Genomic DNA, 55,751 nt, shown 5'->3' with positions numbered 1-55,751 from the left:
AGCCAAGTACGGCGAGAAGAGCGATAACAAGCTCAAGGAAGGCCAGGCTGACCTCGACCTCGGCTGGCGTGCCGCGCTGGATGCGCGCAACTTCGTCGACGTGATCGTGGGTGGTGGTTACACCTGGACCCGCTACGAGCCGGACACCAATGGCTACGACATGAAGCTCACCAACAAGTCGCCGTTTGCCAAGGCCGCGCTGGGCTACAACCACCAGTTCGATGACATGACCCTGCGCGTTGAAGCCGGCGCCCGTCGCACCATCGACGGTCGCGCCAAGCTCAAGGTGGACGGCGTTGGCAGCGACAGCGTGGACCTCAAGGACCGCACCAACCCTTATGCCGAAGTCAGCCTGCTGATGAACCAGAAGGGCGACCTGCCGGTGATGGCGGGCTTGTACTACACGCGTACCGAGTACAAGCTCGACGACGACTCCTATGTGGCCGATAACACCAAGCTCAAGCGTGATGAGTATGGTTTCAAGGTGGGTATTGCGTTCTAAGGTTGCGGCCTTGACCAATCCCAGGTTTGAATAAAAAACGCCCCGCTATAAGTCGGGGCGTTTTTTTGTCTACCCTGTATTGGGCCAGACAGTTCTGGGGTGTTTGGTCTGGCGCCTTCGCGGGCAAGCCCGCTCCCACAATGGGAACGTGTTCCCCTGTGGGAGCGGGCTTGCCCGCGAAGGCGACGGTGAATGCACCGCCTCTCTAATACCTCGCCCCTGAAACGCAAAACGGCGCCCAAAGGCGCCGTTCTGTTTACTGCATCAATCTAAGCGATCAAACGCCCAGCACCGCGTGCTGCACCAGTGTGAGCAACGGTTGTGGGTACACGCCCAGGAAGAACGCGAGCAGGGCGATGGCCAGCAGCATGACGCCACCGGCTTTCTGTTCCCAGTGCAGCTCGGCATCCACACGGCGCAGGTTTGGCTCGATCAGGTACAGGGTGACCATCACGCGCAGGTAGTAGAACACGCCGATGGCGCTGCCCAGTACCAGGGACGCTACCAACCACCACTCGTGGGCTTCAACACCGGTCGCGACGATGTAGAACTTGCCGATAAAGCCCGCCGTCAGCGGAATACCGGCCAGGGACAGCATCATTACGGTGAGTACGGCGGTCAGGTACGGACGGCGCCAGAACAGGCCGCGGTATTCGTACAGGGCGTCGGCGTCACGGCCTTTGTACGGCGACGACATCAAGGTGATGACGCCGAACGCACCCAGGCTGGTGATCACGTAGGTGACCAGGTACACGCCAATGGCTTCCACGGCCAGGCCTTTGCTCGCCACCAAGGCGATCAGCAGGTAGCCGAAGTGGGCGATGGACGAATAACCCAGCAGACGCTTGAGGTTGTTCTGGGTCAGCGCCAGCAGGTTACCGAACAGGATCGACGCAATGGCGATCACCGTCAGCACGTTGCTCAGCACGCCGGTGTTGGCGGCGGGGGAGATCTGGAACAGACGCACCATCACCGCAAACACCGCCACTTTCGACGCGGTGGCCAGGAACGCCGCCACCGGCGCCGGGGCGCCTTCGTACACGTCTGGGGTCCACAGGTGGAATGGCACCAGCGACAGCTTGAACGCCAGGCCGATCAGCATCATCGCCAGGCCCAACTGGGCAATCGGCGCCGGGCTGTTGGTGGCGGCCAGCGCGTGGCCGATACCGGTGAAGCTCAGGCTGCCGGCTTCGGCGTAGAGCAGGGCCATACCGAACAACAGGAACGCGGAACCGGCTGCCGACAGCACCATGTACTTGATGCCGGCTTCCAGGGAGCGTTTATTGAAGAAGGCATAGGCCACCAGGCCGTAGGTCGGGATCGACAGCAGTTCCAGGCCGATGAACAAGCCAGCCAGGTGCTGCGCGCTGACCAGCACGATACCGCCGGCCGCAGCCAGCAGGATCAGCAGGTACAGCTCTTCGCGGTTCCCCGGGTAGCCGGTGCCGCCTTCGCCGAGGTAGGCGTGGGCGAGGGTGACGCAGGCCAGGGTCGCCACCAGGATCAGGGCGATGTACAGCAGCGCGAAGTCATCGACCATCATCAATGGCGTGACTGCCAGTGGCGCGACCTTGAGGGCCGGGATGATCGACAGCAGGGCCAGGTTCAACCCGGCGCAGGACAGCAGGAACGTTTGCGAGTGATTGCGGCGCCAGGCGATTGCCAGCATCACCACCACGATGGTGAGGCTGGTAATCAGCAGCGGCGCAAGCGCGATAAAGTGTTGGATCGTGAATTCCATAGCGCTCTTACCGGGCCGAAGCGAGTTGGGAGAAGGCGGTGCCGAACCACTGCTGCACGCCATGCATCGTTGCGGCAGAAGTGTCCAGGAACGGTTGCGGGTACACGCCGATGAAGATCAGCAGTACCGCAAGGCCGAGCACCATGATCAGTTCGCGCGCGTCCATGCCTTGCAGGACGGTGTCGGACTTGGCCGGGCCGAAGTAGGCGCGGTGGATCATGATCAGCGAGTAGACCGAACCGAACACCAGGCCGGAGGTAGCAATGGCACTGATCCACGGCGTCTGCACAAAGGCACCCATCAGGATCAGGAACTCGCCGATGAAGTTACCGGTACCCGGCAAGCCGAGGGATGCGGCGGCGAAGAACAGGCTGATCGCCGGCAGGTATGCGATGCGCGACCACACGCCACCCATCTCACGCATGTCACGGGTGTGCAGGCGTTCGTACAGCTGGCCACTGAGGATAAAGAGGGCAGCGGCCGAAACACCGTGGGCCAACATCTGGATCACTGCGCCTTGCAACGCCAGCTGGCTGCCGGAGTAGATGCCGATCAGTACGAAACCCATGTGGGAAACGGACGAGAAGGCAATCAGACGCTTGATGTCGGTTTGGGCGAAGGCCAGGAACGCACCGTAGAAGATCCCGATCAGACCCAGGGTCATGGCAATCGGCGCGAACTCGGCCGAGGCATTCGGGAACAGCGGCAGGGCGAAACGCAGCAGGCCGTAGGCAGCGGTCTTCAACAGGATACCGGCGAGGTCCACAGAGCCGGCAGTCGGCGCCTGGGCGTGGGCGTCAGGCAACCAGGAGTGGAACGGCACCACCGGCAGCTTCACCGCGAAGGCGATGAAGAAGCCCAGCATCAGCACGTACTCGGTGGTCAGCGACATCTTGGTTTTCAACAGGTCGGCGTAGTTGAAGGTAATCACGCCGGTGTTGTTGAAGTTGACCAGGACCAGACCCAGGATCGCCACCAACATGATCAGGCCGGAAGCCTGGGTAAAGATGAAGAACTTGGTCGCTGCGTAGATCCGGGTTTTCTTGCCGTCCGAAGAACTGTGACCCCAGAGCGCGATGAGGAAGTACATCGGCACCAGCATCATTTCCCAGAAGAAGAAGAACATGAACAGGTCGAGGGCGAGGAACACGCCGACAACGCCGCCCAGGATCCACATCAGGTTCAGGTGGAAGAAGCCCACGTGACGCTGGATCTCTTTCCAGGAGCAGAGTACCGAGAGGATACCCAGCAGGCCGGTCAGCAGGATCATCAACAGCGACAGGCCGTCGAGGGCCAGGTGCACGTTGATGCCGAAGCGCTGGATCCACACGTGCTTGAATTCAAGCGCGAAGGTGGGATCGACACCCGGTGCCGGAGCGAATGAATAGTCACCGTGGGCCCACAGCCAGAGGCCGAGCGCGAGTTCCAGGGACATGGTCAGCAACGCAATCCAGCGGGGGAGGGTGGCGCCGAAGCGTTCACCCATCCAGCAGAGCAGGCCGCCGATAAAGGGGATCAGGATTAGCCAGGGCAGAATCATGACGGGCTCGTTTCCTTTCGCAAGTTTGCAAAGTACGCAGTGCACTTAAACATAGTCAGACCGCTACCACGACGATGGCGCCGATCACCAGCACGGCACCGGCCGCCATGGACGCTGCATACCAACGCAATTGGCCGGTCTCGCTGCGGCTCAGGGCGGTGTGACCGGCCTTAGCGGCACGCGGGATCAAACCGATGGTCTGGTCGAGCGGGTCTTTGCGCAGCACGTGGCTGATCGCAAGGTAAGGTTTGACGAACAGTTTGTCGTAGATCCAGTCGAAGCCCCAGGCGGCGAACCACCAGGCCGACAGGAAGCGACCAATGCCACTGTTGGCCACGGCAGTCACGAAGCGACGCTTGCCGAGGAACAGCAGGGCCGCCAGCAGGATACCGGCGATGGCGATGGCGCCCGAGGCGATTTCCAGGCTGTGCTGGGCTTCGCCGCCGGCATGGCCGACGCTTTGTGGCAATACACCGTGCAGTGGCGGGGTGATCATCGCACCGACGAAGGTCGACAGGATGATCAGCACCGACAGTGGCAACCAGTGGGAGATGCCGTGGCCTGCGTGCGCTTCGGTCTTGGCTTCACCGTGGAAGGTGATGAAGATCAGGCGGAAGGTGTACAGCGAGGTCATGAACGCACCCACCAGGCCTGCGTACAGCAGGTTCTGGTTACCGCTGGCAAAGGCTTCCCAGAGGATCTCGTCCTTGGAGTAGAAACCGGCGGTCACCAGCGGCAGGGCGGCCAGGGCGGCACCACCGACGATGAAGCTGGCGTACGCCAGTGGCAGTTTCTTCCACAGGCCGCCCATCTTGAAGATGTTCTGCTCGTGGTGGCAGGCCACGATCACGGCGCCGGAGGCGAGGAACAGCAGGGCCTTGAAGAACGCGTGGGTCATCAGGTGGAAGATCGCCGCGTCCCAGGCGCCAACGCCCAGGGCCAGGAACATGTAGCCGATCTGGCTCATGGTCGAGTAGGCGAGGATACGTTTGATGTCGGTCTGCACCAGCGCGGCGAAGCCGGCCAGTACCAGGGTCACGCCGCCCACGATGCCTACAAGGTGCAGGATGTCCGGCGCCAGGGTGAACAGGCCGTGGGTACGGGCGATCAGGTAGACACCGGCGGTCACCATGGTGGCGGCGTGGATCAGTGCCGACACCGGGGTAGGGCCGGCCATCGCATCCGCCAGCCAGGTTTGCAGTGGCAGTTGCGCAGATTTACCCACGGCGCCGCCCAGCAGCATCAGGGTGGCCAGGGTGATCCAGAAGTCGCCGACCTGGAATTTCTGCGGTGCCAGCACCAGCAGTTCCTGGATGTTCAGCGTGCCCACCTGTTGGAACAGGATGAACAGGCCTATGGCCATGAACACGTCGCCGATGCGGGTGACGATAAATGCCTTGAGTGCCGCGTTACCGTTGTTGCGGTTGCTGTAGTAGAAACCGATCAACAGGTACGAGCACAGGCCCACGCCTTCCCAGCCGAAGTACAGGAACAACAGGTTATCGCCCAGCACCAGGAACAGCATGCTGGCGATAAACAGGTTGGTGTACGAGAAGAAGCGCGAGTAACCCGCTTCACCGCGCATGTACCAGGATGCGAACAGGTGGATCAGGAAGCCCACACCCACCACCACGCCGAGCATGGTGATCGACAGGCCGTCGATGTAGAGGGCGAAGTTGGGCTTGAAGCCCTCGACCGCCATCCACTGCCACAGCACCAGGGTGTAGTGACCGCCTTCGGGCGGTGCCACGTTGAATTGCCAGATGACGTAGGCGGCCACGATGGCCGACAGGCCGATGGAGCCCACGCCGATCAGGGCCGAGAGGTTTTCCGACCAGCGCCCGCGAGAGAACGACAGCAGCAGGAAACCGATCAGGGGGAATACGAAAGTCAGAAAGATCATGTTCATCCGCGCATCTCACTGGCAGCGTCGATATCAAGCGTGTGGAAGCGACGATACAGCTGCAGCAGGATCGCCAGGCCAATACTGGCTTCGGCGGCTGCCAGACTGATCACCAGGATGAACATCACTTGCCCATCCGGCTGGCCCCAACGTGCGCCTGCCACAATGAACGCCAGTGCCGCGGCGTTCATCATGATTTCCAGGCTCATCAACACGAACAGAATGTTACGGCGAACCATCAGGCCGACCAGGCCAAGGCAGAACAGGATGCCGGCGACCGCCAGACCATGCTCCAAAGGGATAGCAGGCATCGTCATTGCTCCTTGGCTTCGTTGCGGCCCAAGTGGAAGGCAGTGATGGCTGCGGCGAGCAGCAGCATCGAAGCCAGTTCGACCACCAGCAGGTACGGGCCGAACAGGCTGATGCCCACGGCTTTCGCGTCTACGGTGGTGTGGCCGATGGCCTGGCCGCTCTGGTGAGCGAACAGCACATACAGCAGTTCACCCAGCAGCAAGGCGGCGAGGACAACCGGGCCGAGCCAGATGCCGGGCTTGAGCCAGACGCGCTCCTGGGCGACCGAAGCCGGCCCCAGGTTGAGCATCATCACCACAAACACGAACAGCACCATGATGGCGCCGGCGTAGGCGATCACTTCCAGCACACCGGCGAACGGTGCGCCGAGGCTGAAAAAGGTCATGGCCACGGCGATCAGTGAAATGATCAGGTAGAGCAGGGCGTGCACGGGGTTAGTGTTGGTGATCACGCGAAGCGTGGACACCACTGCAATACCCGATGCGAAATAGAAAGCGAATTCCATCTTTCTTCCTTAAGGCAGCAAGCTCTTCACGTTGATCGGCTCGGCTTCGTTTTGTGCGGCGCCTTTTGGCTTACCGGCAACGGCCATACCTGCAACACGATAGAAGTTGTAATCAGGGTTTTTACCGGTACCTGCGATCAAAAGATCTTCTTTCTCGTACACCAGGTCCTGACGTTTGAACTCGGCCATCTCGAAATCCGGTGTGAGCTGGATCGCGGTGGTCGGGCAAGCTTCCTCGCAGAGGCCGCAGAAAATGCAGCGCGAGAAGTTGATGCGGAAGAAGTCCGGGTACCAGCGACCGTCTTCGGTTTCAGCTTTCTGCAGGGAGATGCAACCCACCGGGCACGCCACGGCGCACAGGTTGCAGGCTACGCAACGCTCTTCGCCGTCGGGGTCGCGGGTCAGTACGATGCGGCCGCGATAGCGCGGCGGCAGGTACACCGCTTCTTCGGGGTATTGCAGGGTGTCGCGTTTGCGAAAGCCGTGACCGAACACCATCACCAGGCTTCGCAACTGGGTACCGGTACCCTTAACGATGTCGCCAATATATTTGAACATGGGTCAAATCCTCACTGAACCGCGGCAGCTGGCGTGTTCAACAACACGACGGCAGCCGTCACCAGCAAATTGATCAGGGTCAGCGGCAGGCAGAATCTCCAGCTGAAATCCATCACCTGGTCATAACGCGGGCGCGGAATCGAGGCGCGCAGCAGGATGAACAGCATGATGAAGAACGCGGTCTTCAGGAAGAACCAGAAGAAGGCCAACTGCGGCAGGATGCCAAACGGACCGTGCCAGCCGCCGAAGAACAGCGTGACCAGCAGGGCCGAGATCAAGATGATGCCGATGTACTCACCGACGAAGAACATGCCCCACTTCATGCCGGCATATTCAATGTGATAACCGTCGGCCAGTTCCTGTTCCGCTTCCGGCTGGTCGAAGGGGTGACGGTGAGTCACGGCCACGCCAGCGATGAAGAAGGTGCAGAAGCCGAAGAACTGCGGAATGATGAACCACAGGTTCTGTGCCTGGTACTCGACGATGTCGCGCATGTTGAACGAGCCAACCTGCACCACGATGCCCATCAGTGCCAACCCCATGAACACTTCATAGGATACGGTTTGCGCCGAGGCACGCAAGCTGCCCAGCAGGGCGAACTTGTTGTTGCTCGACCAACCGGCGAACAGCACCGCGTATACCGACAAACCGGCCATGGCGAAGAAGAACAGCAAGCCGATGTTCAGGTCCGCCACGCCCCAGGTCGGGGTGATCGGGATGATCGCAAACGCAATCAGCAAGGCGCTCATGGCGACCACCGGTGCCAGGGTGAAGATCACCTTGTCGGCAAACGGCGGGGTCCAGTCTTCCTTGAAGAACATTTTCAGCATGTCGGCAGCGATCTGGAACATGCCGAACGGGCCAACGCGGTTCGGACCGTAACGGTCCTGCCACCAGCCCAGCAGGCGACGTTCGACGAAGCTGAGCAGGGCGCCAGCGACGACCACGGCCAACAGGATCACGATGGCCTTGACCACCGAGATGATCACGTCAATTACTTCCGGCGTGAACCAAGTCATTGCGCTGCCTCCTGCAGACCGTCAACGGTTTTGCCGAAAATGGCAGGCGGAATACCGGCGATGCCTTTAGGCAGTGCAACCAGGCCGGCACCCAGCTCGTCATTGATACGCAGCGGCAGACGCAAGGTCTGGCCGGCGACGTTGAGGCTGAGTAGCGCGCCGTCGTTGACACCCAGGCGGTCGGCTTCGGACTTGGCCACGGACACATAGGCGGCAGGAATGCGCTCTTGAACCGGCGCGGCCTTGGAAGAGGTCTCTTCGCTGCCGAACAGGTGGAAGAACGGCACGACCTGCCAGGTGCCCGGCGCCGGGTTGAACGGACGCGGTACCGCAGCGAACCAGTTCAGCGAGTCACCGCTGCTTTCGATCAGGCGAGTGCCTGGGTCGCCAGCGCGGATATGACCACCGACTTCGTCCTGGAACTTGTTCCAGGCCTGCGGCGAGTTCCAGCCCGGCGACCAGGCAAATGGCACCTGCTGACGCGGTTCGGCCGAACCCGAGTAACCTTCCATGGAGAAGGCAAACGCGGTGTCGTTGTCTTGCGGGGTACGCGGCTCGTGCACGCTGATGTCAGCACGCATGGCGGTGCGGCCGGAGTAGCGCAGCGGCTCACGTGCCAGTTTCAGGCCCTTGATGCGGAACGCGGCGGACGGCGCGGCATCGACGATACGAGCAAGCTGCGGCGCGCTGGCGGCGGTGGCAGCGGTCACGTGGTCGAGCTGGGTCCAGTCGATCGGCTGGTTCAGCAGGGTGGCGCGCAGGGCATGCAGCCAGCGCCAGCCTTCGTGCACCAGGATGCTGGCGTCCATGTACTTCGGATCGAACACCTGGAAGAAGCGCTGGGCGCGGCCTTCCTGGCTGACCAGGGTACCGTCGCCTTCGGCGAAGGTGGCGGCTGGCAGCACCAGATCGGCGCGGTCGCTGGTGGCGGTCTTCTGGTGGTCGGCGACGATCAGTACTTTGGCCGCGTCCAGTGCCGCGTCAACCTTGGCCGCAGCGGTGCGGGTGTACAGGTCGTTTTCCAGCACCACGATGGCGTCGGCACGGCCGTCGGTCACGGCTTGCAGCGCTGCGTCCACGGACTCGCCACCGAGCATGGCCAGGCCCAGGCTGTTGGCTTCCGGCACCACCAGGCTGATGGAACCGTTCTTGTCGCGCAGCTTCAGGGCCTTGGCGATGTTGGCGGCGGCTTCGATCAGCGCTTTGGAACCCAACGAGGTACCGGCAATGATCAGCGGACGCTTGGCCGCCAGCAGGGCGTCGGCAATGCGCTGGGCCAACTCGGCAGCTTCAGCGTCCAGGCCTTCAACGGCGGGTGCGCTGGCGTCGAGGGCGTGGGCCACGGCGAAACCGAGGCGGGCCAGGTCGTCCGGCGCGGCGTGCACGCACTCTTCGGCGATGTCGTCGAGCTTGGTTTCAGCCAGGGAGGCGATAAACAGCGGGTTCAGCGCGTGCTGGCCGATGTTCTTCACGGCGGCGTCGAGCCAAGGCTGTACGCGCATGGCGTCGGCCATTTCTTCGGCCTTGCCTTTGACCGACTGACGCAGCGACAGCGCGATGCGTGCAGCGGTCTGGGTCAGGTCTTCACCGAGTACGAAGATCGCATCGTGGTCTTCGATGTCGCGCATGTTCGGTACCGGCAGCGGGCTGTCGTTCAGCACTTGCAGGACCAGGCGGATGCGCTCCAGCTCGTCGGCTTCGATACCGCAGTAGAAGTGTTCGGCACCTACCAGCTCGCGCAACGCGAAGTTGCTTTCGAGGCTGGCGCGTGGCGAACCGATACCCACGATATTGCGCCCGCGCAACAGGTCGGCAGCCTTATCCAGCGCTGCGTCCAGGCTCAGCTTGGCGCCATCGGCCAGCTGGGGCTGGCGTGGGCGGTCTTCGCGGTTGACGTAGCCATAGCCGAAACGGCCACGGTCGCACAGGAAGTACTGGTTGACCGAACCGTTGAAGCGGTTTTCGATACGACGCAGCTCACCGTAGCGCTCGCCCGGGGAGATGTTGCAACCGCTGGAGCAGCCATGGCAGATGCTCGGCGCAAATTGCATGTCCCACTTACGGTTGTAGCGCTCGGAGTGGGTCTTGTCGGTGAACACACCGGTCGGGCAGACCTCGGTGAGGTTGCCGGAGAACTCGCTCTCCAGCACGCCGTCTTCAACGCGACCGAAGTACACGTTGTCGTGGGCGCCGAACACGCCGAGGTCGGTGCCGCCGGCGTAGTCTTTATAGAAGCGCACGCAGCGGTAGCAGGCGATGCAGCGGTTCATTTCGTGGGAAATGAACGGGCCGAGGTCCTGGTTCTGGTGGGTACGCTTGGTGAAGCGATAACGGCGCTCGTTGTGGCCGGTCATCACCGTCATGTCTTGCAGGTGGCAGTGACCGCCTTCCTCACAGACCGGGCAGTCGTGGGGGTGGTTGGTCATCAGCCATTCGACAACGCTGGCGCGGAACGCCTTGGATTCTTCATCGTCGATGGAGATCCAGGTGTTGTCGGTGGCTGGGGTCATGCAGGACATGACGATACGACCACGGGTGTCGTTCTCGTCGGTGTATTGCTTGACCGCACACTGGCGACAGGCACCGACGCTACCAAGCGCGGGGTGCCAGCAGAAATACGGGATGTCGAGGCCGAGTGACAGACACGCCTGTAACAGGTTGTCCGCCCCATCGACTTCGAGCGCTTTGCCGTCTACGTGGATAGTGGCCATGGTTCAAAGTTCTTCGTTGGCCCGTTGTCAGCGGGCGTGGCTAATGGAATCTTGTTATTCATGTGCATCTACACAGCCTTTACGGCGTCAGCACATGAGCAGGCGAAGGGCACGGACCCTTCGCCTGTTTAAGCGTTACGCGCCGACTACGATCGGCTTCGCCAGAGGCGGGACGGCGGCGCTGGTGGGCGCGATGCCGGCTTCGAACTCCGAGCGGAAGTATTTGATTGCGCTGCCCAATGGCTCCACGGCGCCTGGTGCGTGAGCACAGAAAGTCTTGCCTGGGCCGAGGAAACCGACCAGACCCAGCAGGGTTTCGATGTCGCCCTCGCGGCCTTCGCCATTTTCCAGGGCCATCAGCAGCTTGACGCTCCAAGGCAGGCCGTCGCGGCATGGGGTGCAGAAGCCGCAGGATTCGCGGGCAAAAAACTGCTCCATGTTGCGCAGCAACGAGACCATGTTCACGGTGTTGTCGACCGCCATCGCCAGGCCGGTACCCATCCGGGTGCCCACCTTGCCGATACCGCCGGCATACATTTGTGCATCCAGGTGCTCGGGCAGCAGGAAACCGGTGCCGGCGCCGCCTGGCTGCCAGGCTTTCAAGGTGTAGCCGTCGCGCATACCGCCGGCGTAGTCCTCGAACAGCTCGCGTGCGGTCACGCCGAATGGCAGTTCCCACAGGCCAGGGTTCTTGACCTTTCCGGAGAAGCCCATGAGCTTGGTGCCCATGTCTTCGCTGCCTTCGCGGGCCAGGGATTTGTACCAGTCCACGCCGTCGGCGATGATCGCCGGCACGTTGCACAGGGTCTCGACGTTGTTCACGCACGTCGGCTTGCCCCACACGCCCACGGCGGCGGGGAAGGGCGGCTTGGAACGCGGGTTGGCGCGGCGGCCTTCGAGGGAGTTGATCAGTGCGGTCTCTTCACCGCAGATATAACGCCCGGCGCCGGTGTGCACGAACAGTTCGAAGTCAAAACCGGAACCGAGGATATTCTTGCCCAACAGGCCAGCGGCCTTGGCTTCTGCCACTGCACGGTTGAGGTGCTTGGCGGCGGTGGTGTACTCGCCACGCAGGAAGATATAGCCACGGTAGGTCTTGAGCGCACGGGCACTGATCAACATGCCTTCGATCAGCAGATGGGGCAGTTGCTCCATCAGCATGCGGTCTTTCCAGGTGTTGGGCTCCATTTCATCCGCGTTGCACAGCAGGTAGCGGATGTTGATGGATTCGTCCTTGGGCATCAGGCCCCACTTCACGCCAGTGGGGAAGCCTGCGCCGCCGCGGCCCTTGAGACCGGCGTCTTTCACGGTCTGGACGATATCGTCCTGGGCCATGTCGGCGAAAGCTTTGCGCGCAGCGGCGTAGCCGTTCTTGGCCTGGTATTCGTCGAGCCATACCGGCTCGCCGTCGTCACGCAAGCGCCAGGTCAGCGGGTGGGTCTCGGCCGAACGCTTGATCAGGTTGGCCGGGCCGAAAGAGGTCAGGGTCATGGGTAGCCCTCGAGCAATTGGGTCACGCCAGCAGGCTGTACGTCACCGAATGTGTCGTCGTCGATCATCAACGCCGGCGCCTTGTCGCAGTTGCCCAGGCAGCACACCGGCAGCAGCGTGAAGCGGCCGTCGGCGGTGGTCTGGCCGAGGCCGATGCCCAGCTTGGCCTGGATTTCGCTGACCACGGACTCATGGCCACCGATGTAGCAGACCATGCTGTCGCACACACGAATGATGTGGCGGCCCACCGGTTGGCGGAAGATCTGGCTGTAGAACGTCGCCACGCCTTCAACGTCGCTGGCGGGGATGCCGAGGATCTCGCCGATGGCGTAGAGGGCGCCGTCGGGCACCCAGCCACGTTCCTTCTGGACGATCTTCAGGGCTTCGATCGACGCCGCGCGCGGGTCTTCGTAGTGATGCAGCTCGTGCTCGATGGCCGAGCGCTCGGTTTCACTCAAGGTGAAACGGTCTGTCTGGATAAGCGTGCTGTTCATGCTTAGCGGTCCACGTCGGCCATAACGAAATCGATACTACCCAGGTACGCAATCAAGTCCGCGACCATCTCGCCTTTGATCACCGAAGGGATCTGCTGCAAGTGGGCAAAACTTGGGGTACGAATCCGGGTGCGGTAGCTCATGGTGCCGCCATCGCTCGTCAGGTAATAACTGTTGATACCCTTGGTCGCTTCGATCATCTGGAAGGATTCGTTGGCCGGCATGACCGGGCCCCACGAAACCTGCAGGAAGTGCGTGATCAGGGTTTCGATGTGCTGCAGCGTGCGCTCTTTGGGCGGCGGCGTGGTCAGCGGGTGATCCGCCTTGTACGGGCCGGCCGGCATGTTGCGCATGCACTGCTCGATGATCTTCAGGCTCTGGCGCATTTCTTCGACGCGCACGATGCAACGGTCGTAGGCATCGCCATTGGCCGCCAGCGGTACTTCGAACTCGAAGTTCTCGTAGCCGGAGTACGGGCGTGCTTTACGCAGGTCGAAGTCGCAACCGGTGGAACGCAGGCCGGCACCGGTGACGCCCCATTCCAGGGCCTCTTTGGTGTTGTACTGCGCGACGCCGATGGTGCGGCCCTTGAGGATGCTGTTGTCCAGCGCGGCTTTCTGGTACTCGTCCAGGCGCTTGGGCATCCAGTCGATGAATTCCTTGACCAGGCGTTCCCAGCCGTTCGGCAGGTCGTGGGCCACGCCGCCGATGCGGTACCAGGCCGGGTGCAGACGGAAACCGGTGATGGCTTCGATGACCTTGTAGGCACGCTGACGGTCGGTGAAGGTGAAGAACACCGGCGTCATGGCGCCGACGTCCTGGATATAGGTACCCAGGAACAGCAGGTGGCTGGTGATGCGGAAGAACTCGGCCATCATGATGCGGATGGTGTCGACGCGGTCCGGTACCTTGATACCGGCCAGCTTCTCGACCGAGAGCACGTACGGCAGGTTGTTCATCACGCCGCCGAGGTAGTCGATACGGTCGGTGTACGGGATGAAGCTGTGCCAGGACTGACGCTCGGCCATCTTCTCGGCGCCACGGTGGTGGTAGCCGATGTCCGGGACGCAGTCGACGATTTCTTCGCCGTCCAGTTGCAGGATGATACGGAAGGCACCGTGGGCCGAAGGGTGGTTCGGGCCCAGGTTGAGGAACATGTAGTCCTCGTTGGTGCCGGAGCGCTTCATGCCCCAGTCTTCGGGGCGGAAGCGCGCCGCCTCTTCTTCAAGCTGTTGCTTGGCGAGGTTGAGGCTGTACGGGTCGAATTCGGTGGCGCGGGCAGGGAAGTCCTTGCGCAGCGGGTGACCTTCCCAGGTCGGCGGCATCATGATGCGCGTCAGGTGCGGGTGGCCAGGGAAGTCGATGCCGAACATGTCCCAGACTTCACGCTCGTACCAGCTGGCGTTCGGCCAGATACCGGTCACGGTCGGGATGCTCAGGTCGCTCTCGCTCAGGGCGACCTTGATCATCACGTCGCTGTTACGTTCCAGCGACATCAGGTGGTAGAACACGGTGAAATCGGCACCGCTCGGCAGGCCCTGGCGCTTGGTGCGCAGACGCTCGTCCACGCCATGCAGGTCATAGAGCATGACGTACGGCTTGGGCAGGTTGCGCAGGAAGGTCAGGACTTCGACGAGCCTGGCACGCGCCACCCACAGCACCGGCATACCGGTGCGTGTGGCCTGGGCGGTGAAGGCGTCAGGGCCGAAACGGTTATTGAGTTCGACAACCACATCCTGGTCGTCTGCCTTATAAGGCGGGATGTACAGAGCACTGCCTGTAGTCATGGTTTTTTATCGCTTTCGGTCAACGTAAAGAATGAAGCCAGGTTTTCGTTCTATAAAAGAAGCGGGCTGGATCAGACTTCGTCGGGGCTGCGCAGGTTGGTGACTGCGATTCGCTGTTCGCGGCGCTGTTCCTTTTGAGACGGCATCTCGGCGCGATAAACGCCTTGATCACCGACCACCCAGGACAGTGGGCGACGCTCCTTGCCAATCGATTCCTGCAACAGCATCAAGCCTTGCAGGAACGCTTCGGGACGGGGCGGGCAGCCAGGCACGTAGACGTCCACGGGCAGGAACTTGTCCACCCCTTGAACGACCGAGTAGATGTCGTACATGCCACCGGAGTTGGCGCACGAACCCATGGAGATAACCCACTTTGGTTCGAGCATTTGCTCATAGAGGCGCTGGATGATCGGCGCCATCTTGATGAAGCAGGTACCGGCGATAACCATGAAATCCGCCTGGCGCGGCGAGGCCCGGATCACTTCGGCGCCAAAGCGCGCGATGTCGTGGGGCGCCGTGAAGGCGGTGGTCATTTCCACGTAGCAGCACGAAAGACCGAAGTTGTACGGCCACAGGGAGTTTTTACGCCCCCAGTTGACCGCGCCACTCAGCACGTCTTCCAGCTTGCCCATGTAGATGTTTTTGTGGACTTGGTCTTCTAACGGGTCGGAGACGGTTTCCCGTTCGCCGATGGGGTACAGCTCGTTAGGAGCATCCGGGTCGATCCTGGTGAGATTGTATTGCATTGCCAAAGCCTCATTGTTTCAGCTTCGCTTGCCGCTTGCGACGAGCTTCCGGAGCCCAGTCAAGGGCGCCCACTCGGAACAGGTAGACAAGACCTGCCAACAGAATTGCTATGAAAACGAGAGCTTCGACGAATCCGGTCCAGCCGCTTTCGCGGACGGACACAGACCATGCAAAGAGAAAGAGGGCTTCGATATCGAAGATCACGAAGAGCATCGCGACCAGATAGAATTTGGCTGAGAGCCGCAAGCGGGCGCCACCTGTAGGTAGCATGCCGGATTCGAACGGTTCGTTTTTGCTGCGGCCCCAGGCTTTTGACCCGAGGAGGCTGGAGACGCCAAGCATGAAGGCGCAGAGGCCTACAACACCGAGAAGGAAAATGGCAAAGCCCCAGTTGTGGGCCATGAGTCCTGTCGCGTCGGTCATGCTGGAAATCCTTAACAGAGAGCAAAGGTCTCTGAGCTCGAAAAAGTAACGATGCAGTGACGATATGTCGCACTGCAATCAATCGCGGTGATTTTATGGCTAAACACCGGGCAAGTAAAATTCCCAGGGCGAAATTATTCGGTGGAATAAGCACATAGTGCACCTTCTTGGGGCTGTAGCCCTTGTGGCGTGGGCATTAGCGGGCTTTTCATCAATTATGTTTTGTTTAAGCGGTAACGAAGTTTTCAGGCGCTAAATGATAATGAATATTGTTTGCGTGGGGTGTAAGCGAGTGTTTCTCATGTGGCGCGGGAAGTTACCGTTACTTGCTTGAGTGTCGCTTAGTTGTCGCAACGGTTCTTTTAACCGATCGGATGTGCGCGGATACCGCTCTGGATCAATGTTTTTAGCAAAAAACTATGGATAGGGCGCGGTCAATGTAGGAGCTGGCTTGCCTGCGATGGCGGCTGATCAGCTGAAACACCTGCCTCTGACCCACCGCCATCGCAGGCAAGCCAGCTCCCACCCTTGATTTTCGGTGATTCCTAGGATCGAGTAGGAGGCGGATTCACATCCGCCGTCCTCTCACACCACCGTACGTACGGTTCCGTATACGGCGGTTCAGGTTATACGGTTAAGTCGGTTTATCGTATCCAGTATCGAGACCAGCCCGAGGCGGTCCCACAGCTTCTTCGGCAACGCCTGATTCATATGGGGCGCTCCCGAGTTCCACCATGGGCCTCGGCCATTGACTGCCGATTTCCACGCCCGCGCCGCATTAAGTCCCAAGCGTATCAAGTTGCGCGCCCTCGTAGAGGGCCGCTTCCATTGACGCCAGACGATACAGCGAAGCTTGTGACGCACCCAGCCGTCCAATTCCTCAAGTGGCCGTCTGCTCTGGCTCAGCTTGAAGTAGCCCGCCCATCCGCGCAGCACGGGGTTTATCCGCTCGATGACAGTCGCCACCTTGTGGCCCCGCGCTTTACGTAGCAGCTCTCTGAGCCGGTCGCGCAAGCGACCCAGGCTCATCGTCGCCACTCTCAGTCTCGGTTGCTGATGCCAGCTCATCCCGTAACCCAAGTAATCACACATCCAAGACCCGGCTACTCGGCTCTTATCCCGATTCAGCGTTAGTTTCAGGCGCTGATTCAGGAAGCGCTCAACACTGGCCATCACTCGTTCGCCAGCACGAGGGCTGCGCACATAGATGTTCGCATCGTCGGCATAACGCACGAAGCGATGACCCCGCCGTTCCAGCTCGCGGTCGAGTTCGTTGAGCAGGATGTTCGACAGCAACGGCGAGAGCGGGCCGCCTTGCGGCGTCCCTTCCTGCCGTCGGCTGGCGATCCCACCCGACATCTCACCGGCTTGGAGGTACCGCCGGATCAGTCTGAGCACGCGTTTATCTACGATTTGGCGCGCCACGTACGCCATCAGGAGATCGTGGTTGACCCGGTCAAAGAATTTCTCAAGATCGAGTTCCACGCACCAGCGATGCCCTGCCGCCACATGGGCGCGGGCTGTCTCGATGGCTTGGTGGGCGCTTCTGCCCGGACGGAAGCCGTAGCTGTAATCCGAAAACAGCGGGTCGAAGATCGGCGTGAGCTGTTGCAGCAGTGCCTGTTGGATCAGGCGATCCACGACGCAGGGAATGCCCAGTTGTCGGGTGCCGCCTTTGGGTTTGGGGATGTCGACGGCGCGTACACCTTGCGGGTGGTATTCGCCGGCCAGCAACCTCCTCTGGAGGATCGGCCAATACTGATTCACGTAGTCCGCCAAGTCGTCGACCGTCATGCCATCGGCACCCGGCGCGCCCTTGTTGCTGACCACGCGCTGATACGCACGTCTGAGGTTGGCCGGTGCAAGCACCCGCGCCATCAGCGTGTCCGGCTCCGCGTTCGTCCACGTCACAGATGCCGTCGATACCTTTGCGCTGTCAGCCGTCATCCTCGGATTCTGTCCGGGACTCGGAGTCACAGTCTTCTCTTGGAGAAATTTCTGCATTTCGGTATTCAACGAGACTCTGACGCCTACTGGCGGCATAACCTGTTCGGCCCTTGGTGGCGCGGTTATTCGCCACTTACTACGGCTTCGGCTGACTTCTGCACGCTCATCCCATCGCCTCTCGACGCTCGGTAGCACACTGGCAAACGTGCAGATCTCCCAGGGTAATTCGCGCGACCTTCCTGCTTATGCCTGTCGGATCTACGTCACAGCGTTCCGTGCAAGTATTGGGCTTTGAAGATTTTGGCCTTCTTACCCCGCTGCGCCGCCTCTATCCGCTTCCTGTTCGTCAGGCCAGCATTTTGCCTCGGGCTTCCTTCAGATTCGCAGTCACCCGCGACACCCTTGCCTCTGGCTAACACTTCCCCTTGCCGGGTGTGTAGAGGACTTTCACCTCCCAGTCACCAGCGTGGCCACCACAGCCAAGCTGGTTGCGCTTGCGCGCAACGCGCCATGCCTGGCGCACCAAAAAAACGCCCCGAACCAGTCGGGGCGTGATTGTTGCGCGGCACTGCGGTTAGGTCTTCCGTGGGGCCGCAGTGGCCGTGTACGCGGTACTTAGTGGAACTGCTCTTCTTCGGTCGAACCGGTCAGCGCGGTCACGGACGAGGTGCCGCCCTGGATCACGGTGGTCATGTCGTCGAAGTAGCCGGTGCCCACTTCCTGCTGGTGCGCCACGAAGGTGTAGCCTTTGGCGGCGTCTGCGAATTCCTGCTCCTGCAGCTTCACGTAGGCGGTCATGTCGTTGCGGGCGTAGTCGTGCGCCAGGTTGAACATGCTGTGCCACATGTTGTGGATACCGGCCAGGGTGATGAACTGGTGCTTGTAGCCCATGGCCGACAGCTCACGCTGGAACTTGGCGATGGTCGCGTCGTCCAGGTTCTTCTTCCAGTTGAAGGAAGGCGAGCAGTTGTAGGACAGCAGTTGGTCCGGGTATTCCTTCTTGATCGCTTCGGCAAAGCGGCGTGCTTCGTCCAGGTCTGGCTTGGCGGTTTCGCACCAGATCAGATCGGCGTACGGCGCGTAGGCCAGGCCACGGGCGATTGCCTGGTCGAGGCCGGCGCGCACTTTATAGAAGCCTTCCTGGGTGCGCTCGCCGGTAACGAATGGTTGGTCGTACGGGTCGCAGTCCGAGGTCAGCAAGTCTGCCGCGTTGGCGTCGGTACGGGCCAGGATGATGGTCGGTGTACCGGCAACGTCAGCGGCCAGGCGAGCGGCGGTCAGCTTCTGTACAGCTTCCTGGGTCGGTACCAGTACCTTGCCACCCATGTGGCCGCATTTTTTCACCGAAGCCAGCTGGTCTTCGAAGTGCACGCCGGCAGCGCCTGCCTCGATCATGCTCTTCATCAGCTCGTAGGCGTTGAGTACGCCACCGAAACCGGCTTCGGCGTCGGCCACGATTGGCGCGAAGTAGTCGATGTAGCCTTCATCGCCTGGGTTCTTGCCGGCTTTCCACTGGATCTGGTCGGCACGACGGAACGAGTTGTTGATGCGCTTGACCACGGTTGGTACCGAGTCCACCGGGTACAGCGATTGGTCGGGGTACATGGATTCAGCGGAGTTGTTGTCCGCTGCCACTTGCCAACCGGACAGGTAGATCGCCTGGATACCGGCTTTTACCTGCTGGACTGCCTGGCCGCCAGTGAGGGCGCCCATGCAGTTGACGAAATCTTTGTCGGGACGGAAAGAAGGCTTGGCACCCTGAGTGACCAGGTTCCACAGCTTCTCGGCGCCGAGTTTTGCGAAGGTGTGCTCAGGTTGGACCGAGCCACGCAGGCGGACGACGTCAGCAGCGGAATAAGCGCGGGTCACGCCTTTCCAGCGTGGGTTTTCAGCCCAGTCTTTTTCAAGGGCTGCAATTTGCTGTTCGCGTGTCAGTGCCATGGGGAAAAACCTCGTCGCGTCTTGTTTGAAGTATCCGTTTGCCAGCCCGGCATTCGTTGCCTGGGTAGGATTGCTCGCTGACCAGAAGCTTTGGTGTTCAAGTCAAATCTGACGGAGGTAGGCGACGGGATGAACGATGGGGCTCAAGGGGGAGTTGAGCAGGTAAGGGCAAACTGCGAACGGTCTTCGGGCGTCGTGGGCCTTTGTACGATCCATCAGTGTGTAGCCGGGTTACCTGGTTAGCTTCCGTCCCTCGGGACAACTTCGTTCCAGTCGCAACCAACGTCAAACACACCTTGTGGGCGGTACAGACACGAATCGGCTCAGGTGGGTAGCTTAGAGCGGCGATCCGAAGGCCCTTGCCAGGGCCCCTGATTAGCGGGAGCGAGGCCATCATGCCCATGCTTTTTTGGCTCGTCAAATGTTTTGTAGTGCTTTTTTTATGGCACTACATCTTTAGTCTAATGCGACTTGCCAGTCAGTTTTCGGTGCTTCAGTTCAGGGTGTCGACCTTGACCCGTAAAGTCAGGTCATCGCGGCCCTGAGTAGAGTAGCTGCGGGTTGTAGAGGATTTGTCCGCCTGGGTTTCACGATTGATGCCGGCCAGGGGAATCCATTCGCCCAGGCGGCCGCTGACAGTTGTGTCGGTGCTTTGCACGTTCACTACATCGGGACGTTCCTGGCTCATGCGGTCACGGTTGGTACTGATGGCCAGGTGTACGGTCTCGCCGGTGACGCTGGCGGTCACGTAAAAGCCCTGGGTGACGTTGCGATACTGGGTCTGGTTTTGCAGACGGCCGTAGCTGTCCTGTTGCGTGGTGGTCAGCGGTACGCTCTGGCCGACCTGGATCAGCGCAGGCACGCCTTCGCTGGCCTGGATCTGCTGCACGCCACCGTCGCGGCTGGCAGTGCCGTAGCTGATGATGCGGGTCTGGCTGTCACCACTGTTCTGTTGGTTGTTCTCGTTGGTATCGACGGTGATCAGCAAACGTTTGGCCGGTGTATCCAATTGGCCGAGCAGTGCGCGCAAGCCCTCGATCCTGGCGGGCTCAGCGTTAACGATAAGCTGGTTGCCGTAGGCGCTGACGGTGCCGTCCTTGCCAATGAAGTTCTGCGCCACGGGCAGCAGGTCGGCGCTGGTGCGGTTGTTCAGGTTGACGACTTCAGTGGCGGCCATGGCGCAAGCGCTGACGGTCATCACGAGGGCGGTGAGCAGGGTGCGTAGGGACATGTCCGTTATCTCTGCGAGTCATTTGCTTGATAGTGCCAGTTTGTCGGCCTGGCAGGGCGCAAGTTGAATCGTAGACGGCAAAATGCCCTGGCAGGCAGGGCATTCAGGATGTTGCTGAAATAGCTATCGCAGGCAAGCCAGCTCCCACACTTGACCGAGTACAACCTTTGGAATGTGGTCAGTGTGGGAGCTGGCTTGCCTGCGATGCAGGCGACGCGGACTCGGGTCAGTCCCCGCGCACCATATCCACATGCGGAATCCCGACCTCAAGAAACTCATCGCTGACGATCTTGAAGCCCAGCCGCTCATAGAACGGCGCCGCATACACCTGCGCACTCAGGAATTGCCGGGTCTGGCCGCGTTTCACCGCCTCGCCGATCACCGCTTCCATCAGCTTGTCGCCGACTTTCAGCCCACGCCAGTCCTTGAGCACTGATACCCGACCGATCTCGCCGCTGGGCAGCAATCGAGCGGTGCCAATCGGGAAATCACCTTCGTATGCAAGAAAATGCATGGCGCTGGCATCGTCCGCGTCCCACTCCAATTCAGGCGGGACCGATTGTTCAGCGATGAATACCGCTTCACGAATGCGCCGAATCTCGTCGATATCCTTTCGCCAGTCCGCGACACTTACGTGAATTCTATTCATCCGCGAACCCCAGGCTGCCTTGCTTGACCAGTTCGCACAGCAGGTCGCGACCGTCTTCGTCGGCCAGCCACTCGCCCAGGTTTTCGCTGTGCAGTGCATCGGCCGAGCACACCAGCTTCAACAGTTCACGCAGTTTGCCCGGCAGGTAACGGCTCTGGCCACTGGCAAACAACAGTACATCGTCGTCCACTTCGGACCAGGCCAGGCGTGCGCTCGGGTTGCGTACCAGGATCGCGCCGTCTTGCAGGCTGTTGATGAAGTCTTCTTCGCCCAACTCTTCGCCGGCCACCAGTTCCGGGTAGCGTGGCTCGGTCATGAACTGGCCGAACCAGGTCAGCAGCATGCGCTCATCGCTCATGTGCTCGGCGAGCAAGCCCTTGAGGCGGTCCAGTGCGTCGCCCTGGATCTGGTGCGGGTCGCTGACCGGCTGGGCGTCTGCGTCGGTGTAGCGCTCTTCGTCGGTCAGGTACTGGCTGAGGAAGTCGGTGAAGTGGGTCAGCACTTCAGCGGCGCTCGGTGCACGGAAACCCACGGAATAGGTCATGCAGTCGTCTTCAGCAATACCGAAATGGGCCAGGCGCGGCGGCAGGTAGAGCATGTCGCCCGGTTCCAGCACCCATTCGGCGCTTTCTTCGAATTCTGCGAGGATGCGCAGGTCGGCGTGTTGCAGCAACGGGCTTTCGGAATTGCACATCTGGCCGATCTTCCAGTTGCGCTTGCCCTGGGCTTGCAGCAGGAACACATCGTAGTTATCGAAATGCGGACCGACGCTGCCACCCGGCGCGGCGAAGCTGATCATCACATCATCGATACGCCAGCTCGGCAGGAAGCGGAAGTGCTCCAGCAGCTCAGCCACTTCCGGCACGAACTGGTCGACCGCCTGCACCAGCAGGGTCCACTCGCGCTCGGGCAGGGTGCTGAAAGCGTCTTCGGCGAACGGGCCGCGACGCAGTTCCCACGGGCGCTCGCCGTGTTCGATCACCAGGCGCGACTCGACTTCTTCTTCCAGGGCCAGGCCTGCCAGTTCGTCGGCGTCGATCGGGCTTTCGAAGTCAGGGATGGCCTGGCGGATCAGCAGCGGTTTTTTCTGCCAGTAGTCGCGCAGGAATTCCCGTGCCGTGATGCCGCCCAGAAGTTGAAGAGGGATATCAGGATTCATGTGTAACCTATTGAAAAAAAGCACTTTTAAGACAGGAATAAAAACGCCCGGCGCGGCCGGGCGTCTCAAAGGAGCTTGCTTGGATCAGATGCGCTTGGCTTGCTCTACAGCGTTGCCGATGTAGTTGGCCGGGGTGAGCAGCTTCAGCTCGGCCTTGGCCGCGGCTGGCATGTCCAGGCCGTCGATGAAAGTTTGCAGTGCTTCGGGGCTGATGCCCTTGCCGCGCGTCAATTCTTTCAGCTTCTCGTAGGGGTTTTCGATGTTGTAGCGGCGCATCACGGTCTGGATCGGCTCGGCCAATACTTCCCAGCACGCGTCCAGGTCAGCGGCAATCTTCTGCTCGTTGAGCTCCAGCTTGCTGATGCCTTTGAGGCTGGCTTCGTACGCGATCACGCTGTGGGCAAAGCCGACACCGAGGTTGCGCAATACGGTGGAGTCGGTCAGGTCGCGCTGCCAGCGAGAGATCGGCAACTTGCTGGCCAGGTGCTGGAACAGGGCGTTGGCGATACCCAGGTTGCCTTCGGAGTTTTCGAAGTCGATCGGGTTGACCTTGTGCGGCATGGTCGATGAACCGATTTCGCCTGCAATAGTGCGCTGCTTGAAGTAGCCCAGGGAGATGTAGCCCCAGATATCGCGATCGAAATCGATCAGGATGGTGTTGAAGCGTGCAATCGCGTCGAACAGCTCGGCGATGTAGTCGTGGGGTTCGATCTGCGTGGTGTAGGGGTTGAAACCCAGGCCCAATTCGTCTTCGATGAAGGCGCGGGCGTTGGCTTCCCAGTCGATCTCAGGGTAGGCCGACAGGTGGGCGTTGTAGTTGCCTACGGCGCCGTTGATCTTGCCCAGCAATGGCACGGCGGCGACTTGGGCGATCTGGCGCTCCAGGCGGTACACCACGTTGGCCAGTTCTTTGCCCAGGGTCGTCGGCGAGGCCGGCTGGCCGTGGGTGCGCGACAGCATCGGCACGGCAGCGAAACGGATCGCCAGCTCGCGGATGGCTTCGGCGGTCTGGCGCATCAGCGGCAGCATCACGTCATCACGGCCTTCGCGCAGCATCAGGGCGTGGGACAGGTTGTTGATGTCCTCGCTGGTGCAGGCAAAGTGGATGAACTCGCTGACCTGGGCCAGTTCCGGCAGTTGGGCCGCTTGCTCTTTGAGCAGGTATTCGATGGCTTTGACGTCGTGGTTGGTGGTGCGCTCGATCTCTTTGACACGCTCGGCGTTCTCCAGGGAGAAGTTTTCCGCCAGGGTGTTCAATACAGCGTTGGCTTCGGCGGAAAACGCCGGCACTTCGCTGATGGCGGGGTGAGCGGCCAGGCGCTGGAGCCAGCGCACTTCAACCAGGACACGGGCACGGATCAGGCCGTACTCGCTGAAAATAGGGCGCAGGGCCTGGGTTTTGCCGGCGTAGCGGCCGTCAACAGGGGAAACCGCAGTGAGCGAAGAGAGCTGCATGGGGTGTTCTCGGACAGTCGGGCAACGAAATGGGGCGCGTATCATACATGAAAAAATCCGCCGGTCCGTCGCCAACTGACCGGCGTATTACGCGTAATGGCTTGAAAACAGCCTGCTGGTGCGACTTATTCGTTGCGCATCAACGGGTAAAGCTCTTTGAGCAATTTGCGTCGGCTGATCACCAACTGCCAGCGATGACCGCCCAGTTGGCGCCACAAGCGTGCCGAACGAATACCGGCCAGGAGCAGGGCGCGGATTTTCGACGCGTTGTTGGGTTGCTGCAGGTTGCGCATGTCGCCGTGCACCTGGATGCGCTGGCGCAGGGTGCTCAAGGTGTCCTGGTACAGCGCACCTACGGCTGCGATCACGTTTTCGTGGGCCGGGCCGAAGTGTTCTACCTGGGACTGGATCTGCGGCAGGCGCTTGCCGATGGTGTCCAGCAGGTCGTCGCGCTTGGCCAGTTGGCGCTCAAGGCCGAGCATCGACAGGGCATAGCGCAACGGTTCGCGCTGCAGAGTGCTGGGGTCGCGCTCCAAGGCGCCGATCAGGGCGCGATAGCCTTCACGCAGGGCCAGGTCGTCACCGCCGTAAACCTCAAGGGTGTCCTTGGGATCGCGGATCAGCAGGCTGCCGAGCATGCAGGTCAGGCCGGCCTCAGTGACCTGGCCGGTCTTGGCGATCTTGTCCACCAGTACCGCAGCGAGAAAGACACCGCCAAGGGCCGTCAATTGCTCCTGGGTCGGGCTCATGCCGGGTTGCTCCAGGCTTGCGCGACTTCAATCACGCCGCCGCCCAGGCAGATTTCGCCGTCATAGAACACCACGGACTGGCCAGGGGTGACCGCGCGCTGCGGGTCATCGAAGGTGGCACGGTAGCCGGTGGCGGTCTTTTCCAGGGTGCAGGGCTGGTCGCTCTGGCGATAACGCACTTTGGCGGTCAGGCGGCGCGGGGTGCTCAAGTCGATAGGGTTGACCCAATAGATCTCGGAAGCGAGCAGGGCGCCGGAGAACAGCAGCGGGTGCTCGTTGCCTTGGCCGACCACCAGCACGTTGTTTTCCAGGTCTTTGACCAGCACGTACCACGGCTCTTCACCGGCGTCCTTCAAACCGCCAATACCCAGGCCCTGGCGCTGGCCGATGGTGTGGTACATCAGGCCGTGGTGGCGGCCGATCACTTCACCCTCGGTGGTCTTGATCTCGCCCGGTTGCGCCGGCAGGTATTGCTTGAGGAAATCACTGAAGCGCCGCTCGCCGATAAAGCAGATACCGGTGGAATCTTTCTTCTTGGCGGTGGCCAGGCCGTGTTTCTCGGCAATTTTGCGCACTTCGGGCTTTTCCAGCTCGCCGACCGGAAACAGGGTCTTGGCGATCTGCTCACCACCGACGGCGTGCAGGAAGTAGCTCTGGTCCTTGTTCGGGTCCAGGCCCTTGAGCAATTCGGTGCGGCCATCGATATCGCGACGGCGCACGTAGTGGCCGGTAGCTATCAGGTCGGCGCCGAGCATCATGGCGTAGTCGAGGAAGGCCTTGAACTTGATTTCGCGGTTACACAGGATGTCCGGGTTCGGCGTGCGGCCGGCCTTGTATTCGGCCAGGAAGTGCTCGAACACGTTGTCCCAGTACTCGGCGGCGAAGTTGGCGGTGTGCAGCTTGATGCCGATCTTGTCGCACACGGCCTGGGCGTCCGCGAGGTCGTCCATGGCGGTGCAGTATTCGGTTCCATCGTCTTCTTCCCAGTTCTTCATGAACAGGCCTTCCACCTCATAACCCTGCTCCATGAGCAGAACGGCGGAAACGGAAGAGTCCACGCCGCCGGACATGCCGACGATGACGCGCTTCTTTTGTGTGTCAGAAGGGGCTGAATCACGCATAGGGTTTCAACGGGTGTCTTGAAAAAGGACGCGATTCTAGCAGGCCTGGGCCCGCAAGGCTAAAGAGAAGGGCGGATCAATTCGAGACTGTGGCATTGGCCGGCCAGATAATCATCGATGCAGCGGATAATCAGCTCGCTGCGCCAGTCGTCGCGCACGGCCATCAGCTCGTCACGGGTCAGCCAGCGGGCGCGCAGGATGCCTTCGTCGAGTTGATAGTCCGGGCGGTGTCTCAGGGCCTTGGCGATAAAGCAGACCCGTTGATAGGTGACGCCATTGCTGGGTGCGGTGTACAGGTAGATGCCGACGATGCCGGTAGCTTCCACGTCCCAGCCGGTTTCTTCCAGCGTTTCGCGCACGGCAGCTTCGGTCAGGGTTTCGTTCGGGTCCAGATGGCCGGCGGGCTGGTTGAGCACGGCGCGGCCGCCCTTGAGTTCTTCGACCATCAGGAAGCGGCCGTTGTCTTCGACGATGGTGGCGACGGTGATGTGGGGGAGCCAGGTCATTGCGAACCTCGGTATCTGGAAGGTGGCATGCTCAATGTGGGAGCTGGCTTGCCTGCGATGGCGGTGGGTCAGCTACGCCTGTATGAACTGACAGACTGCAATCGCAGGCAAGCCAGCTCCCACATTGGATTGGGTTTCTTCAATGAAGTCCCTACAAGCAGAAACCCCGGCACTGGGCCGGGGCTTCTTCGCATCCTTACAACCTTACTTCAACTTGGCAATCGCCGCATTGAGGGTGTTGCTCGGGCGCATGGCCTTGCTGGTCAGCTCTGGGTTCGGCGCGTAGTAGCCGCCGATGTCCACTGGCTTGCCCTGTACGGCGTTGAGTTCGGCAACGATGGTTGCTTCGTTCTCGGCCAGGGTTTTGGCCAATTCGCCAAACTGCGCTTGCAGTGCAGTGTCTTCGGTCTGGGCCGCCAGGGCTTGTGCCCAGTACAGCGCCAGGTAGAAGTGGCTGCCGCGGTTGTCGATGTTGCCGACCTTGCGCGATGGCGACTTGTTGTTGTCCAGGAACTGGCCGGTGGCCTGGTCCAGGGTCTTGGACAGTACCAGCGCTTTCGGGTTGTTGTACGTCACACCCAAATGCTCGAGGGACGCGGCCAGGGCCAGGAACTCGCCCAGGGAATCCCAGCGCAGGAAGTTTTCTTCCAGCAGTTGCTGCACGTGCTTTGGAGCCGAACCGCCAGCACCGGTTTCGAACAGGCCACCGCCATTCATCAGCGGCACGATCGACAGCATCTTGGCGCTGGTGCCCAGTTCCATGATCGGGAACAGGTCGGTCAGGTAGTCGCGCAGTACGTTGCCGGTCACCGAGATGGTGTCCAGGCCCTTGCGGGTGCGCTCCAGGGTGAACTTCATCGCATCGACCGGGGCCATGATGCGGATGTCCAGGCCTTCGGTGTTGTGATCTTTCAGGTAGGTCTGAACTTTCTCGACCACCACGCCATCGTGCGCGCGCTTAGGGTCCAGCCAGAAAATGGCCGGGGTGTTGCTGGCGCGGGCACGGTTGACGGCGAGCTTGACCCAGTCCTGGATCGGCGCGTCTTTGGTCTGGCACATGCGGAAGATGTCGCCAGCTTCGACGTTCTGTTCCATCAGCAGGTTGCCCTGGCTGTCGGTGACGCGGACAACGCCGTCAGCCTTGATCTGGAAGGTCTTGTCGTGGGAGCCGTACTCTTCGGCTTTCTTCGCCATCAGGCCAACGTTTGGCACGCTGCCCATGGTGGTGGGGTCGAAGGCGCCATTGGCCTTGCAGTCTTCGATGACCGCCTGGTAGATGGTGGCGTAGCAGCGATCCGGGATCACAGCCTTGGTGTCGTGCAACTGGCCGTCGGTGCCCCACATCTTGCCGGAGTCACGGATCATCGCTGGCATCGAGGCGTCGACGATGACGTCGCTCGGCACGTGCAGGTTGGTGATGCCTTTGTCGGAGTTGACCATCGCCAGGGCAGGGCGAACGGCGTAGACCGCCTGGATATCGGCTTCGATCTGCGCCTGCTGGTCGGCCGGCAGGGCCTTGATGCGGGCGTACAGGTCGCCGATGCCGTTGTTCAGGTTGAAGCCGATCTGTTCCAGCACGGTCGCGTGCTTGGCCAGGGCGTCTTTATAGAACTCGGCAACGATCTGGCCGAACATGATCGGGTCGGAGACCTTCATCATGGTGGCTTTCAAGTGAACCGACAGCAGCACGCCTTGCTTCTTGGCGTCTTCGATTTCAGCGGCGATGAAGCTGCGCAGGGCTTTCTTGCTCAGCACGGCGGTGTCGATGATTTCGCCGGCCTGAACGCTGGTCTTTTCCTTCAGGACGGTGGTGGTGCCGTCCTTCGCAACCAGCGCAATTTTGACCGCGTCAGCGGTTTCGATCTGCACGGCTTTTTCGCTGCCGTAGAAGTCGCCGTTGTTCATGTGGGCAATGTGCGACTTGGAGTCGGCAGCCCAGGCGCCCATCTTGTGCGGGTGCTTGCGTGCGTAGTTCTTGACCGACAGCGGTGCGCGACGGTCGGAGTTGCCTTCGCGCAGTACCGGGTTCACGGCGCTGCCCTTGACCTTGTCGTAACGTGCACGGGTTTCTTTTTCCGCGTCGGTGGTTACGGTTTCAGGGTAGTCCGGCAGGGCGTAGCCCTGGGCCTGCAGTTCCTTGATCGCGGCTTGCAACTGCGGGGTCGAGGCGCTGATGTTGGGAAGCTTGATGATGTTGGCTTCAGGCGTAACGGCCAGGTCGCCCAGTTCGGCGAGGTGGTCCGGGATGGCCTTGGTGCCCAGTTGCTCGGGGAAGCTTGCGAGGATGCGCCCGGCGAGGGAAATGTCGCGGGTTTCCACGGCAATATCAGCGGAAGCGGTGAAGGCCTCTACGATAGGCAGCAGTGAATAGGTGGCGAGGGCTGGGGCTTCGTCGGTGAAGGTGTAGATGATCTTCGAGCGGGTGGGCATATTCGGATTAACTCTCTTCTTTGCTGAAAGCGTGCGCAGAAACTCGAGATGCGCCGGGTAGAGCGCGTTCGTTCAAAGTCATCCATGAGCGAAATGTCGAGGTTTCTTCGCGGTGATGTTGGTTTGCATCAGTCGAGCGTCAAGCGGGTGGGCTATGGTAATAGTCCGGCTTTCTGGCGAAAGGCTACGTTCTAGAGCGGTCCGCCGTCGTGACTCTTTGGTCAGCGGCGGCATTATACATAGGTCGCTATGCTTACGCTGAGCCTTCATACAAAAGGGGGCTCGTCCATTGGTCTAAAGGTCGCAGGTGCGTGGGGTAGTGGGATGTGCTCAAGATTGGCGCTTTTCCCTTTGCTTTCAGGCTTGTAGGCCACCAAATATGCTGTTTTCGATGCAAATGAGCATGGCGTGAGGTTTCAGTCGCCATTTATCTGGAGTAGGCTCGAACGCAGCCAGATGTTCAATCCATAGATGGAGTTCAGCATGGGATACAAGAAGATTCAGGTTCCGGCAGTCGGCGACAAAATCACCGTCAATGCAGACCATTCTCTCAATGTTCCTGACCAACCGATCATCCCCTACATCGAAGGTGACGGTATTGGCGTCGACATCAGCCCGGTGATGATCAAGGTGGTCGACGCCGCTGTTGAAAAGGCTTACGGCGGCAAGCGCAAAATCTCCTGGATGGAGGTGTACGCTGGCGAAAAGGCCACTCAAGTCTACGACCAGGACACCTGGCTGCCCCAGGAAACCCTGGATGCGGTCAAGGATTACGTGGTGTCCATCAAAGGCCCGCTGACAACGCCGGTGGGTGGCGGTATCCGCTCGCTGAACGTAGCGCTGCGCCAGCAACTCGACCTGTATGTGTGCCTGCGCCCGGTGCGCTGGTTCGAAGGCGTGCCCAGTCCGGTGAAAAAGCCTGGCGACGTGGACATGACTATTTTCCGTGAGAACTCCGAGGATATTTACGCGGGCATCGAGTGGAAGGCCGGTTCGCCGGAAGCGATCAAAGTGATCAAGTTCCTCAAGGAAGAAATGGGTGTTACCAAGATCCGTTTCGACCAGGATTGCGGGATTGGCGTCAAGCCGGTCTCCAAAGAGGGTACCAAGCGCCTGGCGCGCAAGGCCTTGCAGTATGTGGTGGATAACGACCGCGACTCGCTGACCATCGTGCACAAAGGCAACATCATGAAGTTCACCGAAGGGGCCTTCAAGGAGTGGGCCTACGAGGTGGCGGCTGAAGAGTTCGGCGCGACTCTGCTCGACGGCGGGCCGTGGATGCAGTTCAAGAATCCCAAGACCGGTAAGAATGTAGTGGTAAAGGATGCCATTGCCGACGCCATGCTCCAGCAGATCCTGCTGCGCCCGGCCGAATATGACGTGATCGCGACCCTCAACCTCAATGGTGATTACCTGTCCGACGCCCTGGCGGCGGAAGTGGGCGGCATTGGTATTGCGCCGGGGGCCAACCTGTCGGACACCGTGGCAATGTTTGAAGCCACCCACGGTACTGCGCCTAAATATGCGGGCAAGGATCAGGTCAACCCTGGTTCATTGATCCTGTCGGCGGAAATGATGCTGCGGCATATGGGCTGGGTCGAGGCGGCGGATCTGATCATCAAGGGCACCAACGGCGCGATTTCGGCCAAGACCGTGACCTATGACTTCGAGCGTCTGATGGATGGCGCTACGTTGGTGTCGTCGTCGGGGTTTGGTGATGCGTTGATCAAGCATATGTAAACAGGCAGAGAAAACCGGCCGCCCTGATGAGTCGGGGCGGCCGGTTTGCTTTGAGTGCTTGATTTCAGTGGCTGGTCAGGCCCGCTGCTTCTCTGATTTTTCTACCTTTGTTTCTTTCACGCCTGCAGTGGCAGGCGCATCAACAATATTTACGGCATGCATGCCTTTTGGCCCTTGAATGATTTCAAAGTTGACACGCTGACCCGCTTTCAGCGTTTTGTAACCTTCCATCTGGATCGCTGAGAAATGCGCAAAAAGGTCCTCGGTCTTGCCGTCTTCAATGACGAAGCCGTAACCCTTGACATTGTTGAACCACTTGACCTTACCACTAGCCATTCCCTTATCCCTCTGCACCAGACTCCATCACTGGAGTATCATCCTGTCTATCCGTCCTAACCCGAATAAATAAGGTTGACTGCGCGGACCTTTTTTACCCACTGTGGGCTCTATTCGTTGTAACACCGTTTCGCCGATAGTCAAGGTGACCAAAGGGTCAGAGTTGAAATTCTGACAGGCCGCCCCCACCACTGTAATTGAACCACTGACGAACCTTTCTTTCCCATGCATGCAAACAGCCAGATTCGACTAACATTCAATCAGGATCGCCCGGATCAGGAACATGACGACGACGGTTCTGCAGGCATTGCTGTTCAGGAGGCCAAGCCTGCTTTACAGGCGCCGCCGATGTACAAGGTGGTTTTGTTTAATGATGACTACACACCGATGGATTTCGTCGTCGAAGTGCTCGAGGTGTTTTTCAACCTGAACCGCGAGTTGGCGACCAAGGTAATGCTGGCCGTTCACACAGAAGGACGGGCAGTATGTGGAGTGTTTACCCGCGACATCGCCGAGACAAAGGCCATGCAGGTCAACCAGTACGCCAGGGAAAGCCAGCATCCGCTACTCTGTGAAATCGAGAAGGACGGTTAACGCCGACCACTTGGGTATGAGGTGAAGCTATGTTAAACCGCGAGCTCGAAGTCACCCTCAATCTTGCCTTCAAAGAGGCTCGTTCGAAGCGTCATGAATTCATGACCGTCGAACACCTTTTGCTGGCACTTTTGGATAACGAAGCTGCCGCCACCGTTCTACGTGCGTGCGGCGCCAACCTCGACAAGCTCAAGCATGACCTGCAGGAGTTTATCGACTCCACCACGCCACTGATCCCCGTGCATGACGAGGACCGCGAAACCCAGCCAACCCTGGGGTTCCAGCGGGTATTGCAGCGTGCTGTGTTCCACGTACAGAGCTCCGGTAAGCGTGAAGTCACGGGCGCGAATGTGCTGGTGGCAATTTTCAGCGAACAGGAAAGCCAGGCCGTGTTCCTGCTCAAGCAGCAGAGCGTTGCCCGTATTGATGTAGTCAATTACATCGCCCACGGTATCTCCAAGGTGCCTGGGCACGGCGATCATTCCGAGGGCGAGCAGGATATGCAGGACGAGGAGGGCGGTGAGTCTTCTTCTTCCAGCAACCCGCTGGATGCCTATGCCAGCAACCTCAATGAAATGGCGCGCCAGGGGCGGATCGATCCGCTGGTGGGGCGTGAGCACGAGGTAGAGCGTGTAGCGCAGATACTTGCGCGTCGTCGCAAGAACAACCCGTTGCTGGTGGGTGAGGCGGGCGTGGGTAAAACCGCAATTGCCGAAGGCCTGGCCAAGCGCATTGTCGATAACCAGGTGCCAGACCTGCTGGCCAGCAGTGTCGTCTATTCCCTTGACCTGGGCGCGTTGCTCGCCGGGACCAAGTACCGTGGCGATTTCGAGAAACGCTTCAAGGCGTTGCTCGGCGAGCTGAAAAAACGCCCGCAGGCCATCCTGTTTATCGACGAGATCCATACCATCATTGGCGCCGGTGCGGCTTCCGGTGGGGTGATGGACGCTTCCAACCTGCTCAAGCCGCTGCTGTCCTCCGGTGATATCCGCTGCATTGGTTCGACCACGTTCCAGGAATTTCGCGGCATCTTCGAAAAAGACCGTGCCCTGGCGCGTCGCTTCCAGAAAGTCGACGTGTCCGAGCCGTCGGTTGAAGATACCATCGGCATCCTGCGTGGGCTCAAGGGGCGTTTTGAAGCGCACCATGGCATCGAGTACACCGATGAGGCCTTGCGTGCGGCGGCTGAGCTGGCGTCGCGCTACATCAATGACCGGCATATGCCTGACAAGGCCATCGATGTGATCGACGAAGCGGGTGCCTACCAGCGCCTGCAGCCGGTCGAGAAGCGCGTGAAGCGCATCGACGTGCCTCAGGTCGAGGACATCGTGGCCAAGATCGCGCGGATTCCGCCAAAACACGTCACCAGTTCCGACAAGGAGCTGCTGCGTAACCTGGAGCGCGACCTCAAGCTCACTGTGTTTGGCCAGGATGCGGCCATCGACTCGCTGTCCACGGCGATCAAGTTGTCCCGTGCGGGCCTCAAGTCGCCGGACAAGCCAGTCGGTTCGTTCCTGTTCGCAGGCCCAACCGGTGTCGGCAAGACCGAGGCGGCTCGCCAGTTGGCCAAGGCCATGGGCATCGAGCTGGTCCGTTTCGACATGTCCGAGTACATGGAGCGCCACACTGTGTCGCGCTTGATCGGTGCGCCTCCGGGCTATGTCGGCTTCGACCAGGGCGGCCTGTTGACCGAGGCGATCACCAAGCAGCCACATTGCGTATTGCTGCTCGATGAAATCGAAAAGGCTCACCCGGAAGTCTTCAACCTGTTGTTGCAGGTCATGGACCACGGGACCCTGACCGATAACAACGGGCGCAAGGCGGACTTCCGCAATGTGATCGTGATCATGACCACCAACGCCGGTGCCGAAACCGCGGCGCGGGCTTCGATCGGCTTTACGCATCAGGATCACTCCTCCGATGCCATGGAAGTGATCAAGAAGAGCTTCACGCCGGAGTTCCGCAACCGCCTGGACACCATTATCCAGTTTGGTCGCCTCAGCCATGAGGTCATCAAAAGCGTGGTGGACAAGTTCCTCACCGAGCTTCAAGCGCAGTTGGAAGACAAGCGCGTGCAGCTGGATGTGACGGAAGCGGCCCGCAGTTGGATCGCAGAGGGCGGCTACGATGCGGCAATGGGCGCACGCCCGATGGCGCGTCTGATCCAGGACAAGATCAAGCGGCCACTGGCCGAAGAGATCCTGTTCGGCGAACTCTCCGACCATGGTGGCGTGGTGCACATCGACCTGAAGGACGGCGAGCTGACCTTCGAGTTCGAGACCACGGCGGAAATGGCCTGATCGTTAGCTGCAACATTGCAAAAGGCGCCGAAAGGCGCCTTTTTGCTGCCTGAAATACGATTTACGAGACTGTGACCATCAACTGTGGGAGCTGGGTTGCCTGCGATGGCGGTCCTTCAGTCGCACATCGTTAACTGGCCCACCGCTATCGCAGGCAAGCCAGCTCCCACAGGGTCAAGTGGCGACTGTTAAATCCTGCGCACACAAAAACGCCCGGCATAACCGGGCGTTTTGTATTGACTTGCTTAGCGAGCGCGGTAAGTGATGCGCCCTTTGCTCAAGTCATAGGGCGTCAGCTCGACGCGCACTTTGTCACCGGTAAGAATACGAATGTAGTTCTTGCGCATCTTGCCGGAGATATGCGCGGTTACGACGTGCCCATTTTCCAACTCCACACGAAACATGGTGTTGGGCAGGGTGTCGACGACAGTGCCTTCCATTTCGAAGCTGTCTTCTTTCGACATGCAGTAAAGCCCTCGGTATCCAGTGAATGGCCCGGTGCAACTGCGCCAGGCAAAAGCGGCGTGCATTGTGCCCGAAAAAGGGTGTTCAAGCCAAGGGGTTCTAGTTAAGCGTGACCCATCTTTGATTAATCAGCAGCTCAATGGGCCGATATTGGGTCTTGTAGTTCATCTTTTTGCAGTTCTTGATCCAGTATCCGAGGTACACCGCTTCCAGTTCCAGGCGCAGCGCTTCGCCTATCTGCCACAGGATGGCGAAGCGCCCGAGGCTGCGGCGTTCTTCGGTCGGTTCATAGAAGGTGTACACCGCCGAGAGGCCGTTGGGCAGTAGGTCGGTGACCGCCACGGCCAACAGGCGGCCGTCGAGGCGGAATTCGTAGAACCGCGAAAAGGGCAGGTCACGCACCAGGAATGTGGAAAACTGGTCGCGGCTGGGCGGATACATATCGCCGTCGGCATGACGCTGCTCGATATAGCGTTGGTAGAGATCGAAATATTCTTCGCTGTATTGGGGTTTGGTGGCGTGTACGGTCAGGTCGGCGTTGCGCTTGAGAATGCGTTTCTGGTTACGGTCGGGCGAAAACTGCGCAACCGGGATGCGTGCGGGCACGCAGGCATTACAGTTCTGGCAATGGGGGCGATACAGGTGATCGCCGCTGCGCCGGAAGCCCATCTCGGACAGGTCGGCATACACATGCACGTCCATGGGCTGGCTGGGATCGAGGAACAGCGTGGTGGCCTGCTCGTCGGGCAGATAGCTGCATGAGTGGGCTTGAGTGGCATAGAACTTCAAGCGCGCCAGCTCGGTCATGATCAACCCTCGGGATAAGCTTTGAAATAAGTGTAAGCCACGTGCGCGAAAGTCGCCTAGGAAACCCACGGCCCGGCGTTGGGTTGGTCCAGATGTTTGTCCAGGAAGTCAGCGAAGACGCTGCGCGGTATGGCGCGGGCACCCAGGCTGTGCAGGTGATCATTGGGCATCTGGCAATCGATCAGTACAAATCCCCAGGCTTGCAGTTGCCGGGTCAATGTGGCGAAGCCGAATTTGGAGGCGTTGTCGGCGCGGCTGAACATGGACTCGCCAAAAAACAACTGGCCCATCGCCAGGCCATACAGGCCACCTACCAGTTCGCCCTGGTCCCAGACCTCGACGGAATGCGCGTAGCCACGCTGGTGCAGCTCCAGATAGGCCTGCTGGATGCTTTCGGTGATCCAGGTGCCATCGGCATAGGCACGGGGCGCGGCGCAGGCGTGTATGACGGCGGCGAAATCCTGGTCGAAGGTCACGGTATAGCGCTGCTGGCGCAATAATTTGCCCAGGCTGCGGGAAACATGCAGCTCGTCGGGGAATATCACTGTGCGAGGGTCGGGTGACCACCAGAGGATAGGCTGGCCTTCGGAGAACCAGGGAAAACAGCCATGACGGTAGGCCTGGATCAGTCGTTCGGCCGACAGGTCGCCACCGGCGGCGAGCAGGCCGTTGGGTTCGCGCATGGCCTTGGCCAAAGGTGGGAACGTCAGGGTGTCGCGTTGTAACCAGGTCAGCATGGCATCCAGGCTTACGGAAGGGGAGGGGAGTGGCAGGTCATGCACCTGCACCGCAAGTGTTGATTATTGACGACCCGGCGCCACGGGGCCAGCCCGAATAGGCTATTAACGAGGATTAGCATGAGCGGGTGTTTCTGCAACTCTGCACACAGGGTGTGGTCGTAATCGGGTCTGGCGCATGCCGGCCATTTGCCAAGCTTGCCTGGATTGCTAAATACAGCTCATAAGCCTTTGTCAGCTAAGGCAATGCATGCTCAAATTGTCCGTGCAGTCAGGTGAAGGGCAAGTGCGTGGCATCGCGCACGCAAACCCGTACAATGCGGCCATTGTGGCGTTATCGCCATTTCACCTATCCGTCACCGGATGTTAAAAGTAGATTCAGCAACATTCGTTCATTTTTCAGCTGCTCCGGATAGAGCAGTCGTGTAGTCATTTAACAGATGGACGCGCTAAAGGCGCAGGAATAGACCCGTTTTGAAGAAATCCGCCGCAGCACCTAAAGCAGCAGTCGTACCGGCCTGGCGCCAGCACCTGCATTACCGACTCAAGGAAGGCGCACTGATTGCCATCGGTGCGCTGTGTCTGTTCCTGATGATGGCCTTGCTCACCTATGGCAAGGACGATCCGGGCTGGAGTCATAACAGCAAGATCGATGACGTGCAGAATTTCGGCGGCCCTGTAGGTTCTTACAGCGCCGATATCCTCTTCATGATCCTGGGTTACTTCGCCTACATTTTCCCGCTGTTGCTGGCGATCAAGACCTGGCAGATCTTCCGCCAGCGTCACGAACCGTGGCAGTGGAGCGGCTGGCTGTTCTCCTGGCGCCTGATCGGCCTGGTGTTCCTGGTGCTGTCGGGCGCTGCGCTGGCGCATATCCACTTCCATGCACCGACCGGCTTGCCGGCGGGCGCGGGCGGGGCTCTGGGCGAAAGCCTTGGCGACCTGGCACGCCGTACCCTGAATATCCAGGGCAGCACCCTGATGTTCATCGCGCTGTTCCTGTTCGGCCTGACGGTATTCACCGACCTGTCATGGTTCAAGGTGATGGACGTGACCGGCAAGATCACCCTCGACCTGTTCGAATTGTTCCAAGGCGCCGCCAACCGCTGGTGGGCCGCCCGTGTCGAGCGCAAGCAAATGGTGGCGCAGCTGCGTGAGGTTGACACCCGTGTCAACGAGGTGGTGGCTCCAAGCACGCCGGATCGACGCGAGCAAGCCAAGGTCAAGGAGCGCTTGATCGAGCGCGAGCAGGCCCTGAGCAAGCACATGTCGGACCGTGAAAAGCAGGTGCCGCCCGTGATCGCCCCGGCACCGCCCAAGGCGCCGGAGCCCAGCCATCGCGTGCAAAAAGAGAAGCAGGCACCGTTGTTTATCGACAGCGCTGTCGAAGGCACCTTGCCGCCGATCTCGATTCTGGACCCGGCCGAAAAGAAACAACTCAACTATTCCCCCGAATCCCTGGCGGCCGTCGGCCACCTGCTGGAAATCAAGCTCAAGGAATTCGGCGTCGAAGTGTCGGTGGACTCGATCCATCCGGGCCCGGTGATTACCCGTTACGAAATCCAACCGGCCGCCGGGGTAAAAGTCAGCCGCATTTCCAACCTGGCCAAAGACTTGGCACGTTCCCTGGCCGTGACCAGCGTGCGCGTGGTGGAAGTGATCCCGGGCAAGACCACCGTGGGTATCGAGATCCCCAACGAAGACCGGCAGATCGTGCGCTTCTCCGAAGTGCTGTCGACCCCGGAATACGACAACTTCAAATCGCCGGTCACCCTGGCGCTCGGCCATGACATCGGCGGCAAGCCGGTGATTACCGACCTGGCGAAAATGCCGCACCTGCTGGTAGCCGGTACCACCGGTTCCGGTAAGTCGGTGGGTGTGAACGCCATGATCCTGTCGATCCTGTTCAAGTCCGGGCCGGATGACGCCAAGCTCATCATGATCGACCCGAAGATGCTGGAACTGTCGATCTACGAAGGCATCCCGCACCTGCTGTGCCCGGTGGTTACCGACATGAAGGACGCCGCCAATGCCCTGCGTTGGAGCGTTGCCGAGATGGAGCGCCGCTACAAGCTGATGGCGAAGATGGGCGTGCGTAACCTGTCGGGCTTCAATGCCAAGGTCAAGGAAGCCCAGGACGCCGGCACACCGCTGACCGACCCGCTGTACAAGCGCGAAAGCATTCACGATGAAGCACCACTGCTGACCAAGCTGCCGACCATCGTGGTGGTGGTCGATGAATTTGCCGACATGATGATGATCGTCGGCAAGAAGGTTGAAGAGCTGATCGCCCGTATCGCCCAGAAGGCGCGGGCGGCGGGCATCCACTTGATTCTCGCGACCCAGCGGCCGTCGGTGGACGTGATCACCGGCCTGATCAAGGCCAACATTCCGACGCGCATGGCGTTCCAGGTCTCCAGCAAGATCGACTCGCGTACCATCATCGACCAGGGTGGCGCCGAGCAACTGCTGGGCCACGGTGACATGCTGTACATGCCGCCCGGGACCAGCCTGCCGATTCGCGTTCACGGCGCCTTTGTTTCCGATGACGAAGTCCACCGTGTGGTCGAAGCCTGGAAACTGCGCGGCGCGCCGGAATATAACGACGACATTCTCGCTGGCGTGGAAGAGGCCGGCAGCGGCTTCGACGGTGGCAGCAGCGGTGGCGACGATGATGCTGAAACCGACGCGCTCTACGACGAGGCCGTGGCCTTTGTACTGGAAAGCCGCCGTGCCTCGATTTCGGCGGTGCAGCGCAAGCTTAAAATCGGCTACAACCGCGCCGCCCGCATGATCGAAGCCATGGAAATGGCCGGCGTCGTGACCGCAATGAACACCAATGGCTCGCGTGAAGTCATCGCCCCTGGGCAGATGCGCGACTGATTCCGCGCCGCGTGGCAACACGCGGCGTGCCCTGACTACTCAATGAGGACTCCCATGCGCTTTATCCGCATGCTGTTGTTGCCGGCCCTGGCCTTGACCGCTGTTTCGGCTCACGCTGACCCGGCTTCCGTCGCCAGCCTGAAGAACCTGTTGGACAAATCCCAGACCCTCACCGCGCGCTTCTCCCAGCTGACCCTGGATGCAGGCGGCACCCAGTTGCAGGAAACAGCCGGTGAAATGGCCGTGCAGCGCCCAGGGCTGTTCTACTGGCATACCGAAGGCAAGGCTGAGCAGACCATCGTTTCCGACGGCCAGAAAGTCACGCTGTGGGACCCGGACCTGGAACAAGCCACCATCAAGAAGCTCGATCCACGCCTGAACCAGACCCCGGCACTGCTGCTGTCGGGTGATGTGTCGAAAATCAACGACAGCTTCGACATCACCTCCAAGCAGACCAGCAACGTCATCGAATTCACCCTCAAGCCAAAATCCAAGGACACGCTGTTTGACACGCTGTCCTTGTCGTTCGGCAACGGCGTGATCAACAACATGCGCCTGGTCGACAGCGTCGGCCAGCGCACCGATATCCTGTTCTCCGGAGTCAAGGCCAACCAGCCGGTGCCCGCGTCCAAGTTCAAGTTCGACATCCCCAAGGGTGCCGACGTGATCCAGGAATAAACTGCCCAGAGGTTTCAAACGCTGCCCATGGATCTGTTTCGAAGTGACCCGATTGCCCAGCCATTGGCCGCGCGCTTGCGTTCGACCAACCTGGATGAGTACGTCGGTCAGGAACACCTGCTCGCTCGCGGCAAACCCTTGCGCGAAGCCTTGGAGCAGGGTGCGCTGCATTCGATGATTTTCTGGGGGCCGCCGGGCGTGGGCAAGACCACCCTGGCGCGGTTGTTGGCGAAAGTCTCGGACGCGCACTTTGAAACGGTCTCGGCGGTGCTCGCCGGGGTGAAGGAGATCCGCCAGGCGGTGGAAGTGGCCAAGCAGCAGGCCGGGCAATACGGCAAGCGCACTATCCTGTTCGTCGACGAAGTGCATCGCTTCAACAAGTCGCAGCAGGATGCGTTCCTGCCTTATGTCGAGGACGGTACGCTGATCTTTATCGGCGCCACCACCGAAAACCCTTCCTTTGAATTGAACAACGCCTTGTTGTCACGGGCGCGGGTCTATGTGCTCAAGAGCCTGGATGAAGCGGCGATGCAAAAGCTGCTGCACCGTGCCTTGAGCGAAGACAAGGGCCTGGGCAAGCGCCAGCTGAGCCTCAGCGATGAAGGCTTCAAGATTTTGCTGACCGCCGCCGATGGTGACGGGCGTCGCTTTCTCAACCTGCTGGAGAACGCTTCCGACCTGGCCGAAGACGGCGGCGAGATTGGCGTTGATCTGTTGCAAAGCCTGCTGGGTGACACGCGCCGACGTTTCGACAAGGGCGGCGAAGCCTTCTACGACCAGATTTCCGCGCTGCACAAATCCGTACGCGGTTCCAACCCTGACGGCGCGCTGTATTGGTTTGCGCGCATGATCGATGGCGGTTGCGACCCGCTGTACCTGGCGCGCCGCGTAGTGCGCATGGCCAGCGAAGACATCGGCAACGCCGACCCGCGGGCCCTGAGCCTGTGCCTGGCCGCCTGGGAGGTGCAGGAGCGCCTCGGCAGCCCGGAAGGCGAGCTGGCGGTGGCCCAGGCCATCACTTACCTGGCCTGCGCGCCGAAAAGCAACGCGGTATACATGGGCTTCAAGTCGGCCCTGCGTGCGGCCGCCGAGCACGGCTCCCTCGAAGTGCCGCTGCACCTGCGCAACGCACCGACCAAGTTGATGAAGCAACTGGGGTATGGCGACGAATACCGTTATGCCCACGATGAGCCGGACGCCTATGCGGCCGGCGAAGACTACTTCCCCGATGAGCTGGAGCCGCAGCCGTTCTACCAGCCCGTGCCCCGTGGCCTGGAGCTGAAGATCGGTGAGAAGCTCAATCACCTGGCCACCCTCGACCGTCTGAGCCCCCGGCAGCGGAGAAAATCATGATTCCTTTGGTGGTCGCCGTCTCGGTGGGGGGGATTGCCGGGACGCTGTTGCGCTTCGCCACCGGCAATTGGATCAACGCCAATTGGCCGAAATACTTCTATACGGCGACGCTCGCCGTTAATATCGTGGGCTGCCTGTTGATCGGCGTGTTATACGGCCTGTTTTTGTTACGCCCGGAAGTGCCTGTCGAGGTACGTGCCGGCCTGATGGTTGGCTTTCTTGGCGGCCTGACGACTTTTTCATCCTTTTCACTGGATACCGTGCGCCTGCTGGAAAGCGGGCAAGTGCCGCTGGCGATTGGCTATGCGGCCATCAGCGTATTCGGCGGGCTGCTCGCCACCTGGGCTGGCCTGTCCTTGACCAAACTTTGATAACGAGAGACCGACATGCTCGATTCCAAACTGTTACGTAGCAACCTTCAGGACGTAGCGGACCGCCTGGCATCCCGTGGCTTTGCCTTGGATGTTGCGCGCATCGAAGCGCTGGAAGAACAGCGCAAGACCGTCCAGACCCGCACCGAAGCACTGCAGGCTGAACGTAATGCGCGCTCCAAGTCCATCGGCCAGGCCAAGCAGCGCGGCGAAGATATCGCGCCGTTGATGGCGGATGTCGAGCGCATGGGCACTGAGCTGTCCGACGGCAAAATCGAGTTGGAAGGCATTCAGACCCAGTTGGATTCGATCCTGCTGGGCATTCCGAACCTGCCCCACGAATCCGTACCGGTCGGCGAAGATGAAGACGGCAACGTCGAAGTGCGCCGCTGGGGCACGCCGAAAGCCTTCGATTTCGAGATCAAGGACCACGTCGCCCTGGGCGAATTGACCGGTGGCCTGGATTTTGAAACCGCGGCAAAAATGTCCGGCGCACGCTTTGCCTTGCTGCGCGGCCCGATTGCGCGCATGCACCGTGCACTGGCGCAGTTCATGATCAACCTGCACACCGGCGAACACGGTTACGAAGAGGCCTACACCCCGTACCTGGTTCAGGCGCCGGCGTTGATGGGCACCAGCCAACTGCCGAAATTCGAAGAAGACCTGTTCAAGATCAGCCGCGACGGCGAAGCCGACCTGTACCTGATCCCGACGGCCGAAGTGTCGCTGACCAATATCGTCGCCGGCGAAATCCTCGACGCCAAGCAACTGCCGTTGAAGCTGGTTGCCCACAGCCCGTGCTTCCGTAGCGAAGCCGGCGCATCGGGTCGCGATACCCGCGGCATGATCCGCCAGCATCAGTTCGACAAGGTTGAAATGGTCCAGGTAGTAGAACCGTCGACCTCCATGCAAGCCCTGGAAGGCCTGACTGCCAACGCCGAGCGCGTGTTGCAGCTGCTGGAGCTGCCGTACCGCGTACTGGCCCTGTGCACGGGCGACATGGGCTTCAGCGCCGTGAAAACCTACGACCTGGAAGTGTGGGTGCCGAGCCAGGACAAATACCGCGAGATTTCGTCGTGCTCCAACTGCGGTGACTTCCAGGCCCGTCGCATGCAGGCGCGTTTCCGCAACCCGGAAACCGGCAAGCCGGAACTGGTGCATACCCTCAACGGTTCGGGCCTGGCCGTAGGCCGTACCCTGGTGGCCGTGCTGGAAAACTACCAGCAGGCGGACGGTTCGATCCGTGTACCTGAGGTGCTCAAGCCTTACATGGCGGGCGTTGAGGTCATCCGCTAAATGGAATTTCTGCCGCTGTTTCATAACCTGCGCGGCAGTCGTGTGTTGGTCGTCGGTGGTGGGGAGATTGCCTTGCGCAAATCCCGGCTGCTGGCCGATGCCGGCGCGGTGTTGCGGGTGGTTGCTCCCCAGATCGAAAGCCAGCTGCGTGAGCTGGTGCTGGGCAGTGGCGGGGAACTGATGTTGCGCGGTTATCAGGAGGCCGACCTGGACGGTTGCACCCTGATTATCGCGGCTACCGACGATGAGCCACTGAATGCGCAAGTGTCCAGTGATGCCAAGCGTCGCTGCGTGCCGGTCAATGTGGTGGACGCGCCAGCGTTGTGCAGCGTGATCTTCCCGGCGATTGTCGACCGTTCACCCTTGGTGATTGCCGTCTCCAGCGGCGGTGACGCGCCGGTACTGGCACGGCTGATCCGCGCCAAGCTGGAAACCTGGATTCCCTCCACCTACGGGCAACTGGCTGGGCTGGCCGCGCGTTTTCGGGCTCAGGTCAAAGGTTTGTACCCGGATGTGCAGCAGCGCCGGGCGTTCTGGGAAGAAGTGTTCCAGGGCCCGATTGCCGACCGCCAGTTGGCCGGGCAGGGCGAGGAGGCCGAGCGCCTGTTGATCGAAAAGGTCAATGGCGCGCCGCCTTACGCGCCCGGTGAGGTGTACCTGGTGGGTGCAGGCCCAGGTGACCCGGATTTGCTGACCTTCCGCGCATTGCGCCTGATGCAGCAAGCCGACGTGGTGCTGTACGACCGTTTGGTTGCGCCGGCGATTTTGGAACTGTGCCGTCGTGATGCCGAGCGCGTGTACGTCGGCAAGCGTCGTGCCGATCACGCGGTGCCTCAGGACCAGATCAACCAGCAACTGGTCGACCTGGCCAAGCAAGGCAAGCGCGTGCTGCGCCTTAAAGGGGGTGACCCGTTCATCTTTGGTCGTGGTGGCGAAGAGATCGAGGAATTGGCGGCCCATGGCATCCCCTTCCAGGTGGTGCCGGGTATCACGGCAGCCAGTGGTTGTGCGGCTTATGCCGGGATTCCGCTGACTCACCGCGATTATGCCCAGTCGGTACGGTTTATTACCGGGCACTTGAAGAACGGTACCTCGGACTTGCCTTGGCAAGACCTGGTCGGCCCCTCACAGACCCTGGTGTTCTACATGGGCTTGATTGGCTTGCCGATCATTTGCGAGCAGTTGATCAAGCACGGGCGCTCCGCAGATACCCCAGCGGCGCTGATCCAGCAGGGCACCACGTCCAACCAGCGCGTGTTCACCGGCACCCTGGCCGACCTGCCGCGCATGGTGGCGGAGCATGAAGTGCATGCGCCGACACTGGTGATCGTGGGTGAGGTGGTGGTACTGCGTGAAAAGCTCAAGTGGTTCGAGGGCGCCCAGTCCCAAGTCTGACCTCAAAAGCATCGGGGGCAAGCCCCCTCCCACATTGGAATGCATTCCAAGTGTGGGAGGGGGCTTGCCCCCGATGAGGCCATCTCATTACAACCGATGATCCGGATCAGCCAAAGACACCTTTACCCGGCAGCCGCACCCGATCATGCTCCGTATCAAACCCCTGCAACGGCCCCTTCGGCACAATCCCCGTCGGGTTGATCGTGCGATGGCTGGCATAGTAATGCCCCTTGATATGCTCGAAATCCACCGTCTCGGCCACGCCTGGCCACTGATACATTTCCCGCAGCCAGTTCGACAAATTCCCATAGTCGGCAATTCGCCGCAGGTTGCATTTGAAGTGGCTGTAGTACACCGCATCAAAACGAATCAGCGTAGTGAACAGCCGTACATCGGCTTCGGTCAGGTACTCGCCGGCCAGATAACGATGGCTGCCCAGGTGCTGTTCCAAATGATCCAGCTCGGCAAACACATCATCAAACGCACTTTCATACGCCTGTTGTGAGGTGGCGAAACCTGCGCGGTACACGCCGTTGTTCACGGCGGGGTAGATGCGTTCGTTGAGGCTGTCGATGGTCGAATGCAGGGCTTGGGGGTAGAAATCCAGGGTATTGCCGGTCAGCGCATTGAACGCACTGTTGAACATGCGGATGATCTCCGCCGATTCATTGCTGACGATGCGCTTGAGCTTTTTGTCCCACAGCACCGGCACGGTCACGCGCCCGGTATAGTCGGCGGTATCGGCGGTGTAGCGTTGGTGCATGAAGTTGAAACCGTCGAGGTTGTCGCCGCTGGAGCCGTGGGCCTTGTCGAAGGTCCAGCCGTTTTCCAGCATCAGCCAACTGACCACCGAGACGTCGATCAGGCTTTCCAGGCCCTTGAGCTTGCGCAGAATCAAGGTGCGGTGCGCCCACGGGCAGGCGAGGGATACATAGAGGTGATAGCGACCGGCCTCGGCCTTGAAGCCGCCTTCACCACTCGGGCCTGGCGCGCCATCGGCGGTCACCCAGTTGCGGCGTTGTGCCTGCTCCCGTTGGAAAGCGCCATCGGCGCTACTTTCGTACCACTGGTCTTTCCACTGTCCGTCGATCAATAAACCCATGACTGGCTCCTTGGCTGATAAGCGTTGGAGCCCAGTCTAAAGGGATGAGTTCGAACTAAAAGCGCAAAGAACCGGCGTGAATGATCGATTAAATCGATTTATCCCGTGCGTCCCAGTACTGCTGGGCCAACTCGAACGCCTGTTGCCGTGGGTGGCCAAGGCCACGCAGGGCCAACGCCATGGTGGCGATCAACGCCAGTTGCGGGTAGCTGTCTTCAACATCGCCGCGCCACAGCGCTTTGAGGTGCTCGGGCTCAAGCGTTGCTGGCTTGACGTGGCGCTGGTCTGAGAGGGCGGGCCACTCTTCGTCCCAGCTCTGGCCGCCGGTGGTGCCGTACAGGTGACTGAGGGTGTCGGGGTTGATCTCGATCTCGCCGCCGTCGCCCTTGACCACAATCACGTTGTCACCCAGCAAGCCACTGGCATCGCGATGCACGCCCTGGTAACCGGGGTGGAAAATGCTTTGCAGGCCACAACGCGCATTCAGCGGGTTGAGCAGGCGCGCCAGAGAGTGGATAGGCGAGCGCAGGCCCAGGGTGTTGCGCAGGTCGATCATGCGTTGCAGCTGTGGGGCCCAATCACCCAGCGGGATAAATGCCAGGTTGCCGTGGGCGAAGGTGCTCTGGACCTGTTGCCAGTCGCGGCACAGCGGGATCTGCAAGCCGTCCAGCAATTGCTCGGTGTACAAGCGCCCCGCAGTGTGGGCGCCGCCGCCGTGCATCAGGATGCGCACGCCGTTCTGCGCCAGGCATTTGGCTGCCAGCAGGAACCACGGCAGGTGGCGCTTTTTACCGGCGTAGGTCGGCCAGTCGATATCGACGTTCAGCGCTGGCGCGTGCAGGCGCTCACGTACGGCTTCGGTGAAACCGGCGAGTTCTTCCGGGCTTTCTTCCTTGTGGCGCAGCAGCATCAGGAAGGCGCCGAGCTGGGTGTCCTCGACCTTTTCGTCGAGCAGCATGCCCATGGCTTCCCGCGCTTCCTCGCGGGTGAGGTTGCGCGCGCCACGCTTGCCTTTGCCGAGGATGCGCACGAACTGCGCAAAGGGATGCTCTTGGGGCGTTACGAGAGTCAGGGGGGCAAAGTCGGTCATAAGCAATTCGTCGGCCTGGGCAGGCCCGCCAGCTTGGCGGCGAGTTTGGCGGGAGTGCCGTTGAACAGTTTGTTGAGGTGCAGGCTGTTGCCCTTTTCCGGGCCCAGCTTCAAGGCGGTGTACTTGATCAGCGGGCGCGTGGCGGGGGATAGCTGGAATTCGGTGTAGAACTGGCGCAGCAGGGTGAGGATTTCCCAGTGTGCCGGCGTCAGCTCCAAGGCTTCGGCAGCGGCCAGGGCATTCGCCACTTCATCGGACCAGTCGTTGAGGTCGACGAGGTAGCCGTCCTTATCCAGTTCCAGGGTGCGTGCGCCGACGGTCAGGGTGTTCATAGCCAGGTGTTGACCTTGTCGTAGTCGATCGACAGTTGCACGAAGCCTGGGTAATCGACGCTGTCGGCCCAGTCGGGCAGCGGCAGGTTGCGCGCCTGCATGTCTTCGGCCAGCACAAACACCTTTACGCCTTTGGTTTGCAGGGCGGGCGTGTGCAGGCCGTAGGCTCCGTCACCACATAGGAGGATAGCGTCCTCGGTGCCACAGATGCGCAGGCAGCTGTCGAGGCGGCTGTCGGTAAACGGGGAATGAGACACCACATGTAGAGTCGACATCAGAGGGTAATCACCTGGTCGTAACGGTCAATCAGCTGGGAAATGGCTTGGCTGTCGAGCGCCTGCGCGTGGGCAGGCGGCGGCAACCCGCGTGCGGTCAGGCTATGGCTGCACGCGAACACGTCATCAATGCCGAACAGGCCCAGGGCCTGCAGGTTGGCACTCAGGTCTTTCTGTTGCACGGCCTTGGCCGCTTGGTTCGGCGCCAGTTGGAACACACCGTCATCCAGGAACAGCAGGCCAATGGGCAGGTCGAACGCGCCGCCGGCCAGCACGATATCCAGTGCTTCCCGCGCACTCGGCCCGGACCACGGGGCCTGGCGGCTGATCACCAATAAGGATCTGGACATGTCACGGCCCTCCAAAACAGATCAGGCGGTCGGCGTCCTGGATCGCGTCATGCAATTGCCCCAGGCCCGATAACGCCCAGGGTGCTTCCAGGTTGACCGCGCTGCGTTGGTAACGCGCAGCTTCCTCGGCATTAAGCACACCCCGGCGCAGAGCTGCGGCGATGCACACCACGCCGTCGAGTTGGTGCTGGCTGACAAACTCGCGCCATTGGCGCGCAATGTCTTGCTCATCCTGGGGCGCGACGATGTTATTGGACGCGCTGTACACGCCGTCCTGGTAGAAAAACAGCCGCACGATCTCATGCCCGCCGGCCAGCGCCGCCTGGGCGAACAACAGGGCGCGGCGCGAGGAGGGCGCGTGGGCGGCGCTATACAGTGCAATCGCGAACTTCATGGAAGACTCTGCCAACAAACGTCGGCCAATGATAAAGCCGCCGCCGCGAAAAAGCCCGCCGTGATCAAAACGGTCACTGTGGTTGATCGTTCTGACGATTGCCGGCAGCTGCCCGGCTGCCTAGTCTGTGAGTATTCGCAACCCAACTGGAGTCCCCATGTCAGGTCCCTTGGCGTCCCTTAAAGTGTTGGATTTTTCCACCTTGCTGCCCGGCCCGTTTGCCTCCCTGATGCTGGCGGACATGGGCGCCGAGGTGCTGCGTATCGAATCGCCCACACGGATGGACCTGTTGCGGGTATTGCCGCCCCATGATCGTGGTACCTCGGCCAGCCACGCCTACCTCAATCGCAACAAGCGCAGCCTGGCCCTGGACCTCAAGCAGGCCGAGGCGCTGGAGATTGTGCGTGAGTTGGTCAAGGGCCATGACATCCTGCTCGAGCAGTTCCGCCCCGGTGTCATGGAGCGCCTGGGCCTGGGATATGAGGCGCTGAAGGCGATCAACCCGCGGCTGATCTATGTGTCGATCACCGGTTACGGCCAGACCGGCCCCTATAAGGACCGCGCCGGGCACGATATCAACTACCTGGCGTTGGCCGGCGTGGCCAGCCATACCGGGCGCCAGGACACCGGCCCGTTGCCCCTGGGCGTACAGCTGGCGGATGTGGCGGGCGGTTCACTGCATGCCGTGGTGGGCTTGCTGGCGGCGGTGATTGCCAGGCAGCAAAGCGGGGTGGGGCAATACCTGGATGTGAGCATGACCGACTGCTCGTTCAGCCTTAACGCCATGGCGGGGGCCGGTTACCTGGCTTGCGGGGTCGAGCCTGGGTGGGAGAACCATGTGCTCAATGGCGGGAGTTTCTATGACTACTACCGCACACGCGATGGGCGCTGGATGTCGGTGGGCAGTTTGGAACCGGGGTTTATGCAGCAGCTGTGCGCGGCCTTGGGGCGCCCGGAACTGGCGGCACACAGCGTGACGCCCGAACGCCAGGCCGTGCTCAAACAGGCGTTGCAGGTGGAGTTCGAGAAGCGCAGTTTTGACCAGTTGTGTGAGTTGTTTGCTGGGGTGGATGCCTGTGTTGAGCCAGTGTTGAGTTTGAGCGAAGCGGCGGAGCATCCCCAGTTGAAGGCGCGGGAGCTAGTCAGCCAGGTGCCCCGGGGTGACGGCTCGACACAAGCGCAATTGGCCTGCCCGCTGAAATTCTCCGAGGGGTTGCCGGCGCCTAGGCATATTGGGGTGGCGGTGGGGGCGCACAGTGATGAGGTGCTGGCGGAGTTGGGGTTCGGTATTGAGCGGATAGAGCAATTGCGGCAGGCCAAGGTTGTAGGTTGACTGAGCGGGCGCTTTCGCAGGCAAGCCAGCTCCCACATTTTGATTGTGTTCACAGATCCAGATGTGGGAGCTGGCTTGCCTGCGAAGAGGCCCTCATTCCACCCGAGTTTCTCCAGTGAACACCAGAGTCTGCCGACACCGCCGACACAAATACCGCCGCCCCTGGTTCACCAGCCCATGGCGCTGCGGTGAAAACGGAAAATCACTGTCCGCACACGGGCAGCGGTAAATATAGCGAGTCACCTGCCGACGCTTGACCTCGTAGGTGTGGCAACGGTCGGGCGGCAGCTCGTAAACCCCGCGCATGATCAACTGCCATTCCTCGCCATGGGGCTGGATACGCTCGCCAAACAATTGGTGGGCAATCAGGTGCGCCACTTCATGGGCCACGGTTTGCTTGAGAAAGTGTTGGCTGTTTTCACGGTACAACTGAGGGTTGAAGCGCAGCAGGTTCTCGTGCAAATGCGCGACACCGGCCTTCTGGCCCCGCAGCTTGAGGCTGACCTGGGGGCGTTTGAAGCTTCGTTTGAAAAAGGATTCGGCTTGCAGGAAACAATCTTCGACGCGGGTATTGAGTTGCTCGGGCATGCTGTACATATCTCCAGAGACGCCCAGTATGCCGCAAAGCTGGGTGTTTCCGAATCTGTCAGGCGCCGAATGGTCATGCATAACGCACAAAGCCACCTTGCGGTGGCCGTGCCTGCGGGTTTTTTCGTTCAACTGGTGTAGATCGGCCCGACGCCCAGGCCCCAGACGATCACGGTAAAGGCCATGATCGCCACCAGCACCACCAGGCCGACGGCCAATACCGAGCTGGAAAACAGGAAGCCTTCATCCGGGTCGATACTCATGAAGGTCGGCAGCCCCACATACAGCAGGTACACCGTGTAGCAGATCGCCGCAGTGCCCACGACCATGCCCAGCCACATATGCGGGTAGAGCGCCGCCAGCCCGCCGATAAACAAGGGTGTGGCGGTATAAGTGGCAAACGCCACGCAGCGGGCCATGCTTGGGCTGGCGTCGTAGGTGCGGGCCATCCAGTGAATGAATGCACCCATCACCGCCACGCCGCACAGCATGGCCGCGTAGGACATGAGGGTCATCCACAGCGCGCTTTCCTGGGTCAGCATCACCGGGGCGCGGTTGCCGATGACCCAGCCGACCTGAGTGGTGCCAATAAAGGCGGAAATGGCGGGGATCGCCGCGAGAATCAGGGTATGAGTGAGGTACATGTGGCTGATGCTTTCTTCTTTATCGCCACGGATTTCCCGCCATTCCTGGTCGGGATGGGTAAACAGCCCCACGACGTGATGGATCATGCCAGTCACTCCTGTCGTTATTACCATCGCCCCCCATCGGAGCGCCCACGGGCCAAATGGCCTGAAAGGTCTGGATAGATGTGCGACCTCAAGTCGCAGTATAGAAAGGGATGACCGGAATAACCGTAGGGCCTTTAGAGCAAATTGCGCTGTAAACACTCACGCTAATCGCGGTGCGGTCTGTCAGGATTCATGGGATCCAGTGTGGGAGCTGGCTTGCCTGCGATGGCGGCCTGTCCGGACCAGAGATGTTGACTGGCACACCGCTATCGCAGGCAAGCCAGCTCCCACATTGGAACTCGGCGAGTCTTACCGGTAAAATGCTGCGCTTTTCGTCACACACCTTTGCGGATCCAAGCGCCATGGGCACTCTTACAGTCAACCAGAACAAACTGCAAAAACGCCTGCGTCGCCTGGCCGGTGAAGCGGTCGCCGATTTCAACATGATCGAGGACGGCGACAAGGTCATGGTCTGCCTCTCCGGCGGCAAAGACAGCTACACCATGCTCGACGTGTTGCTGCACCTGCAAAAGGTCGCGCCGATCAAGTTCGAGATCGTGGCGGTCAACATGGACCAGAAACAACCCGGTTTCCCTGAGCATGTGCTGCCGGCCTATTTGAAAGAACTGGGCGTGGAGTACCACATTGTCGAGAAAGACACCTACTCGGTGGTCAAGGAATTGATCCCGGAAGGCAAGACCACCTGCTCGCTGTGCTCGCGCCTGCGCCGTGGCACGCTCTATACCTTTGCCGATGAGATCGGCGCGACCAAGATGGCCTTGGGTCATCACCGCGATGACATCGTCGAAACCTTCTTCCTCAATATGTTCTTCAACGGCTCGCTCAAGGCCATGCCGCCCAAGCTGCGTGCCGATGATGGGCGCAACGTGGTGATCCGCCCGCTGGCGTATTGCAACGAGAAGGACATCCAGGCTTATTCCGACTTCAAGCAATTCCCGATCATCCCGTGCAACCTGTGCGGCTCCCAGGAAAACCTGCAGCGCCAGGTGGTCAAGGAGATGCTGGTGGACTGGGAGCGCAAGACCCCGGGGCGTACCGAAAGTATCTTCCGCAGCCTGCAAAACGTGATCCCGTCGCAATTGGCCGACCGCAACCTGTTTGACTTCACCAGCTTGAAAATCGATGAGACCGCCGCATCGCGTTTCGTCAATGTAGTGAACCTCTGAGTCTTCCCGAGGCTCTAGTACACGGCGCTTGCGGGCGCCGTTTTCAATTCAACTGACAGGAGAGGGCATGCGCGATTACAAGTGGCTGCACGAATATTGTCTGAACCGCTTCGGTTCGGCGGCCAAGCTGGAAGCCCATCTGCCGGTGCCCAAGACCCCGGCGCAATTGCGCAAGATCACCGATGACCGTTACCTGTCGACCTTGGCGTTGCGGGTGTTCCGCGCCGGTTTGAAGCACAGCGTGGTTGATGCCAAATGGCCGGCGTTCGAGCAGGTGTTCTTCGGCTTCGACCCGGAAAAAGTCGTGTTGATGGGCGCCGAGCACCTGGAACGGTTGATGCAGGACGCCCGCATCATCCGCCACCTGGGCAAGCTCAAGAGTGTGCCGCGCAATGCGCAGATGATCCTGGATATCGAGCAGGAAAAAGGCAGCTTCGGTGCGTTTATCGCCGATTGGCCGGTGACTGACATCGTTGGGCTCTGGAAGTACCTGAGCAAGCATGGCCATCAACTGGGCGGGCTGTCGGCGCCGCGCTTTCTGCGCATGGTCGGCAAGGACACCTTTGTGCCGAGCGATGACGTGGTGGCGGCGCTGAATGCGCAGAAGATTGTCGACAAGGCCCCGACCAGCCTGCGCGACCTGGCGACGGTGCAGGGCGCCTTCAACCAGTGGCACGCCGAGAGTGGGCGGCCGATGTGTCAGTTGTCGATGATGTTGGCTTACACGGTGAATCATTGATCACCTGATCGTTCCCACGCTCCGCGTGGGAATGCATCCTGTGACGCTCCGCGTCACCCTTGCACTAGGCCCGGGACGCAGAGCGTCCTGGGCAGCATTCCCACGCGGAGCGTGGGAACGATCAGTCAATCGGCCAGTCGCCGGTTCAGCTGATGCCGCCAACGCACATACAGCAACGCCGTGCAAAACACCGCCAGGCTCGCCAGCATTTCCAGCACACCGAACCACTGGCGGTTCGGGTCATACGCCGCCAGCGCGCCCTTGATGAAATACAGGTTCACCACAAAGCACATCCACGAATGCCCGCGTGCGCTGCCCATCAGCATGCCTGGCGCAAGTATCAGCAGCGGCACCAACTCGATCAGCAGGATGACCCACGGGCGCGCCCCATGCAGGTCGGCGACCAACAGGTAGTACGCGCACAACAAGCCCACCAGGCCTAAAAACGCCAGCAGGCTCAGCGCGCGTGCCACCTTGACCCGCGGCGCCAGCCATTCCCGTGTTGGCAGGACCTTAGGCTTCCTGGCCACGGCCGTTCTCCAACAGCGTGGCGGTCTTGGCCAGGCGCAGGCCCAAGGCCCGGCACAGGGTGATTTCATGTTGATCGAGCATGCGCTTACCGTCTGGCCCGGAATGGTGGCTGGCGCCATACGGCGTGCCGCCGCCCTGGGTGTCGAGCAGTGCCTGCTCGCTGTAGGGCAGGCCGGTGATCAACATGCCATGGTGCAGCAGCGGTAGCAGCATCGACATCAGCGTGGTCTCCTGTCCGCCATGCAGGCTGGCGGTGGAGGTGAACACGCCGGCCGGCTTGCCGACCAAAGCGCCGGTAAGCCACAGGTTGCTGGTGCCATCGAGGAAGTACTTGAGCGGCGCGGCCATGTTGCCGAACCGGGTCGGGCTGCCCAGGGCCAGGCCCGAGCAGTGCTTCAGGTCGTCCAGGCTGGCATACAGCGCGCCTTCGTCGGGAATGCTCGGCGCCACCGCTTCGCACTCGGTGGAAATCGCCGGCACGGTGCGCAACCGCGCTTCCATGCCGCCTTGCTCGATACCGCGGGCAATCTGCCGGGCCATCTCGCTCACCGAGCCGTTACGGCTGTAATACAACACCAGCACATAGGGCGTAGTCACGGCAGGATCTCCAGCATGTTCTCGGGCGGGCGGCCAATGATGGCTTTATCGGCGGTTGCCAGGATCGGGCGTTCCATCAGCTTGGGATGGGCTGCGATGGCGGCGATCAGTTGGATGTCGCTGAGGCTGGCGTCTGCCAGGTTCAGGGTTTTGTATTCGTCTTCGCCGGTGCGCAGCAGTTGGCGTGCGCTGATCCCCAGTTTTTTCAGCAGGGCCTCGATTTGCGCGGCATCCAGCGGGGTGTCCAGGTAGCGCACGACGGTCGGGGTGAGGCCGCGGGCTTCCAGCAGTTCCAGCGCACCGCGGGATTTCGAGCAGCGCGGGTTGTGATAAAGCGTCAGATCGGTCATGTGCGGGTCGCATCTTGCGTAAGGTGGCGGGTATTCTACCTGCGCTGGCGCCTGTCCTTAAACCGTAAGAGGCGATAGGCCGCAGCCAACGTTCATTTTTGCGAAGGAATACCCCATGACAAGGCGACTGATCGGTGCATTGGCGATCATCACAACCCTGCTGCTCAGCGGCTGCGGTAACGATTACGGCGTTGACCAATATGGCCAGAAAGTGGCGGCCGAACGCCTGGACAAACAGTGGCTGGTGGTCAACTACTGGGCCGAATGGTGTGGGCCGTGCCGCACGGAAATCCCCGAGCTCAATGCCCTGGCAGAGCAGTTGAAAGGCCAGAATGTCGGGGTGTTCGGCGTCAACTTCGACAATGTGCAGGGTGAAGAACTGAAGGCCGCCAGCGACAAGCTGGGGATCAAGTTCACGGTACTGGCCCAGAACCCGGACGGGATCTTCGAGATTCCGCGCAGCGAGGCATTGCCGGTGACCTACATCATCGACGACAAGGGCAAGGTGCGTGAGCAGTTGATGGGTGAGCAGACAGCGGAAGGGGTGTTGGCCAAGCTCAAGGCGCTGAAAGGATAAAACTGTGGGGGCTGGCTTGCCTGCGATGGCATCGCTGCGGTGTACCTGATACACCGCGTCGTCCGCATCGCAGGCAAGCCAGCTCCCACAGAACCAGAGGACACCGCGTTAATACAGGAGAGTGCGCCTAGATCAGCCTTCTTCGAGCCACAAGCGGATCGGCTTGCCTTCGGCCGGCCAGAACCGCGTCTGCTCGATCGGCGAGATGTCCCAACGCTGCACGCCTTGCAGGGCCTGGAAGAAGCGATGTTCTTGCTCCATCAGGGCCTCGGCGCACATTTTTCGGGTGCTGCCGACTGGGCCGAAGCTGAGCTTGTCGCCTTCGACCGTGTACGGCGCAAACCAGTGGTTACAGCCGCCATTGCCATAGGCGCGGCCATCGGCGCCCAGGGTGACGGTGAGGTGCGCGTAGTCCATCAACGGCCGCTCACCGATCCATTCCACTACGTAGCTGTGGTCGCGCTCGAGCTTGGCGCCATCGGCAGCGCAGCCTGCCAGGCCCATGCCGATGGCGGCGAGCAGCAGCGGGCCTTTCATTGCGCGGCCTGCTGGCATTTCGGGCAGCGGTGCTTATCGCCTTCGCTGGCCCAGCCCAGTTCTTTGATACGCGCGTTGGCGGCCGGTTGCAGCGGTGCCTTGGTCAGCTTGGTTTCTACCGCGAATTCAAACTCCAGCACGGCGTCGCAGCTGTCGCAATTGACCTTCCAGGTGTGAATCTCCAGTTCGCCGAACTTCGGCCCTTGGGCCATGGCGACCCACTGGCCCGCTGGGCGGATGGAGTAGCGTGCGTCACCTTCGACGGTCAGTCGCATCGACAGGGTTTTACTGCCGCGCAGGCTGACGATCAGGACGTCGCCATGTTTGATCGAACCACCGTTGCCGGTGACCTGGTAACGGCCCGGCACCAGGGCACGGCATTCGATCAGGGTATGTTGCGGGCTCAGCAAGCTGAAGCGGAAATCGTGTTCGGCCATGGATCCTCCAAATAGGCGCGGCATCCTATCACGGGTGCCGGCCTATCATGAGCCTGGTATGTGACCGCTGATCATCCCTTGACCAGGTTCTGCGCCCGGCCATCGGCCCACGCGGCAATGTTGGCCAATGTGGTACCGGCAATCGCCGCCAGGGCCTCACGGGTGAGGAAGGCCTGGTGCGCGGTGATGATGACGTTGGGGAAGGTCAGCAGGCGGGCAAGCACGTCATCCTGCAGGGGCAGGTCCGAGCGGTCCTCGAAAAACAATTGGGCTTCTTCTTCGTAGACGTCCAGCCCCAGGTAGCCCAACTGGCCAAGCTTGAGCGCTTCGATCAGTGCTGGCGTGTCGACCAGGCCACCGCGCCCGGTGTTGATCAGCATCGCACCGGTTTGCATCTGCGCGAGTGAGCGGGCATTGATCAGGTGTTTGCTGTCGGCGGTCAGCGGGCAGTGCAGGCTGATGATTTGCGCCTCGGCCAACAGTTCAGACAGGCTCACGTAGCGGGCCCCGAGGTCCTGCACCTGTGGGTTGGGGAAGGGATCGTAGGCCAGCACCTGGCAGCCGAAGCCGGCCATGATCTTGGCGAAGGTCGCGCCGATCTGACCGGTGCCGACCACGCCGACCGTTTTGCCGACCAGATCAAAACCGGTCAGCCCGTGCAGGCTGAAATCACCGTCGCGGGTACGGTTGTAGGCACGGTGCAGGCGACGGTTGAGGGCCAGGAT

At 60.7% G+C, this 55,751-nt stretch carries 55 protein-coding genes (2 of these 55 running past the window's edge); 14 read left to right on the top strand and 41 right to left on the bottom strand.

What is annotated here, in order from left to right; translation table 11 throughout:
- A protein-coding gene (locus RHM69_RS08140) for an outer membrane beta-barrel protein (protein WP_014718916.1) crosses the window boundary here: on the top strand, positions 1 to 502 show its 3' portion. It extends 251 nt beyond the left edge of the window; only the last 502 of its 753 coding nucleotides appear in the window; the start codon falls outside the window, past its left edge; it ends in the stop codon at positions 500 to 502.
- Between the two features lie 277 nt (positions 503 to 779).
- Here the strand turns inward: RHM69_RS08140 and nuoN are convergent, their stop codons facing one another.
- The 23 genes from nuoN to RHM69_RS08025 all read right to left on the bottom strand — a co-directional run bounded on the left by nuoN (position 780) and on the right by RHM69_RS08025 (position 28,921).
- Positions 780 to 2,243 carry an NADH-quinone oxidoreductase subunit NuoN gene (gene nuoN, locus RHM69_RS08135; RefSeq protein WP_003174731.1) on the bottom strand — a complete coding sequence of 488 codons (1,464 nt, stop codon included), beginning with the start codon at positions 2,241 to 2,243 and terminating at the stop codon, positions 780 to 782.
- 7 nt (positions 2,244 to 2,250) lie between these two features.
- Positions 2,251 to 3,783: an NADH-quinone oxidoreductase subunit M gene (gene nuoM, locus RHM69_RS08130; RefSeq protein WP_014718913.1), complete on the bottom strand. Its 1,533-nt coding sequence runs from the start codon at positions 3,781 to 3,783 to the stop codon at positions 2,251 to 2,253.
- Positions 3,784 to 3,838: 55 nt separating this feature from the next.
- Positions 3,839 to 5,692 carry an NADH-quinone oxidoreductase subunit L gene (gene nuoL / locus RHM69_RS08125; RefSeq protein WP_014718912.1) on the bottom strand — a complete coding sequence of 618 codons (1,854 nt, stop codon included), beginning with the start codon at positions 5,690 to 5,692 and terminating at the stop codon, positions 3,839 to 3,841.
- Positions 5,689 to 5,997 carry an NADH-quinone oxidoreductase subunit NuoK gene (nuoK, locus tag RHM69_RS08120; RefSeq protein WP_003174727.1) on the bottom strand — a complete coding sequence of 103 codons (309 nt, stop codon included), beginning with the start codon at positions 5,995 to 5,997 and terminating at the stop codon, positions 5,689 to 5,691. Before nuoK ends, nuoL begins: the two co-directional genes overlap by 4 nt.
- Before the next feature lie 2 nt (positions 5,998 to 5,999).
- Positions 6,000 to 6,503, bottom strand: a complete 504-nt coding sequence (gene nuoJ / locus RHM69_RS08115) for an NADH-quinone oxidoreductase subunit J (protein WP_003174726.1) — start codon at positions 6,501 to 6,503, stop codon at positions 6,000 to 6,002.
- Positions 6,504 to 6,512: 9 nt separating this feature from the next.
- Complete coding sequence (gene nuoI, locus RHM69_RS08110) at positions 6,513 to 7,061, bottom strand: NADH-quinone oxidoreductase subunit NuoI (protein WP_014718911.1); 549 nt, start codon at positions 7,059 to 7,061, stop codon at positions 6,513 to 6,515.
- Positions 7,062 to 7,072: 11 nt separating this feature from the next.
- Positions 7,073 to 8,080: an NADH-quinone oxidoreductase subunit NuoH gene (gene nuoH, locus RHM69_RS08105; RefSeq protein ID WP_003174724.1), complete on the bottom strand. Its 1,008-nt coding sequence runs from the start codon at positions 8,078 to 8,080 to the stop codon at positions 7,073 to 7,075.
- A complete protein-coding gene (gene nuoG, locus RHM69_RS08100) occupies positions 8,077 to 10,791 on the bottom strand; it encodes an NADH-quinone oxidoreductase subunit NuoG (protein ID WP_014718910.1) in 2,715 nt (904 codons plus the stop codon). The genes nuoH and nuoG overlap by 4 nt, the downstream gene beginning before the upstream one ends.
- A gap of 135 nt (positions 10,792 to 10,926) precedes the next feature.
- Entirely contained in the window at positions 10,927 to 12,282 is a 1,356-nt protein-coding gene (nuoF, locus tag RHM69_RS08095) for an NADH-quinone oxidoreductase subunit NuoF (RefSeq protein WP_005789119.1), read from the bottom strand.
- Complete coding sequence (gene nuoE / locus RHM69_RS08090) at positions 12,279 to 12,776, bottom strand: NADH-quinone oxidoreductase subunit NuoE (RefSeq protein ID WP_003232080.1); 498 nt, start codon at positions 12,774 to 12,776, stop codon at positions 12,279 to 12,281. Before nuoE ends, nuoF begins: the two co-directional genes overlap by 4 nt.
- A 2-nt stretch (positions 12,777 to 12,778) precedes the next feature.
- Positions 12,779 to 14,563, bottom strand: coding sequence for an NADH-quinone oxidoreductase subunit C/D (gene nuoC / locus RHM69_RS08085; RefSeq protein ID WP_005789116.1), 1,785 nt, complete (start codon positions 14,561 to 14,563; stop codon positions 12,779 to 12,781).
- A 71-nt stretch (positions 14,564 to 14,634) separates the two neighbouring features.
- The gene (locus tag RHM69_RS08080) at positions 14,635 to 15,309 is read right to left on the bottom strand and encodes a NuoB/complex I 20 kDa subunit family protein (protein ID WP_200599911.1); all 675 of its coding nucleotides are present in this window, start codon (positions 15,307 to 15,309) and stop codon (positions 14,635 to 14,637) included.
- Positions 15,310 to 15,319: 10 nt separating this feature from the next.
- Positions 15,320 to 15,733 (bottom strand): NADH-quinone oxidoreductase subunit A, encoded by a 414-nt coding sequence (locus tag RHM69_RS08075; protein WP_003192109.1) that lies wholly within the window; start codon positions 15,731 to 15,733, stop codon positions 15,320 to 15,322.
- Between the two features lie 621 nt (positions 15,734 to 16,354).
- Positions 16,355 to 17,776: a group II intron reverse transcriptase/maturase gene (gene ltrA, locus RHM69_RS08070; protein ID WP_011805433.1), complete on the bottom strand. Its 1,422-nt coding sequence runs from the start codon at positions 17,774 to 17,776 to the stop codon at positions 16,355 to 16,357.
- 519 nt (positions 17,777 to 18,295) lie between these two features.
- A complete protein-coding gene (gene aceA / locus RHM69_RS08065; RefSeq protein WP_003174717.1) occupies positions 18,296 to 19,621 on the bottom strand; it encodes an isocitrate lyase in 1,326 nt (441 codons plus the stop codon).
- A gap of 493 nt (positions 19,622 to 20,114) precedes the next feature.
- Positions 20,115 to 20,852, bottom strand: a complete 738-nt coding sequence (locus RHM69_RS08060) for a secretin N-terminal domain-containing protein (protein ID WP_014718909.1) — start codon at positions 20,850 to 20,852, stop codon at positions 20,115 to 20,117.
- Positions 20,853 to 21,078: 226 nt separating this feature from the next.
- Complete coding sequence (locus RHM69_RS08055; RefSeq protein WP_019816711.1) at positions 21,079 to 21,501, bottom strand: GNAT family N-acetyltransferase; 423 nt, start codon at positions 21,499 to 21,501, stop codon at positions 21,079 to 21,081.
- Positions 21,494 to 22,660, bottom strand: a complete 1,167-nt coding sequence (locus RHM69_RS08050) for a cupin domain-containing protein (RefSeq protein ID WP_014718907.1) — start codon at positions 22,658 to 22,660, stop codon at positions 21,494 to 21,496. Before RHM69_RS08050 ends, RHM69_RS08055 begins: the two co-directional genes overlap by 8 nt.
- Positions 22,661 to 22,744: 84 nt before the next feature.
- Complete coding sequence (gene purB, locus RHM69_RS08045) at positions 22,745 to 24,115, bottom strand: adenylosuccinate lyase (RefSeq protein WP_019816712.1); 1,371 nt, start codon at positions 24,113 to 24,115, stop codon at positions 22,745 to 22,747.
- 125 nt (positions 24,116 to 24,240) lie between these two features.
- Positions 24,241 to 24,864 carry a high frequency lysogenization protein HflD gene (hflD, locus tag RHM69_RS08040; RefSeq protein WP_019816713.1) on the bottom strand — a complete coding sequence of 208 codons (624 nt, stop codon included), beginning with the start codon at positions 24,862 to 24,864 and terminating at the stop codon, positions 24,241 to 24,243.
- Positions 24,861 to 25,985, bottom strand: a complete 1,125-nt coding sequence (mnmA, locus tag RHM69_RS08035) for a tRNA 2-thiouridine(34) synthase MnmA (protein WP_014718905.1) — start codon at positions 25,983 to 25,985, stop codon at positions 24,861 to 24,863. The genes hflD and mnmA overlap by 4 nt, the downstream gene beginning before the upstream one ends.
- 59 nt (positions 25,986 to 26,044) lie before the next feature.
- A complete protein-coding gene (locus tag RHM69_RS08030; RefSeq protein WP_014718904.1) occupies positions 26,045 to 26,491 on the bottom strand; it encodes an NUDIX hydrolase in 447 nt (148 codons plus the stop codon).
- A gap of 204 nt (positions 26,492 to 26,695) precedes the next feature.
- A complete protein-coding gene (locus RHM69_RS08025; RefSeq protein ID WP_014718903.1) occupies positions 26,696 to 28,921 on the bottom strand; it encodes an NADP-dependent isocitrate dehydrogenase in 2,226 nt (741 codons plus the stop codon).
- A 483-nt stretch (positions 28,922 to 29,404) separates the two neighbouring features.
- On the opposite strand from RHM69_RS08025, the gene icd reads away from it, so the two are divergent.
- Positions 29,405 to 30,661, top strand: coding sequence for an NADP-dependent isocitrate dehydrogenase (icd, locus tag RHM69_RS08020; protein WP_005789095.1), 1,257 nt, complete (start codon positions 29,405 to 29,407; stop codon positions 30,659 to 30,661).
- A gap of 75 nt (positions 30,662 to 30,736) precedes the next feature.
- Here icd and cspD read toward each other — a convergent pair whose 3' ends face one another.
- On the bottom strand, positions 30,737 to 30,997 hold the full coding sequence (cspD, locus tag RHM69_RS08015) for a cold shock domain-containing protein CspD (RefSeq protein ID WP_014718902.1): 261 nt from the start codon (positions 30,995 to 30,997) through the stop codon (positions 30,737 to 30,739).
- 225 nt (positions 30,998 to 31,222) lie between these two features.
- Here cspD and clpS point away from each other — a divergent pair, with 225 nt between their 5' ends.
- Positions 31,223 to 31,591 carry an ATP-dependent Clp protease adapter ClpS gene (clpS, locus tag RHM69_RS08010; RefSeq protein WP_005789091.1) on the top strand — a complete coding sequence of 123 codons (369 nt, stop codon included), beginning with the start codon at positions 31,223 to 31,225 and terminating at the stop codon, positions 31,589 to 31,591.
- 29 nt (positions 31,592 to 31,620) lie between these two features.
- Complete coding sequence (clpA, locus tag RHM69_RS08005) at positions 31,621 to 33,891, top strand: ATP-dependent Clp protease ATP-binding subunit ClpA (protein ID WP_003192090.1); 2,271 nt, start codon at positions 31,621 to 31,623, stop codon at positions 33,889 to 33,891.
- Between the two features lie 245 nt (positions 33,892 to 34,136).
- Here clpA and infA read toward each other — a convergent pair whose 3' ends face one another.
- The 3 genes from infA to aat form a co-directional block, all read right to left on the bottom strand.
- Positions 34,137 to 34,355 carry a translation initiation factor IF-1 gene (infA, locus tag RHM69_RS08000; RefSeq protein ID WP_002553999.1) on the bottom strand — a complete coding sequence of 73 codons (219 nt, stop codon included), beginning with the start codon at positions 34,353 to 34,355 and terminating at the stop codon, positions 34,137 to 34,139.
- Between the two features lie 100 nt (positions 34,356 to 34,455).
- Complete coding sequence (locus RHM69_RS07995) at positions 34,456 to 35,163, bottom strand: arginyltransferase (protein WP_003192088.1); 708 nt, start codon at positions 35,161 to 35,163, stop codon at positions 34,456 to 34,458.
- A gap of 56 nt (positions 35,164 to 35,219) precedes the next feature.
- Complete coding sequence (gene aat / locus RHM69_RS07990) at positions 35,220 to 35,900, bottom strand: leucyl/phenylalanyl-tRNA--protein transferase (protein WP_200599909.1); 681 nt, start codon at positions 35,898 to 35,900, stop codon at positions 35,220 to 35,222.
- 474 nt (positions 35,901 to 36,374) lie between these two features.
- Between aat and ftsK the strand changes: the two genes are divergently transcribed.
- The 6 genes from ftsK to cysG are packed head-to-tail and all read left to right on the top strand — an operon-like array spanning position 36,375 to position 43,876.
- Positions 36,375 to 38,783 carry a DNA translocase FtsK gene (ftsK, locus tag RHM69_RS07985; RefSeq protein WP_003192084.1) on the top strand — a complete coding sequence of 803 codons (2,409 nt, stop codon included), beginning with the start codon at positions 36,375 to 36,377 and terminating at the stop codon, positions 38,781 to 38,783.
- A gap of 54 nt (positions 38,784 to 38,837) precedes the next feature.
- Positions 38,838 to 39,461, top strand: a complete 624-nt coding sequence (gene lolA / locus RHM69_RS07980; RefSeq protein WP_003174700.1) for an outer membrane lipoprotein chaperone LolA — start codon at positions 38,838 to 38,840, stop codon at positions 39,459 to 39,461.
- A 27-nt stretch (positions 39,462 to 39,488) separates the two neighbouring features.
- Complete coding sequence (locus RHM69_RS07975) at positions 39,489 to 40,814, top strand: replication-associated recombination protein A (RefSeq protein ID WP_014718899.1); 1,326 nt, start codon at positions 39,489 to 39,491, stop codon at positions 40,812 to 40,814.
- Entirely contained in the window at positions 40,811 to 41,185 is a 375-nt protein-coding gene (gene crcB / locus RHM69_RS07970) for a fluoride efflux transporter CrcB (RefSeq protein ID WP_200599907.1), read from the top strand. Before RHM69_RS07975 ends, crcB begins: the two co-directional genes overlap by 4 nt.
- Positions 41,186 to 41,200: 15 nt before the next feature.
- Positions 41,201 to 42,481 carry a serine--tRNA ligase gene (gene serS, locus RHM69_RS07965; protein ID WP_019816715.1) on the top strand — a complete coding sequence of 427 codons (1,281 nt, stop codon included), beginning with the start codon at positions 41,201 to 41,203 and terminating at the stop codon, positions 42,479 to 42,481.
- The gene (gene cysG, locus RHM69_RS07960) at positions 42,482 to 43,876 is read left to right on the top strand and encodes a siroheme synthase CysG (protein ID WP_014718896.1); all 1,395 of its coding nucleotides are present in this window, start codon (positions 42,482 to 42,484) and stop codon (positions 43,874 to 43,876) included.
- A gap of 106 nt (positions 43,877 to 43,982) precedes the next feature.
- Here cysG and RHM69_RS07955 read toward each other — a convergent pair whose 3' ends face one another.
- From RHM69_RS07955 to tusD, 6 genes are all read right to left on the bottom strand, one after another.
- Entirely contained in the window at positions 43,983 to 44,978 is a 996-nt protein-coding gene (locus RHM69_RS07955; protein WP_200599905.1) for a glutathione S-transferase family protein, read from the bottom strand.
- 88 nt (positions 44,979 to 45,066) lie between these two features.
- Positions 45,067 to 46,068, bottom strand: a complete 1,002-nt coding sequence (locus RHM69_RS07950) for a glycosyl transferase family protein (protein ID WP_014718894.1) — start codon at positions 46,066 to 46,068, stop codon at positions 45,067 to 45,069.
- The gene (locus RHM69_RS07945) at positions 46,065 to 46,400 is read right to left on the bottom strand and encodes a TusE/DsrC/DsvC family sulfur relay protein (RefSeq protein ID WP_014718893.1); all 336 of its coding nucleotides are present in this window, start codon (positions 46,398 to 46,400) and stop codon (positions 46,065 to 46,067) included. Before RHM69_RS07945 ends, RHM69_RS07950 begins: the two co-directional genes overlap by 4 nt.
- On the bottom strand, positions 46,397 to 46,675 hold the full coding sequence (gene tusB / locus RHM69_RS07940) for a sulfurtransferase complex subunit TusB (protein WP_014718892.1): 279 nt from the start codon (positions 46,673 to 46,675) through the stop codon (positions 46,397 to 46,399). Before tusB ends, RHM69_RS07945 begins: the two co-directional genes overlap by 4 nt.
- Positions 46,675 to 47,025 carry a sulfurtransferase complex subunit TusC gene (tusC, locus tag RHM69_RS07935; RefSeq protein WP_014718891.1) on the bottom strand — a complete coding sequence of 117 codons (351 nt, stop codon included), beginning with the start codon at positions 47,023 to 47,025 and terminating at the stop codon, positions 46,675 to 46,677. Before tusC ends, tusB begins: the two co-directional genes overlap by 1 nt.
- A 1-nt stretch (position 47,026) precedes the next feature.
- Positions 47,027 to 47,419 carry a sulfurtransferase complex subunit TusD gene (gene tusD / locus RHM69_RS07930; protein WP_003192069.1) on the bottom strand — a complete coding sequence of 131 codons (393 nt, stop codon included), beginning with the start codon at positions 47,417 to 47,419 and terminating at the stop codon, positions 47,027 to 47,029.
- A gap of 157 nt (positions 47,420 to 47,576) precedes the next feature.
- Between tusD and RHM69_RS07925 the strand changes: the two genes are divergently transcribed.
- Positions 47,577 to 48,752 (top strand): CaiB/BaiF CoA transferase family protein, encoded by a 1,176-nt coding sequence (locus RHM69_RS07925; protein ID WP_032902852.1) that lies wholly within the window; start codon positions 47,577 to 47,579, stop codon positions 48,750 to 48,752.
- Between the two features lie 93 nt (positions 48,753 to 48,845).
- Here RHM69_RS07925 and RHM69_RS07920 read toward each other — a convergent pair whose 3' ends face one another.
- Together RHM69_RS07920 and RHM69_RS07915 are read right to left on the bottom strand one after the other, a co-directional pair.
- Positions 48,846 to 49,340 carry a SprT family zinc-dependent metalloprotease gene (locus tag RHM69_RS07920; protein WP_003192067.1) on the bottom strand — a complete coding sequence of 165 codons (495 nt, stop codon included), beginning with the start codon at positions 49,338 to 49,340 and terminating at the stop codon, positions 48,846 to 48,848.
- A 128-nt stretch (positions 49,341 to 49,468) separates the two neighbouring features.
- Complete coding sequence (locus RHM69_RS07915; protein WP_014718889.1) at positions 49,469 to 50,071, bottom strand: Yip1 family protein; 603 nt, start codon at positions 50,069 to 50,071, stop codon at positions 49,469 to 49,471.
- A 362-nt stretch (positions 50,072 to 50,433) separates the two neighbouring features.
- Here RHM69_RS07915 and ttcA point away from each other — a divergent pair, with 362 nt between their 5' ends.
- A complete protein-coding gene (gene ttcA, locus RHM69_RS07910; protein ID WP_014718888.1) occupies positions 50,434 to 51,258 on the top strand; it encodes a tRNA 2-thiocytidine(32) synthetase TtcA in 825 nt (274 codons plus the stop codon).
- A gap of 67 nt (positions 51,259 to 51,325) precedes the next feature.
- Positions 51,326 to 51,997 carry a DNA-3-methyladenine glycosylase I gene (locus RHM69_RS07905; protein ID WP_014718887.1) on the top strand — a complete coding sequence of 224 codons (672 nt, stop codon included), beginning with the start codon at positions 51,326 to 51,328 and terminating at the stop codon, positions 51,995 to 51,997.
- A gap of 125 nt (positions 51,998 to 52,122) precedes the next feature.
- Here the strand turns inward: RHM69_RS07905 and RHM69_RS07900 are convergent, their stop codons facing one another.
- The 3 genes from RHM69_RS07900 to arsC are packed head-to-tail and all read right to left on the bottom strand — an operon-like array spanning position 52,123 to position 53,475.
- On the bottom strand, positions 52,123 to 52,527 hold the full coding sequence (locus RHM69_RS07900) for a DUF2069 domain-containing protein (RefSeq protein WP_032902853.1): 405 nt from the start codon (positions 52,525 to 52,527) through the stop codon (positions 52,123 to 52,125).
- Positions 52,511 to 53,125, bottom strand: a complete 615-nt coding sequence (wrbA, locus tag RHM69_RS07895; protein WP_014718885.1) for an NAD(P)H:quinone oxidoreductase — start codon at positions 53,123 to 53,125, stop codon at positions 52,511 to 52,513. The genes RHM69_RS07900 and wrbA overlap by 17 nt, the downstream gene beginning before the upstream one ends.
- Complete coding sequence (arsC, locus tag RHM69_RS07890) at positions 53,122 to 53,475, bottom strand: arsenate reductase (glutaredoxin) (RefSeq protein ID WP_200599903.1); 354 nt, start codon at positions 53,473 to 53,475, stop codon at positions 53,122 to 53,124. Before arsC ends, wrbA begins: the two co-directional genes overlap by 4 nt.
- A 115-nt stretch (positions 53,476 to 53,590) precedes the next feature.
- Here arsC and RHM69_RS07885 point away from each other — a divergent pair, with 115 nt between their 5' ends.
- A complete protein-coding gene (locus tag RHM69_RS07885; protein ID WP_003192057.1) occupies positions 53,591 to 54,052 on the top strand; it encodes a TlpA disulfide reductase family protein in 462 nt (153 codons plus the stop codon).
- A 132-nt stretch (positions 54,053 to 54,184) separates the two neighbouring features.
- Here the strand turns inward: RHM69_RS07885 and RHM69_RS07880 are convergent, their stop codons facing one another.
- The 3 genes from RHM69_RS07880 to RHM69_RS07870 form a co-directional block, all read right to left on the bottom strand.
- Positions 54,185 to 54,589, bottom strand: coding sequence for an META domain-containing protein (locus RHM69_RS07880; protein WP_014718883.1), 405 nt, complete (start codon positions 54,587 to 54,589; stop codon positions 54,185 to 54,187).
- Positions 54,586 to 55,026, bottom strand: coding sequence for a hypothetical protein (locus RHM69_RS07875; RefSeq protein ID WP_003192054.1), 441 nt, complete (start codon positions 55,024 to 55,026; stop codon positions 54,586 to 54,588). The genes RHM69_RS07880 and RHM69_RS07875 overlap by 4 nt, the downstream gene beginning before the upstream one ends.
- Positions 55,027 to 55,097: 71 nt before the next feature.
- A protein-coding gene (locus RHM69_RS07870) for a 2-hydroxyacid dehydrogenase (RefSeq protein WP_200599901.1) crosses the window boundary here: on the bottom strand, positions 55,098 to 55,751 show its 3' portion. 336 nt of this gene lie beyond the right edge of the window; 654 of the gene's 990 nt are visible here — the last part of the coding sequence; its start codon lies beyond the right edge, outside the window — the gene reads right to left on this strand; it ends in the stop codon at positions 55,098 to 55,100.

It is taken from the genome of Pseudomonas sp. CCI1.1, from assembly GCF_034348165.1.
GTDB classification, from domain to species: Bacteria; Pseudomonadota; Gammaproteobacteria; order Pseudomonadales; family Pseudomonadaceae; genus Aquipseudomonas; species Aquipseudomonas paracarnis.
This window is presented reverse-complemented; position numbering and strand designations above follow the sequence as displayed.

Bases quoted from the DNA above. Each gene is read 5' to 3' on its own strand.
- nuoN (WP_003174731.1), bottom strand. From the start codon at position 2,243: ATGGAATTCACGATCCAACACTTTATCGCGCTTGCGCCGCTGCTGATT.
- nuoM (WP_014718913.1), bottom strand. From the start codon at position 3,783: ATGATTCTGCCCTGGCTAATCCTGATCCCCTTTATCGGCGGCCTGCTC.
- nuoL (WP_014718912.1), bottom strand. From the start codon at position 5,692: ATGAACATGATCTTTCTGACTTTCGTATTCCCCCTGATCGGTTTCCTG.
- nuoK (WP_003174727.1), bottom strand. From the start codon at position 5,997: ATGCCTGCTATCCCTTTGGAGCATGGTCTGGCGGTCGCCGGCATCCTG.
- nuoJ (WP_003174726.1), bottom strand. From the start codon at position 6,503: ATGGAATTCGCTTTCTATTTCGCATCGGGTATTGCAGTGGTGTCCACG.
- nuoI (WP_014718911.1), bottom strand. From the start codon at position 7,061: ATGTTCAAATATATTGGCGACATCGTTAAGGGTACCGGTACCCAGTTG.
- nuoH (WP_003174724.1), bottom strand. From the start codon at position 8,080: ATGACTTGGTTCACGCCGGAAGTAATTGACGTGATCATCTCGGTGGTC.
- nuoG (WP_014718910.1), bottom strand. From the start codon at position 10,791: ATGGCCACTATCCACGTAGACGGCAAAGCGCTCGAAGTCGATGGGGCG.
- nuoF (WP_005789119.1), bottom strand. From the start codon at position 12,282: ATGACCCTGACCTCTTTCGGCCCGGCCAACCTGATCAAGCGTTCGGCC.
- nuoE (WP_003232080.1), bottom strand. From the start codon at position 12,776: ATGAACAGCACGCTTATCCAGACAGACCGTTTCACCTTGAGTGAAACC.
- nuoC (WP_005789116.1), bottom strand. From the start codon at position 14,563: ATGACTACAGGCAGTGCTCTGTACATCCCGCCTTATAAGGCAGACGAC.
- RHM69_RS08080 (WP_200599911.1), bottom strand. From the start codon at position 15,309: ATGCAATACAATCTCACCAGGATCGACCCGGATGCTCCTAACGAGCTG.
- RHM69_RS08075 (WP_003192109.1), bottom strand. From the start codon at position 15,733: ATGACCGACGCGACAGGACTCATGGCCCACAACTGGGGCTTTGCCATT.
- ltrA (WP_011805433.1), bottom strand. From the start codon at position 17,776: ATGCCGCCAGTAGGCGTCAGAGTCTCGTTGAATACCGAAATGCAGAAA.
- aceA (WP_003174717.1), bottom strand. From the start codon at position 19,621: ATGGCACTGACACGCGAACAGCAAATTGCAGCCCTTGAAAAAGACTGG.
- RHM69_RS08060 (WP_014718909.1), bottom strand. From the start codon at position 20,852: ATGTCCCTACGCACCCTGCTCACCGCCCTCGTGATGACCGTCAGCGCT.
- RHM69_RS08055 (WP_019816711.1), bottom strand. From the start codon at position 21,501: ATGAATAGAATTCACGTAAGTGTCGCGGACTGGCGAAAGGATATCGAC.
- RHM69_RS08050 (WP_014718907.1), bottom strand. From the start codon at position 22,660: ATGAATCCTGATATCCCTCTTCAACTTCTGGGCGGCATCACGGCACGG.
- purB (WP_019816712.1), bottom strand. From the start codon at position 24,115: ATGCAGCTCTCTTCGCTCACTGCGGTTTCCCCTGTTGACGGCCGCTAC.
- hflD (WP_019816713.1), bottom strand. From the start codon at position 24,864: ATGAGCCCGACCCAGGAGCAATTGACGGCCCTTGGCGGTGTCTTTCTC.
- mnmA (WP_014718905.1), bottom strand. From the start codon at position 25,985: ATGCGTGATTCAGCCCCTTCTGACACACAAAAGAAGCGCGTCATCGTC.
- RHM69_RS08030 (WP_014718904.1), bottom strand. From the start codon at position 26,491: ATGACCTGGCTCCCCCACATCACCGTCGCCACCATCGTCGAAGACAAC.
- RHM69_RS08025 (WP_014718903.1), bottom strand. From the start codon at position 28,921: ATGCCCACCCGCTCGAAGATCATCTACACCTTCACCGACGAAGCCCCA.
- icd (WP_005789095.1), top strand. From the start codon at position 29,405: ATGGGATACAAGAAGATTCAGGTTCCGGCAGTCGGCGACAAAATCACC.
- cspD (WP_014718902.1), bottom strand. From the start codon at position 30,997: ATGGCTAGTGGTAAGGTCAAGTGGTTCAACAATGTCAAGGGTTACGGC.
- clpS (WP_005789091.1), top strand. From the start codon at position 31,223: ATGCATGCAAACAGCCAGATTCGACTAACATTCAATCAGGATCGCCCG.
- clpA (WP_003192090.1), top strand. From the start codon at position 31,621: ATGTTAAACCGCGAGCTCGAAGTCACCCTCAATCTTGCCTTCAAAGAG.
- infA (WP_002553999.1), bottom strand. From the start codon at position 34,355: ATGTCGAAAGAAGACAGCTTCGAAATGGAAGGCACTGTCGTCGACACC.
- RHM69_RS07995 (WP_003192088.1), bottom strand. From the start codon at position 35,163: ATGACCGAGCTGGCGCGCTTGAAGTTCTATGCCACTCAAGCCCACTCA.
- aat (WP_200599909.1), bottom strand. From the start codon at position 35,900: ATGCTGACCTGGTTACAACGCGACACCCTGACGTTCCCACCTTTGGCC.
- lolA (WP_003174700.1), top strand. From the start codon at position 38,838: ATGCGCTTTATCCGCATGCTGTTGTTGCCGGCCCTGGCCTTGACCGCT.
- RHM69_RS07975 (WP_014718899.1), top strand. From the start codon at position 39,489: ATGGATCTGTTTCGAAGTGACCCGATTGCCCAGCCATTGGCCGCGCGC.
- crcB (WP_200599907.1), top strand. From the start codon at position 40,811: ATGATTCCTTTGGTGGTCGCCGTCTCGGTGGGGGGGATTGCCGGGACG.
- serS (WP_019816715.1), top strand. From the start codon at position 41,201: ATGCTCGATTCCAAACTGTTACGTAGCAACCTTCAGGACGTAGCGGAC.
- cysG (WP_014718896.1), top strand. From the start codon at position 42,482: ATGGAATTTCTGCCGCTGTTTCATAACCTGCGCGGCAGTCGTGTGTTG.
- RHM69_RS07955 (WP_200599905.1), bottom strand. From the start codon at position 44,978: ATGGGTTTATTGATCGACGGACAGTGGAAAGACCAGTGGTACGAAAGT.
- RHM69_RS07950 (WP_014718894.1), bottom strand. From the start codon at position 46,068: ATGACCGACTTTGCCCCCCTGACTCTCGTAACGCCCCAAGAGCATCCC.
- RHM69_RS07945 (WP_014718893.1), bottom strand. From the start codon at position 46,400: ATGAACACCCTGACCGTCGGCGCACGCACCCTGGAACTGGATAAGGAC.
- tusB (WP_014718892.1), bottom strand. From the start codon at position 46,675: ATGTCGACTCTACATGTGGTGTCTCATTCCCCGTTTACCGACAGCCGC.
- tusC (WP_014718891.1), bottom strand. From the start codon at position 47,025: ATGTCCAGATCCTTATTGGTGATCAGCCGCCAGGCCCCGTGGTCCGGG.
- tusD (WP_003192069.1), bottom strand. From the start codon at position 47,419: ATGAAGTTCGCGATTGCACTGTATAGCGCCGCCCACGCGCCCTCCTCG.
- RHM69_RS07925 (WP_032902852.1), top strand. From the start codon at position 47,577: ATGTCAGGTCCCTTGGCGTCCCTTAAAGTGTTGGATTTTTCCACCTTG.
- RHM69_RS07920 (WP_003192067.1), bottom strand. From the start codon at position 49,340: ATGCCCGAGCAACTCAATACCCGCGTCGAAGATTGTTTCCTGCAAGCC.
- RHM69_RS07915 (WP_014718889.1), bottom strand. From the start codon at position 50,071: ATGATCCATCACGTCGTGGGGCTGTTTACCCATCCCGACCAGGAATGG.
- ttcA (WP_014718888.1), top strand. From the start codon at position 50,434: ATGGGCACTCTTACAGTCAACCAGAACAAACTGCAAAAACGCCTGCGT.
- RHM69_RS07905 (WP_014718887.1), top strand. From the start codon at position 51,326: ATGCGCGATTACAAGTGGCTGCACGAATATTGTCTGAACCGCTTCGGT.
- arsC (WP_200599903.1), bottom strand. From the start codon at position 53,475: ATGACCGATCTGACGCTTTATCACAACCCGCGCTGCTCGAAATCCCGC.
- RHM69_RS07885 (WP_003192057.1), top strand. From the start codon at position 53,591: ATGACAAGGCGACTGATCGGTGCATTGGCGATCATCACAACCCTGCTG.
- RHM69_RS07880 (WP_014718883.1), bottom strand. From the start codon at position 54,589: ATGAAAGGCCCGCTGCTGCTCGCCGCCATCGGCATGGGCCTGGCAGGC.
- RHM69_RS07875 (WP_003192054.1), bottom strand. From the start codon at position 55,026: ATGGCCGAACACGATTTCCGCTTCAGCTTGCTGAGCCCGCAACATACC.